Consider the following 56234-nt stretch of genomic DNA (forward strand, 5'->3'; position numbering starts at 1 on the left):
CAATACGGGATGGCGGGGGCCAAGAGAGGGCTGGAAATCTATCAGTCCGGCGGCATGCGTTCCATCTACTGGCCCTATGCCGCCAAGCTGATCGCCGAGGCGCCCTGGACCGGTTGGGGTTATGGCAGTTTCGAGCCCGTCTTCCTGCAGCACTACATGGCCGACAAGGCACAGAACCCCGCCATGGTGCAGATCGAATACAACCTGGATCACCCCCACAACGAGTTTCTCTACTGGGCGGTGGAAGGGGGGTTGGCCCCCATGATCGGCATGCTGCTGATGGGCGGCGCTCTGTTGTGGCGCTTGACCAAGGCCGGTTGGGTCAAGGGGTCGGCGCTGCTGGCGCTGGTGACCCCCATACTGCTGCACACCCAGACCGAGTATCCCCTCTACCACGCCATCGCCCTCTGGTGGGCCCTGTTGCTGCTCATCTATGTGCTGGATGCGGAAGTGGAGGAGGGGGCGCAGGCCTTTGGCCACGCCAACTGGCGGGAATATGTCTATCGCCCCTGGCTGTTGCTGCGCTTCCTGGCCATCGGTATTCCACTGGTCGTGGTGCCCTTCATGCTCACGGCCATTCATACCGCCTGGGTGGTGACCAAGTATGAGCGTGGTGGCTACAAGCAGCCGACCCTGTTGCTGGACATCGTCAACCCCATGGCCTGGCTGACCCGGGTGGAGTTCGACGTGAATGCGGTGCGCCTGATGGTCGGCCTGCAGGCTCACAATAAGACGGAGCTGGAGGCGTATCTCGACTGGGGGCAGGAGTTCGTGCGCCACACCCCCAGAGCCAACATCTACGCCAACATGGTGCTAGCCCTCGATGCGCTGGGGCGGCAGGAGGAGGCGAAGCGCCTGCGTACCCAGGCACTGATGCTCTATCCGGGTGAGCCCTTGCTCACCGGCTCGGCGGGCAAGTCGGTCGCGGCGACCCTGGAGCGCAAGCCGTCAAGTTGATGTTGTGCCACGGATTTATTCTGGTTCGATGACAAGGAAGAGGCTGCCGCCATTGTTGTTTCGGGCAAGCTCACAGTCAGGATTGGCGGTGTAGTCTCTTGAAAAAATGGCAGGAATTTATCTGCCATCCGCAAGCCAGGTGCCCAACGCCGGGGCGCCTTTGTCATCGGAGTCGACATCGTGAAGAAAATAGCATCTATCGCCGCCAGCCTGCTCATCCTGATCAGTTCACCCGGCATGGCCGGCACCAGTAGCCAGGTGGAATACGGGACAGTGCAGGAGAGCCGCATCATCACCCAGGCGAATACCGCCACTCATCAGGGCGCCCGGCCGCTGCGCACCATAGGCGCCGCCGCCCTGGGGGCCGCCGTTGGCAGTCAATTCGGCGGTGGCTCCGGCCAGACCGTCGCCACCACTGTGGGGGCGGTCGCGGGGGCCGAGGCCTCGCGCCGCCGTCAGAGTGAACAGGGCACCACCCAGGGCAAGCAGACGGTCGAGCTGCAGATCAAGACTCAGGCAGGGAAACTGCTCAACGTCGTGCAGGAGAACGATCCCAATCTCATCTTCAACAAGGGAGACAAGGTGCGCATCCTGACCACGGGGACGGACACCCAGGTCGACAAGTCGGTCTAAGGCTTTGCTCGGTCATGGCATCCAGGCCGTGTCCCATGGCGAGCATAAGCCGCGGAGAGAAGGGCACGGCTGCCGGGCTGTGGCACCACTCGGGTTCAGTGCGGTTGATGTGCGACTCTGATCAAACCGATACCAGGCCTCGAAAGAAGCTGGCTGTTCACCGGGTGCTGCCTTCTGGGTTGTGCGATGTTTCATCAAGGTTTTCACCGGCTCGCAAAAACAGGTTTCTCTGCTGGACGACGAGGGCGCCTTGGTTAAGATGAGGCCCTTAACGTTTGGTAAGGGAGGTTGAAATGGAGTTAGTACTAGGCCCACTCGAGGCGCGCGTGATCGGCTGCCTGATAGAGAAAGAGATCTGCACGCCGGATCAATACCCCCTCTCTCTCAACGCGCTGGTCAATGCCTGCAATCAGAAGAGCAACCGCGAACCCGTGCTGGAGCTCTCCGAGCTGGATATCCGCGCCGTGGTGGATGAACTGATCCGCCGTCGGCTGGTGGTCAACACCGCCGGCTTCAATGCAAGGGTGCCCCGTTATCAACACCGCTTCTGCAATACCGAATTCGGCGAGCTGAAATTCTCGGCGCAGGCGCTCGGCATCCTCTGTGAGCTGCTGTTGCGTGGCCCGCAGACCCCGGGCGAGCTGCGCTCGCGCACCAACCGCCTGTGCAGCTTCGATGATGTGACCCAGGTGGATGCCGTGCTGGCCGATCTCAGCGAGCAGGGGCCCTATGTGGTCAAACTGCCGCGCGAGCCGGGCAAGCGGGAATCCCGTTACGCCCACCTGTTCAGCGGCGAGATCGATCTGCAAGCGCTGGCCGAGGCCGCCCCCGCCAGTCACTCTGCCTCTCCCGCCGCCGATCGACTGAGTGTGCTGGAAGAGGAAGTAGAAAGCCTCAAGGCCCAGTTACAGGCCCTGGAGGCACGGCTGGCCCAGCTGGAAGGCTGATTCATCCCGTCATTGCAAAGAGGCGCTCAGGCGCCTTTTTTTATGGCGCTTTGGTGGGTATTCCCGCTCTTCTTCACCGCGTCATGGCGGTGAGCTCTGCCCGTTTCATCCCCTCGTTTTATGCGCCCTGCGCTTTTTTTTGTACTAATTCGCGGTTAAGGGTCGAGCCGCCGCCGCTTTCCCGTTAAAATTCCGCCTTTGCACCTGCCCGCGAGTTCTGATGTCAGCCTTCACCCTCTCTTCGGATTGCCATGCCCTGCTCAGCGAGCTGCAACTGCAGCGCGCCGCCAGTACCCGCTATTTGCAGGAGACGCTGCACGCGCAGCACTCCCCCGGGTTGGCGCTGGCTGATCGGCTGAACCAGCTGCAGCAGCAAGGGCTGGTGCGGCTGCGTGGGGAGCAGCAGTGGAGCCTGACGGCGGAAGGAACCCTGGCCCTGATCCTGGCGGTACGGGCGGGGGAATGCCCCATGCCGGACTGGACCCGGGTCCCCTCGGTCACCGGCCAGGAGCTGGCGCAGGCCCTGGTGCGTGAACTCTGCCTGGGGGAGGCGGGTCAGATCCCGGCCTATTACCAGAGCGCGGAGCTCTTGAGCCTGCTGGACTTGCCCGATGCTCACCGCCTGCTGCCGGGCTCAAGCCCCGAGTGGCAAGGGCTGCTGCTCGAGCATTTCGCCCTGCAGACCCTGCTCGACGCCGAGCCCGAGGACGGTTGGCCGCTGGCGCGCGTCACGGCGGCCTGTGCCCCTGCGCTGGCGGGCCGGGTCGAGACGCTGGCTGCGGAGTGGAGCTGGCTCTGTGGCGCGCCGGACGGCGAGGTAACCACTTACTGGCCGGCTCTGCAGCAGCTGGCCGAGCGGGGGGGAGATCAACCCCTGGCCGAGCGGCTGCTCAGCGCGCTGGGGCAGTGGCAGGCGCCGGCGGCGCAAGAGCCCTGGCCCCGGCTGTTCAGCGCCCTGCTCTGGCTGGGCTGGCTGCAACAGGCCGATCCCGTGCTCGCCAGCGAGCAGCGCAAGAAGTGGCAGCGCAGTCTGGGCAATCATTTCCCTCTGCTGAGCGATCTGCTGGGCCAGTGGGCCGGTGATCGCCACGGCCAGTCGGTCGGTCTGTTCGATACCCTGCAACTGCCGCTGGAGGAGCTCCATTGGGGCTATCTCTGGCTCGATCTCTGCGCCCTGGCGCGGCACGGCGAGCAGAGCCCCCAGGTCGCCATACTGCACAAGTGGGATCTCTCCCATGTGCTGGAGGCGAGCCCGCGTCACCGCCTGATGGCCTTCTGCCAGGATCTGCTGCGACTCTTGCTGGGCATGGGGGCGCAGCACGCCCCGTTGCAGCGGCTGCGCGCCGCCGCTGAGGCAGATGTGAGCAATGAGCAGGATGACGAAGACAAGACGCCCGCCTCGGCCAGCTGGCTGAACTGGCTGCAGGGGCTGGGGCGCTCCAGCGGTGTGCGCAAGGCACAAGAGCGGCTGGTGTGGCTGCTCCATGCGGATGGCCCCGAGCTGGAGTGCAAGATCCAGAAGCAGAGCACCAAGGGGGAGTGGACCGCTGGTCGCCGGGTCGATCCGGCCCTGCTCTCCACCCAGTACGCCGCCCTGCTCGACGAGGCGGACTGGGCGCTGGTGCGCACCCTGCCGCGGGTGATGAGCAAGCTGCCGCGGGAGGCTTGGGCGCCGCTCGCCGAGCACCCCCGCCTGTTCAACGCCAAGGGGCAGAAGCTGCAACTGGCCATCAGTGCCCCCCTGCTGCAGATAGTGGCCACCGAGCAGGGCATGAGCGCCGTGCTGAGCCCGCTTGCCGCGGCGCGCGGGGCGCACATAGTGCCCCTGGCGCAGGACCTGTGGCAGCTCATCCTGACCCCGCAGGCCCTGCTGGACAGACTGCCGGCGCTCGAATCCATCCCCCTGTTGCCCGAGGCCGGACTGGCGGAGCTGCAACGCACCCTGGACGCCATCCCCGAGCTGCCATGGCACAGCCAGGTGGCGGGGCTGCAGGGCAATGCCGAACTCGCCCCCTGGCCTGGGGTGCCCTCGGTCCAGCTGGATTGGCAGGATGGCCAGCTGGTGGTCCAGCTGGTGACCCGGCAGGGGGAGCTGCCACCGTTGCCGCTCGGCAAGGGGGAGGCCATAGTGCGCCAGGGAGTCAGGGATTATCACTACTGGCAGCGGGATCTCGCCGCCGAGAAGGGCGAGGCTCAGCTGCTGCGCAACCAGCTGCCCATCGGGCTGCCAGGCAACGAATGGAAGCTGGAGGGTGAGCAGGCGCTGACCCTGGTCAACTCGCTGCCCGAGCTGGTGGAGGCCGGAGTGGTCATTCACTGGCACCAGGACAGCGCTCGCCTCAAGAGCCTCGACGAGGCGGCCCTCAGCCTGCGCATCGAGCGGCGCCAGGACTGGTTCCAGATTGAGGGAGCCCTGGCGCTGGACGAGCACCAGATCCTCGACCTGCGCCTCATCCTGCGCCAGCTGACCCCGGGTCAGCGCACCGTCCAGCTCGACGAGAAGACCAGCCTGATGCTGAGCGACAAGCTGGTGGAGCGACTCACCATGCTGGGCGCCATGCTGGACGCCGATCAGCGCATTAACAACAAGCTGGCCTATCCGCTGGCCCGCCTGCTGTCGGCGGTGACCACCGCAGGGGATGATGCCTGGCAGTCGTTGCAGCAGGAGTGGCAGCAGGAGGTAGACTGTGCCCCCGAGCTGTTGACGGCACTGCGGGACTATCAGAAGGACGGGGTGCGCTGGATGGCGACCCTGGCCCATCACGGCTTCGGCGCCTGTCTGGCCGATGACATGGGGCTCGGCAAGACGCTGCAGGCGCTGGTCGTGCTGCGCATGCGGCAGCATCTGGGCCCGGCGCTGGTGGTGGTGCCCAAGTCAGTGGTCACCAACTGGCAGGAGGAGGTGGCCCGCTTCGCCCCCGAACTGGAGGTGGTGGTGTTCGAGCAGCCCTCCGAGCGGGAAGGGCTGATCCGCGATGCCAGGGCCGGCCAGATCATCCTGGTCAACTACGGCATGCTCGGCAGCCTGGCGCAGGCACTCAAGTCCCGCCGCTGGGCGAGCATGGTGCTGGACGAGGCCCAGCAGATCAAGAATGCCGGCACCCAGCGCGCCAAGCTGCTGTTCCAGCTCGAGGGAGATTTTCGTCTGGCCCTCTCCGGCACCCCCATCGAAAACCACCTGGGGGAGCTGTGGAGCCTGTTCACCTTCATCAACCCGGGTCTGCTCGGCAGCCTCGGCGAGTTCAAGCGTCGCTTCGGCAAGGCGGTGAAGGATCCCCAGCACATGGCGCTGCTGCGGGCGGTGATCAGCCCCTTCATCCTGCGCCGCCTCAAGCAGCAGGTGCTGACCGAGCTGCCGGACAAGACCGAGATCATCCATCACATCAGCCTCTCCCCCGAGGAGCGCCAGCTCTACGAGGCGACCCGGCGCGAGGTGGTGCAGCAGGTGCAGAGCGCCGATGGCCGTGCCCTGATGCACGTGCTGAGCGGCCTGACCCGGTTGCGCCGGCTCTGCTGCTCCCCCAAGCTGGTGATGCCGGAGTGGAGTCAGACCAGCAGCAAGCTGGACGAGGCCATGGGGCTGCTGGAGGAGGCCATCGACGGCGGTCATCGGGTGCTGGTGTTCAGCCAGTTCGTCGATCTGCTGAGCCTGCTGCGGGCCCGCATCGAGCAGAAGCAGTGGGACTACTGCTATCTGGACGGCGGCTGCTCCGCCAAGTCCCGCCAGGAGTCCATCCTGCGGTTCCGTCACGAACCTGTCCCGCTGTTCCTCATCAGCCTCAAGGCCGGTGGCACCGGTCTGAACCTGACCCAGGCCGATACCGTGTTGCACCTGGATCCCTGGTGGAACCCGGCGGTGGAGGATCAGGCGAGCGATCGGGCCCACCGGATGGGGCAGACCCAGCCGGTGACCGTGTATCGGCTGGTGTGCGAGCAGACGGTGGAGGAGAAAATCGTGGCGCTGCACGACGAGAAACGGGCGCTGGCCGATGGCCTGCTCAGCGGTCAGTCCGAGGTCCGTGGCCTGGATGTGGAGAGCCTGCGCGCCCTGCTGATGAGCTGATGACGGCGGTGGTTGCCTGTGTGCGAGAGGGGGATGGTCCGGTGACCATCCCCCTCGTCTTTTTTCAGTGCTTCAGGGCGCTCATTTCCAGCGTCAGGGCATCTCTGCAATATGTCTGGCTGAGGGAGCGGCTAGCCCTGATAGCGATAGAGGTGCAGCCGCTCTATGATGGCCTCGCCGCCTATCTTGCGATCCCGCCGCGCCTGGCGCAGCTTGGGCGGGTAGTGGCCGAGGTGGGTGACGCTGGGCGGGGTGTCCGAGCAGAGCAGCAGCGGCAGGCTCGCCTTGAGCTGCTGCTTGCGCGGCTCCCTGTCCTGCCAGAGAAGGTTGATCATGGGGTGGGTCTTGACCGGCCGCCGGATCCGCAGCTCGGCGTCGGCGGGCAGACGGCGAATGTCATACACCTCCTGATCCACCATCTTGCTCCACTCCTCGTTGTTGGAGAGCGCCGGGATATAGCGGCGGCTGCGCTCCAGCATCTCGAGCACCTGATCGCGGCTGAGGCGACTGATACTCTGCTTGTCGGCCCAGGTAAAGCCCAGCGAATGCAGCTCCCCCTCCAGCAGGGTCAGCTTGCGGTAGACCTGCAGGGTGATGACCCCGGGCAACGCCTGGTGCACCAACTCGAACTTCTCATCCCGCCCTCCCGCCTGCTGCACCAGGGCCTTGAAGGCGAGCTTGTGGGCGTTGATCTCATCGAGCAGCGGGCGCAGCAGGCTGGCGCTGGCGGCGGGGAAGCGTAGCCAGCCGGGCAGCCGGTGGGTCGCCTTGGTTGAGCAGCCGGGGCGGGCGCTGTGATCCTGATAGGCGGCGATCGCGGCGGCCAGCGCCGCGTCGCCCCCCAGATAACCGACCTCTATTTGGGCGATGGGATCGTGCTCCTCTCCCTGCGGCACGGCGGGGAGGGGATAGACATGGCCCTCTTGCAGCGGGAGTCGACTCAACTGCTGAGCCAGGCGGGCCAGCGCCGCTTCGAGGGCCTCCATCTGTTGACGCAAGGCGGCGGTCGGGGTAAAGGTGTCCATCGGCTTATCCTGTGATCGCATCCGATCCGGCGCTCGCAATGAGGCCGACGGGATACATGGCTAAACTACTGTATAAATAACCATACCAGCATGCCGAAAGCGCGCCAAGTGTCTCCTGTTATGAGGATTCGGTGCGGCCTGAAAATAGTAGCCATTTGAGAGTGTATATTTTGTATCTGTCTGTTAAATAAGGATCAATAAAAGATCTCTTGATTAACAACTGGATGTGAATGCCCCGTGACAGCGTCCTCCCCGAAATACCTGGTCTGCATAGCTACTGCTGGAAACTGCATAGTTAGAAGTAGCGCATGCAGGAGAATATGCTGCTAGGTCGTGCAGGGAAATGAGACCACAATTTAATCATTTAGAATCAATCGGTTATGTCTTGGTGGTTGGCCATATCAGCCATTAGTTTTACTCATGTGTTGTATCAAAATTCGTCAATTGAGCCACTCCCTCCGCCTGACTAAGCTTTGCGCATCAAATCCGAGCCTTGCGCAGAACTAGAGAGAGGAGCCATATCATGGCCAACATGACGTATACCGAAGCCGGTTATCAGCATTCCAGCCAATCGAATCTGGCTGCTCGCGTGAAAACGACCGTAGTGACCTGGCTGGAACGCAGCCGCAGCCGTCGCCAGCTCTCCGAGCTGCCCGCCTATCTGCTCAAGGACATCGGCCTGAACGAAGCCGACCGCTATCAAGAGACCACCAAGCCGTTCTGGCGTGGTTGATCAGCCGGGCATGGATGCCTCGTTTTTCCGCTGATCCCGTACTCCGTTTTCCCCGGCATCCCGCTTGCCGATGTGGCGCCTTGCCACCCAGCATCATGACCCATTTTGTCCCCTTGCAGCCTCAGTCCTGAAATCTCCCCCATCTGTTCCCCGTACCGTTCGACTTGTCACCAGCTGTCGCCATCTTTGTATCCTTACTGTTTGAATTTGTTTAAAAATCGATTTTAAGCCTGCCCGCCTTGGGTATAATCCGGCCATAGCATTCCAGACAAGAGGGTGAGACGGATGATTCCCCAGCATGACTTTTTGGCCCTGACCCGCCGCCACGAATGGCAGCTTGATCCCTTTGCATTCTATCTGCCGGATGGCACCCGGGTGAGCGTGTGGGACACCGGCGTGCTCTGCCTGGAACCCGTCAATGGGGCGGGGGGACGCAAGGACATAGTGCTCTCCTGCGGCATCCACGGTAACGAGACTGCCCCCATCGAGATCTGCAACCAGCTGCTGACCCGGCTGCTCAGCGGGGAGCTCAGGGCTCGCCACCGGGTGCTGTTCCTGTTTGGCAATCCGGCGGCCATGAACCTGGGGCTGCGGGAGGTGGAGGAGAACATGAACCGGCTCTTCTCCGGCGCCCACAGCAAGGGGGAGGGACTTTGCAACAGGGAGCGGATCCGCGCCATGGAGCTGGAGCAACATGTGAGCCGCTTCTTCGCCGATCCCACCAGGCCCCGCTATCACTACGATCTGCACACCGCCATCCGCGGCTCGCGTCACGAGAAGTTTGCGGTTTATCCCTTCCCCCACGAGCGGCCGCACTGCAAGGAGCAGGTGCAGTTCCTCGGTGCCTGCGGGGTGCGCACCATACTGCTTTCCAGCGGCCCGACCACCACCTTCAGCTATTACAGCTCGCACCAGCATGGTGCCCATGCCTTCACGGTGGAGCTCGGCAAGGTGCGCCCGTTCGGGGAGAACGACATGACCCGCTTCATCGAGGCCCGGCAGGCGTTGCAGGAGCTGGTGACCCAGGATGAGGTTGGCGTGGAGCCCTGGCGGGCGGATGACTTCACGATTTTTGCCATCGATCGGGTGATCAACAAGCGCTCGGCGCAGTTTCGTTTCCTGTTCGCCAGCGATGTGGACAATTTCACCGAGTTTCCCCAGGGATTTGTGCTGGCGGAAGACGGGGATCTGCAATACAGGGTAGAGAAACCGCGGGAGGCGGTGGTGTTCCCCAATGCCAGCGTGGCCATCGGTCAGCGTACCATGCTGCTGGTGGTGCCGACCCGCCTGTGGGAGTGATCTGAGCCTACCTCTGCACGCCGAACCTGCGCCTCTGGCGGCTGGTGGCGGCTATCGGATTATGGCAGTGATCCCAAACTCAGCATGACAGGGAGCCCGAAAGGGCTCCCTTCTTCGTTTCCGCTCGCCGAAAATCTTATCTTCTTTCTGAAATTAAAGAAGTTTCTACTGGTCTTACCTGGTTAAATTCCATTGCCCTTTACTTAACATGTTGTTTACATTTCAGGTGTCACCTCATGGTGGTGACGTTGACAACGGCAAGGAGCCAGTTATGACCCATGTCGACATCCCTTTCCTTCGCTACCTCGATGAGGAAGGGCGCCCGGTCGAGACACTACCGACCTGGCTGGACAAGGCGACCCTGCACACCTTCTACCGCAACATGGTGATGGTGCGCAGCTACGACAAGAAAGCGATTGCACTGCAGCGAACCGGCAAGCTCGGCACCTTTCCCTCCCACCTGGGGGCAGAGGCGGTCGGGATTGGGGTCGGTCTCGCCATGCAGCCTCAGGATGTCTATGTGCCCTACTACCGGGACATGCCCACCCTCTATGTGCGGGGCGTGCCCATGGAGCAGAACCTGCAGTATTGGGGCGGGGATGAACGGGGCAGCGTCTTCTACAAGGCCGATGGCGAGCTGTCGGAAGACTTGCCCATCTGCATCCCTATCGCCACCCAGATCACCCACGCCGCTGGCATCGCGGCTGCCTTCAAGCTGCGCAATCAGCCCCGCGTCGCCGTGGTCACCATAGGCGATGGCGGCACCTCCAAGGGAGACTTCCTGGAGGGGCTCAACTGCGCCGGCGTCTGGCATCTGCCCATGGTGATGGTCATCAACAACAACCAGTGGGCCATCTCGGTACCGCGCAAGTTGCAGTCGAGCGCCCCCACTCTGGCCCAGAAAGGGATAGGGGCCGGGGTGCGCAGCATTCAGGTCGACGGCAACGACGTGGTGGCCGTCTATGAGGCGACCCGCGCCGCCGTCGAGCGGGCGCGTGCCGGCAAGGGGCCGACTCTGATCGAGGCCATCAGCTACCGGCTCGGGGATCACACCACCGCCGATGATGCGACCCGCTACCGCGATGCCGCCGAGGTGGAAGCCGCCTGGGCCAAGGAGCCGGTCAAGCGGCTGCGCCAGTTCATGGCCGGGCAGGGCTGGTGGGACGAGCATCAGGAGCAGGCGCTGCTGACGGAGGCGAGCCGGGAGGTCGAGCGAGCCGTCGCCGCTTACGAGAGCACGATACGGCAGGCGCCGGAAACCGTGCTCGATTACCAGTTTGCCGAGCTGCCCAAGGATTATCGGGCGCAGCGCCAGCGCATCATCGCCAAGGGCATGCAGCTGCACGGCGGGGAGACACATCATGAGTGACATCACACTGCTCGAAGCCATCAATCTGGCGTTGCACCATGAGATGGCGCGCGACCCCGACGTGGTGGTGCTGGGTGAGGATGTGGGGGTCAACGGCGGGGTGTTTCGCGCCACCGTGGGCCTGCGCGACAAGTTCGGTTTCAAGCGGGTGATCGACACCCCGCTGGCGGAGGGGCTGATCGCCGGGGTAGCGGTCGGCATGGCGACCCAGGGGCTCAAGCCGGTGGCCGAGTTCCAGTTCCAGGGCTTCATCTTCCCCGGCATGGAGCAGATCATCTGCCAGGCGGCACGGATGCGCAACCGCACCCGTGGCCGACTCTCCTGTCCCATCGTCTACCGCTCGCCCTATGGCGCTGGCATTCACTCGCCTGAGCACCACAGCGAGAGCGTCGAGGCGCTGTTCGCCCATATTCCGGGCCTGCGGGTGGTCATCCCCTCCAGCCCGAGACGGGCATATGGCTTGCTGCTCTCGGCCATCCGCGACCCGGATCCGGTGATGTTCTTCGAGCCGGATCGCATCTATCGCTCCATGAAGTCGGACGTGGTGGATGACGGTGTCGGCCTGCCGCTGGATGTCTGCTTCACCCTGAGGCCCGGACGGGATCTCACCATAGTTGCCTGGGGCGCCTGCATCCAGGAGGTGATGCGGGCCGCCGCCCTGCTGGCGGAGCAGGACATCCAGTGCGAGGTGCTGGATCTCGCCACCATCAAGCCGCTGGACATGGAGAGCATTCTGGCCTCGGTGCGCAAGACCGGTCGCCTGCTGGTGGTGCACGAGGCGTGCGGCAGCTTCGGAGTCGGTGCCGAAATTGTGGCGCGGGTCACCGAGGAGGCGCTCACCAGCCTCAAGGCGCCACCCAAGCGGCTCACCGGGGTGGATGCCGCCGTGCCCTACTATCGCAACGAAGAGTATTACCTCATCACCGAGCAGGATATTGCGGATGCGGCTCACCAGCTGATGGAGAAATGGTCATGAAATTTTTCAAATTACCGGATCTGGGCGAAGGATTGGCCGAGGCCGAGATCGTCGAATGGAAGGTGAGTGCCGGCGATACCGTGAGTGTCGATCAGGTGCTGCTGTCGGTGGAGACCGCCAAGGCACTGGTGGATGTGCCCTCGCCGGTGGCGGGGGTGATCGCCCGACTCTGCGGCCAGGAGGGGGACATACTCCATATCGGCGCGCCGCTGGTGGAGTTTGAAGGGGGCGAAGACGATGGCACCGTGGTGGGCAAGGTCAGCGCCCATCAGCAGCACATCGAGGATCACTTCGTGGTGGGCACCATGGCGCCCGGAGGCTCCCTGGTGCAGGCCATGCCGGCGGTGCGCCTGCTGGCGCAGAAGCTGGGGCTGGACATCGACAGGCTCAAGGGCAGCGGCCATGCCGGCATGGTGACCGAGCAGGACGTGCAGAGCGCCTTCGAAGCGCTGCAGAGCAGCGGCAACGAGTTCCTCAAGGGTTCGCGCCGGGCCATGGCCAAGGCGATGGAACTCTCTCACCAGACGGTGGTGCCGGTCAGCATCACCGACGAGGTGGACTTGCGCCACTGGCGGGCCGATGAGGACGTCACCGTGCGCCTCATCAAGGCGATCGGCGTGGCCTGTCGCGCCGAGCCATCCATGAATGCCTGGTTTGACGGGGATACCCTGTCGAGACGGCTGTTCAGGGAGGTCAACGTGGCCATCGCGGTTGACTCCAAACACGGGCTCTATGTGCCGGTGATGGAGAACGTGGCCGAGCGGGAGAGGGCGGATATCCGCCAGGGGCTGGACCGGATGATCGCCGACGTGAAGGCGCGAGCCGTGCCGCGGGAGATGTTGCAAGGGGCGACCATTACCCTCACCAACTTCGGCGCCATCGCGGGTCGCTACGCCAGTCCCATAGTCACGCCGCCACAGGTGGCCATCATAGGGGCGGGCAAGTTGTTTGAAAAAGTGGTCTTCATCCATGGGGAGGCGCGGCCGGTCCGGGCACTGCCACTGTCGATGACTTTCGACCACCGCGCCTGCACCGGCGGCGAGGCGGCGCGCTTCCTCAAAGCCCTGGTTCAGGCACTGGAAGCGGCGGATGCGTAAGCGATTGCACCCTGCCCCCGGCAGGGTGCAAATTTGGTTGCGTAATCAACAAAGGCACGTATAATCTAAACCAGCTTGAAAGGGCATTAGTTATGTCAATGAGTATGATGTTTTGCATCTTTCCCTGTTGTTCATAAGTTAATCCCATTTTTGAGCTTTACCCGCTGAAAAGCATTAAGTAATTATTTTGAATACAGGTTAAAGATATGTCTAACATGATCACCGGTACCGTTAAGTTTTTCAACGAAACCAAAGGTTTTGGCTTCATCCAGCAAGAAAACGGCCCGGACGTTTTCGTTCACTTCAGCGCTATCAGCGGTAACGGCTTCCGTACCCTGGCTGAAGGTCAGCGCGTACAGTTCTCCGTGACCCAAGGTCAGAAAGGCCCGCAGGCTGAGAACGTAACTGCTCTGTAATTCTTACAGAATTTAAGAAAGCCGTGGTACCTCTGGTGCCACGGCTTTTTGTTTTATGGCATATTCATACACCACATCTGCCTCTGACGATCATCATGCTCTCATCACTCTTGTTCGCCGTGACGCTATCCACTCTTGCCAAGCCCCCCGTGCCGGATCCTGTGGCAAGCGAGGCGGTGACCGTGTGCCAGCAATTCGTGCAGGTACGCCTGGGCAAGGCAGAGCTGCCCGAGGAGATCAAGGCGCTGCCTGTGCCGAAACGGGCGGGGGAGTGGTTGATCGACGGCAAGATAAAAGGACCCGAAGGTCCTTTGCTGTTTGCTTGTCTGCTGCGGCAAGGGGAGCATTGGAAGTTGCTCAACTTCTCGCTCTGGGCGCCGCAGGAGGTCAACTCGGTTTGAGTGCCACCAGCAGGTGTTGGAGGTGCTCGAGCATGGTCATGCCGAAAGGAGTCAGATAGCCGCCATCGGTTGCGCTGATCAGGCCTTGCTGATGCAGACGCTCCGCCGCTAGGCACAGCTCGTCAGACATGTCGCTGCGTAACTTGATCCCCAAACTCATGTTGGCCGGATCAAAGCATGCCAGTATTTTCAGCTCATTCACAAAATCGTCAGAAACCTGGTCGATCCCACTCATGGATGCACTCCTTACGCTAAAGATGTATGCAAACTAGCATTCCCGGTTTTACTTTAGTGGGCGCTGGCTCAAACTATTGGGCTTTGTCCGGACCGGTGCGGTGCGAACGCTGCTTTTTTGGCCGCAGGCCCGCGTCTGGCAGGCGTGATGGCTCAGGCCTCGGGTCGCCAAACATGGTAGGATAGTCCCACTTTTGTCTTTCTGGCCAGGTTGAACACCGGTCTTCCAGCTCAAGGCGTCTCTCATGATCACAGTCACTCTGGTCTCTCTGCTGCACTCCCTAGGTCCCCGCTTTCCGGTCTATGCCTCCTCCTTGCTGCTGCCCCTGCTCGATGAGCATCAGGGCGATCTCTGGTTGCCGGCCATCAAGGGGGGAGACATGACGGCCCTGCGTCAGCATGCCAAAGCCAAGAGTGCCCAGCTGCTGGCGCCGCTGGCGGCGGGGTGGTGTGACTTCGCGGCCGGCGAGGCGGGCGATACCCCCGAGCTCGATGGGCTGGCGAGTTACGATGAAGAGATGCTGGACAACCTGCTTATGTATTGGCACAGCCCGGCCAAGATCAACAGCCCGATCACCGATAACTTGTTCGAGCTGCGCCGTGGGGTGGTGGATGAAGCCCATGGCACCAAGCTGGCGGCCGCCTGGGAGCAGCAGCAGCAGGCCAGATTCGAGCAGATCATGCAGGGCGTGCAGGCCGGCCGCTCCCAGCTCTGCTTCGTGGAGGTGGAGTCTGCCTACTGGCTGCGCCAGCGTTTCACCGAAACCCCGGATATCACCCTGATCACCCCGACCCTGGGTTGAACCATCCTGATGGCCGGCCGGTCGACCGCATGCTCATGCTGGACAAGCCGCCGGCAAGATGTGAACATGTCGCCCTTTATTGAATGAGAGACTTGACCGATGAGCTATGAACTTAGCGACACCGAGCGCAATGCAGCGCTGCAACTGAACGCCGACTACCGCTTCGATCACTTCATCAGCAAGCTGGTCGAGCACGAAGAGCTGTATGTCCTGACCGACGAACACGGCGTCATGATGCTGACCACCGAAGATGAAGACTGCATCCCGGTCTGGCCGCACCCGGAATACGCCAAGGCGTGGGCCGAAGGCGAGTGGGCTGACTGCAAGCCGCAATCCATCACCCTCAAGGTGTGGCTGGAGCGCTGGGTCGATGGCATGGAGCAGGACGAACTCTGCGTCGCCGTGTTCCCGACCCCGGATCAGGAAGGCATAGTGCTGGAGCCGGCCGACGTGGCCGACGCCATCGCCCAGAAACAGGCCAAGCGCGGCTAAGCCTCGCCGCTGGTGCTGTCACCATGAAAAGACCCCGCCTGTGCGGGGTCTTTTTGTTTGCGGCCAGGCTCAAGGCTGCCGATAGCGGGTATCGATCAGGGTGACGGGGGGGAAGCGCTGCCCGCTCTTGATGGCGGTCAGCGTCTCTGTCTTCAGCTTCTCGTCAAGCCAGAACAGGCCGCCGAAGCTGTAACCCGAGTTGGCACCATCGAGCGGCCAGTAGAGCACATCGCTCTGGGGCGTCGCCGGGATCTTGGGCAGACGCACCCAGCGCCAGGCACCGGCTCTGGTGTAGGGCACCTGATAGGCGGGCACGAAGCTTGCCAGTTCAAAGAGTCGCTGCTGGATCTGGCGCGACAGCTCGGCCTTTCTGGCGAAGTCGAATGCCTTGTCATACTGTTCCACCAGGGCCGAGATGGCATCGTCGTCGATGTTCATGATGTTGTTGGTCTGCGGCTTGTTGGCATTGATCTTGTGGAAGAACTCCCAATAAGCGGGGTAGCGGCTGCCGCTCCAGGCCATCCAGGCACTCTGGTGTTTCTTCTCCAGCATGGACTTGAAGCCGGCGGAGGCATCCATCAGGTTCAGCTCCAGATTGAGGCCCGCCTTCTTCGCCTCCTCCCGCAGCAGGGTCAGGCGCTGGGCATGCTCCGCCGTGGTGTAGGTGATGCTGAGGCTCAGCGGCTGCCCCTTGGCGTTTTGCAGGATGCCATCCGGCCCCGTGCTGGTGAAGCCCGCCTTGGCGAAGTAGTCCCGGGCGAGCTTGGGATCGAAGGGGCGTGCCTTGAGATCCGTGTTGGTGAAAGCGCCCTGGCCAGAGCCATAGCTGTTGAGGCGCTGATAGTCACCGCGCAGCAGGGTCGCGATCATCTTGTCGATGGCCAGCGCATGCTGGATGCCGAGCCGCACATCGAGATCCTTGAGCAGCGGATCGGCGGTGTTGAGGTAGAGCCCGGTGGGCGATTGCGGTGTCCGGGTATAGAACCAGCGTCTCTCGATGTAACCCTTCTCGAATTCGGCGGTCTTGCTCTTGTCGTGCCACCAGCTGGGAATGGTCAGCGGGAAGCTGTCCAGCTCGCCGCGCAGGAAGTGCTGCCAAGCGATGTTCTGATCCCGCAGCACCTTGATCTCTATCCTGTCCGGGTTGAAGCGGTGCTGGAAGTAACGCTCGTCGTTGCCCCACCAATCCTTGACCCGCACGAAGCTGACGGACTTGCCCTTCTTCACCTGGTCGATCCGATAGGCGCCGGTGACCGGCAGCACCTTCCAGTTGTACTCCTTGACCCAGTTGGCGGTGAGCGCGATGGCGTGGCTCGGCTCGGGGGCGAAGGGGAGCGAGTCGAGCAGATCCTCGCGGCTCTTCTCGCTGCCGCTGGTGATGGAGAAGGTCTTGTCGTCGAACTTGGTGACCTCCACTATCTGGGTCGAGTAGTAGTTGTTGTACCAGGGATCGTTGATCTCCTTGCTGCGCATCATCTTGAGGGTGAACAGCCAGTCGTCGGCGCTGACCGGCTGGCCGTCTGACCAGCGAGCCTTGGGGTTGATCCTGAAGTAGAGCGTCTTGTGATCGGCGCCGAACGCCCACTGGTTGGCCAGCATGGGCATGGGCTTGCCGGTGAGGGGATGGGTGGCGAGCAGGGGCAGGGTAGTCTCCCTGATGTAGCCGGCGAAGCCACCGTTGGAGTCCGGCCCAAATTTACGCAAGGTGAGCGGGAAGCTGATCATGAAGTCGTGGAAGGTGCCGCCACGCCGGGCGGCCGGATCGGCGTAGACAGGGTCGGTGTCGTTGCTCTCCCACGCGAGATCCGCCGGCAGGCTGGCACTCCAGCCGGTGGCGCTCCAGCAGAGGGTGAGGGCCATCGCCGTGGTGCGGAGCACGCGCGGTAACGGGTGGCTAGCCGATGATGAACTGTGCAGCATGTCCTTGCTCTCCTGAGGTTCGGCGTCCTGCCGGGATCAAACGATATCAGGCCCGCGAGGGCCTGTCTCAGAATGGGAACTTTCCCCGCATTGGTCAATGGGCGGCGTGACGACTCAGTGGTTGGGCTGTGCCTTGAACAGCCGCAGTCGTCCCCCCAGCAGGTGCACCACGAAGCCGAGCAGCACCAGCCCTGAGCCCAGCCATTGCAAGGGGGTGGGATGTTCATCGAGCAGGATGGCGGCGGTCACCATGCCGACGCAGGGCACCAGCAGGGAGAGCGGCGCGACCTGGGCCACCGGGTAGCGCATCAGCAGGCGGCCCCAGAGGCCGTAGCCGAGCCAGGTGGCGACCAGCGACAGATAAAGCACGCACAGCAACCCCTGCCAGCTGACGTGCTGCAGGCTGTCGACGATGCGCGCCTGCCCCTCGAACAGCCAGGAGAGGGCGAGGAACGGCAAGATGGGCACCAGGCCACCCCAGGCGATGAGGCTCGGCAGGGAGGTCTGGTAGCGCAGGCCGATCTGGCGGTTGATGACGTTGCCGAGCCCCCAGCAGGCGGAGGCGCACAGGGTCAAGACGAAGCCGAGCAGGGTCAGGTTGCCCTCGCCGTTGTCGGCGATCAGATAGAGGCCGGCCCCCGCCAGGGGCAGGGCGATCCAGTGATGGGTCTGCCAGCGTTCCCCCAGCCAGATCATGGCGAACAGCAGGGTGAACAGTACCTGGGATTGCAGCACCAGGGAGGCCATGCCCGCCGGCATGCCGAACTTCATGGCACTGAACAGGAAGGCGAACTGCCCCAGGCTGATGGCGCCGCCATAGGCCAGCAGCCAGCGCCAGGGCATGGCGGGCCTGGGCACCAGCAGGATGGCGGGGAACACCACCCCGATGAAGCGCAGCGCCCCCAGCAGCAGCGGCGGTATGCCGTCCAGCCCCCACTTGATCACCACGAAGTTGAGCCCCCAGCAGAGGATGACCAGGGCGGCCAGACACTTGTCCTTGGTTTGCATGACTCTTCCTTGTTGGATCAGGGAGGCGTTCACCGGACGGGCCGGTGAGTCGACAGAGACTCGAGCATAACCTCTAAGGGGTGACCGGCGTCAAGTTGGCACGGTGCAATCAGGGCATCAGGCGGCGACGAAGTGCAGCGTCACGCCACGAGCCTTGAGGGCGTCACGCATGGGGGCGGGCAGGGCATCGTCGGTGACCAGCACGCCGATCTGGCCGGGTCGGCCGAGCTGGCTGGGATGGATGGCGCCAAACTTGCTGCTGTCGGTGATGACCACGTTGGTCACTCCCTTGGCCAGCACGCTGTTGACCACGTCGGCCCGCATCATGTCGCGGCCGGTGAAGCCCACCTCGGGATGAAAACCATCGACCCCGATGAAGGCCTTGGAGAAGTGCACCTGTTCGATGCAGAGCCGGGTGAGCGGCCCCACCACGCTCTCGCTCTGCTGCTGGTAGAGGCCGCCAAGCAGCACCACCGGGGTCTGGGTGTCCTTGAGCAGGTGGGCGATGAAGCTGCTGATGGTGATGATGGTGACCCGCTTGTTCAGGGCCAGATGGCGGGCCAGCAGGGCGTTGGCGCTGCCTCCCTCGATAAACACCGTCTCGCCATCGTCCACCAGCTGGGCGGCCCGCTCGGCAAGGCGCTCCTTGAGCAGGTAGTTGATGTTCATGCGGGCATCGGGATCATCGCTGTCCAGCGCCATGGCCGAGCCGTGCACCCGCTTGAGCAGCCCCTGCTTCTCCAGCGCGGTGAGGTCGTTGCGCACCGTGACCTCGGACACGCCGGTCTGTTCAGCCAGCTCGCTCACGCTCATCTTGCGAGCCTGATGGACCAGGGTGAGGATCTGTTGGCGGCGTAGGTTCATGGTGATGGCTCGATTCGAACGATGGAGAAGCATGGCGGCCAGTGCCGCCATGAGGGTCGCCGATCAGCGATGCTGCTCAGCGCGGCGATGATATCACCTCGCGCATCCGGCGATAAGATGGCGCCGGCGCGCGAGTGGCAGGTCGCCGCTTGCACCTGCCATGCCCGCCAGAGGCTGTGTTCGGTGCGGGCTATGATGTCATCTTGCGCATCCGGGGAGAGCGCGGCGAAGAAGATCGGGTAGATCGTCGCCACCCTCAGTTGCCTTCGGTACATCCGTCAGAGGCTGTGTTCGGTACGGGCGATGATGTCATCCTGCGCATCCGGGGAGAGCGCCGTGAAGAAGATCGGGTAGATCGTCGCCACCCTCAGTTGCCTTCGGCACATCCGTCAGAGGCTGTGCTCGGTACGGGCGATGATGTCATCCTGCGCATCCGGGGAGAGCGCCGTGAAGAAGGCGGAGTAGCCCGCCACCCGCACCACCAGATCCCGGTATTGATCGGGCTGGGCCTTGGCCGCCAGCAGGGTTTCGCGCGAGACGATGTTGTACTGCACGTGCCAGCCCTTGTGCACCTCGAAGAAGGTGCGCAGCAGGCTCATCAGCTTGGCCTTGTCCCGCTCGTTCTCCAGGCTCGCCGGGCTCAGCTTCTGGTTGAGCAGCACCCCGCCGAGGATGGCGGCGGTAGGCAGCTTGCCCAGCGAATTGAACACGGCAGTGGGGCCCAGGCGATCCGAACCCGAGGCCGGGCTGGCCCCTTCCGCCAGTGGGGTACGGGCGTGGCGGCCGTCCGGGGTGGCCTGGGTGGCCGCACCGAAGGGCACGTTGGCGGAGATGGAGGAGGTACCGGCGTAGTAGGTGCCGCCGATGGGACCCCGGCCGAAGCGGGTGTTGTGCAGCCCCTTGAGCTCATCGATGTAGCTCTGGTAGGCGTGCACCAGCAGCAGATCCACCTCGTCCAGATCGTTGCCGTACTTGGGGGCCGCATGGGTGAGGCGCTGGCGCAACTGCTCCCCCGCCAGCCCGGCGAAGTCCTGCTCCAGTGCCTCGGCCAGCACCGCCTGATCGACGATGCCCTGCTCGAACACCAGCTTCTTCACCGCCGCCAGGCTGTTGCCGAGGTTCGCTATCCCCACCTGCAGGCCTGAGACCCAGTCATAGACGGCGCCCCCCTGCTTGATGGTCTTGCCGCGCTCGATGCAGTCATCCACTAGCGTGCTGCAGAGGATGTCGTGGGCCTGTTCCTCCAGTACGCTGTCCACCACGCAGTCGATCTCGATGGACTTGCGGGTGAAGTAGCGTACCTGCTCGTCCCAGCGGGCCATCACCTCCTCGAAGGAGCCGAAGTTGCCTTGGCGCAGCGCCTGGGCCTGGGGCAGGAACACCTTGCCTGTGGTGGCATCGCGGCCGCCATCCAGCGCCGCCAGCAGGATGCGGGCGAAGTTGATGAAGCTCATGCCGGTGCAGCGATAGCCCCACTTGCCGGGCACAGCAGTCTCGATGCAGCCGATGGCGGCGTAGTGGTGGGCATCCTCCACGCTCACCCCCAGCCTGATGAACTCGGGGATGACGACCTCGTCGTTGTTGAAGGCGGGCATGCCGAAGCCGCAGCGGATCACCTGGATGCAGGCGTCGAGGAACGCCTCGCTCATGCCGGCATGGTAGCGCACCGAGAGGTTGGGCTGGGTCGAGCGCAGCTGGCCGCAGGACTCGAGGATGGCATGGGACAGACCGTTGACCGCGTCATGGGCCTGGCCATCGCGCCAGGTCTGGCCGCCTATGGTGACGTTCTGGTAGAGCGGGCTGCCGGCGGAGGCCTTGGAGTGGGTGCCGGAGCGGATCTTGTTCACCTCCAGCAATTTCAGCCAGCACCCTTGCAGCAGCTCGATGGCACGCTCGCGGGGCAGGGTCTCTGACAGCTCAACCTCGCGGCGATACCAGGGATAGAGGTACTGATCCATCCGGCCGAAGGAGACGGAGTGGCCGTTGGACTCGATCTGCAAGATGAGCTGGATGAAGTAGCAGAGCTGCAGCGCCTGCCAGAAGGTTTCCGGCGGCTGGTGGGCGATGCGCTCGCAGTTGGCGGCCATGGCCAGCAACTCGTTGCGACGCTCTGTACGGGATTCACTCCCGGCCATCTCGCGGGCCAGGGTGGCGTAGCGCTCTATCTGATCGCTCACCGCATCGAGCGTGATGGCCACCGCCTGCAGGAACTGCTCGCGCCGCAGATCCGCCCAGTCGGCGAGATCGAGCCGGGTGCGCCGCTCGGCCACCCGCGCCTTGACCCCGGCCAGCCCCTTGGCGAGCAACTCCTCGAAGTTGACCGCGAGGTGGGCATCCCCCGAGGTCATGTTGCCCTCGGCCTTGATGATGCCACTCTCCAGCAGCGCCTTCTGCTCGTCGGTGAAGATGCCGAGGCAGCGATCCTGCACTGTCTGGCCGCGCCAGAAGGGGGTGAGGGCGTGAATGGTCGCCTTGTCGGCTTCGCTCACCGCAAAGCCGGCGCCGGGCCTGTCCGCCAGCTCGTCTATCTCCTTCTCAATCCAGCCCACCGTGTACTCGGGGAAGAGCGGGGCGCCGCGCACCTGGCTCGCCTGGTTACCGACGATCAGCTCGTCGTGCTTGATCCAGATGCTGCGCTCCTTGAGGTGGTGAGCCAGCGCCAGGGCGCGGCGCACCGGCAGCGGCCGGGCGAGATGAGCCTGATAGGCTTGCGTGTAGTGGCGGGCACGCTCGGTGCAGACCGGCGGCTGAACGATGTGGATCAGGCTCTCTTTGTGGGCGCGGATCCGCGGGCTGAGGCTATTGAGGTCGAGCTGGGTCATGATCTTATCCTCGGGTCACAGGGGTCAGTCCCTGACGTTGGGCGTATGCGTGGGCAAAGCTGAGTAAATCGGGGTCGTCGAGCTGTGTGTCCGGCGCCAGATAGGGCATATCCAGCAGGGCATATTTGCCCATCCCCAGAGTGTGGTAGGGGAGGAAGTGGATCTCCTGCACAGTGCCGAGGCTGGCGGCCGTGTCTGTGATGGCTTCGATCGATTCGCGGTCTGCATTGAAGCCGGGAATGAGCGGCACCCGGATCTGCATGGGCACGCCGTATTCGGCGAGGCGTTTGAGGTTAGCGATGGGCAGCTCCACCTTGCCGCGAGTCCAGTTGAAGAAACGCGCTTTATCCACGTGTTTGAGGTCCGCCAGCACCAAATCCAGATAAGGGAGGCTTGGCTCAATCTGGTGCCAGGGCACATGCAGGCAGCTCTCGACCGCAGTGTGCAGCCCTTCTGCCTTGCAACGGGCCAGCAGGGCGGCGGCAAAGTCGGGCTGCATAAAAGGCTCGCCCCCGGACAGCGTCACCCCACCGCCACTGCGCTCGAAGAAGGGGCGATCCCGCAGTATGGTGTCCATCAGGGTGTCCAGCGTTTCATCCCGGCCGCACACCTGCAGTGCTTCGCTGGGGCAGAGGCCGCGCAGCCGTTCCATGTCCTCGGCATTGAGGGCTGAACGGGTGAGCTGGATGCCCTCGCTGTCACGCAAGATTGCCGGACAGGTCTGGCTGCAGAGCCGGCATCCCTCGATGCATTGGCGCCGGTCGAGTAGTATGTCCGGCTTGGGAGAGCGGCTTTCCGGGTTTTGACACCACAGACAGGCCAGCGAGCACCCCTTGAGAAACACCAGGGTGCGAATGCCGGGGCCATCGTGAGTTGAATATCGTTGCAGGTCGAAAATCATACCGCCTCCTTTTGTTTTTTCATTCTATTTGCTTTCATTCGAAAGTTGATTTGATTTCGATCAAGCAATTTGCAGATGTTTTGTCGCTAGAATGGCGACATATTGAACATCCCGTTAAGGAGTTAGAGATGGAGCTGTATCTCGATACCGCCGATGTGGCGGCGGTGCGTCGCTGGTCCAGGATACTGCCGCTGGCCGGAGTCACCACCAACCCGTCCATCGCCGCCGCCGGGGGCTTGCCGCTAAGAGAATTGCTGCCGGCCTTGCGCGAGGTGCTGGGGCCCAAGGCGCGGCTGTTTGCCCAGGTGATGGCCAAGAGCGAGACCGAGATGGTGCGCGAGGCGTTCGCCCTGCGTGAGCTGGACCCGGATCTGGTGATCAAGATCCCGGTCTGCGCAGAGGGGTTGGCGGCCATCAAGAGCCTGACCGCCAACGGCGTGCCGACCCTGGGTACCGCCGTCTACACCCCGCTGCAGGGGTGGCTGGCGGCCCAGGCGGGCGCCGAATATGTGGCCCCCTATGTCAACCGGCTGGATGCCCAGGGCGGTGACGGCATCGCCACGGTGCGGGAGTTGCAGCAACTGCTGGCGCTGCACGCCCCCGGCAGCAAGGTGCTGGCGGCCTCCTTCCGCACCCCGCGCCAGGCGCTGGACTGCCTGCTGGCAGGTTGCCAGTCCATCACCCTGCCGCTCGACGTGGCCGAGCAGATGCTGAGTGTGCCGGCGGTAGATGCGGCGCTCGCGAAGTTCGATCAGGATTGGCAACGGGCGTTCGCCTGAGGTCCACGACAGGCGTGAGTGAGGATCGAGGCGGGGCAGGAGGGTGGACTAAGCTAGTAGGAGAGCGCCCGATTTGACGGGCGGGTACCGATGGCTGACTGGAGGTGTCCCATGAGCGACCATACCCTGCTGCCCCATGGTGAGGATCTGCGCCGCGCCGTACGCTGGCTCAGCGAACACCATGAACACGACATCCGGGCCATCGAAGAGGCCTGCGTCCGTTTCGATCTCTCCCCGCTGGATGAGGAGTTCCTCCTCCGCTATTGCCGCGAGCAGGCACCGGAGTCTCAGATCCGCTAGACGAAGTGGGCGAGGTCGATCCCGTATTCCTTGGGATCCACCGTGCTCTCTATGCTCTCCTGTCCCCCGTTTCTGGCGAGATCCAGCCACTGCACCTCGAGGTAGTGGCGCTGGGTGGCGTGGTAGATCACCTTCACCACCGGTTTGAGCGGCTCCTTCGCATTGCGCTGCATGACGATGGCCAGCCGTTGGTTGGAGAGCTGCACCAGGGTGCCGACCGGGTAGACTCCCATGCACTTGATGAAGCGGGTCACCAGCGCCCGATCGAAGTGGTGATCGGCCCCCTTGAGCAGGATCCGGAACGCCTGGGTCGGCTGCATCCCCTGCTTGTAGACCCGGTCCGCCGTCACCGCATCATAGACATCGACGATGCCGCTCATGCGGGTGTAGAGGGAGAGCTGCTCCCCCTTCAGGTGGCGGGGATAGCCGCTGCCATCGAGCCGCTCATGGTGATTGGCGGCCACCTCCAGCATGGTGGGGGTGATGCCGGCCGTCGCGAGCAGGATCTCGGCGCTGTGCACCACGTGCTGGCGCATCACGCCAAACTCCTCGTCCGTCAGCTTGCCCGGCTTGTTGAGCACCTCGTCCGGCGTCATGATCTTGCCCACGTCGTGCAGCAGGCCACCCAGGGTCAGCTCCTTGAGCACGTCGCGCTCCAGCCCCAGGTAGCGGCCGAAGTTGGCCAGCAGTATGGCCACGTTCATGGAGTGCTCCATCAGGTAGGCATCCTTGGCCCGGATCCGGGCCAGGCAGAGCATGGCGTCGCCGTGGCTGAACATGGTGTCCACCATCTCCTCGGCGACCGTCGCGAGCGGTGTGATGTCGATGGGTTCTCCCGCCTTGAGCTGGCGAATGAACTTGCCTTGCAGCTCGCGGGCCTCCTGGTAGAGGCGGCGGATCTTGAGTTCGCGGCCTTCGCCGCTGGCGCTGCCACTCGGGCGTGGGGAGGAGGGGGAAATCGGTTCGGGGGCGATGATCTGCTCGATGCCCGCCAGCTTGCTGCGGGAGAGATCCAGCCGCACCGTGATGACGCCACGCAGCACCAGGGATTCGATCTGCTTGCGGTTCGTGACCAGCCCCATCTGGGCTATTTCCATGGCGCCGGTCTGGCTGGTGATGGCGATCACATACATGCCGGGTTGCAGCTGGCTGACGGGGATGACGGGATGAGGCGTGCTCGACTTCATACGGCTTCCTGACATTATTATTATGGGTAACCTGGGTCCTCGGCCTGCAGTCTACCATCGGCCAACGGTCCCGTCATGGCCACATGCGACCACCCAGCCCGCTTAGTGCTGGCGTTGTCGGGCTCGGCCTATATAATGACGCCCCTTTCATGATGGACTCTGAGGTTGTGCATGCGGCTCGATAAGTTTCTTTGCGATTGTTCCGATTTGACCCGTTCCCAGGCGGGCAGGCTGATCCGTCAGGGTGAGGTGATGGTGGACGGGATCCTGGTCAAGCAGCCCGCGTTCCACATCAATGAGCAGAGCCAGGTGGAGTTCGATGGGGTCATGCTCACCCTGGATCAGCGCAATCGCTACTTCATGCTGCACAAACCGGAAGGCTACGTCTGCTCCAACGAGGATCCGGACCACGCCACCGTCTTCCAGCTGCTGGATGAGCCGGCCATGGGCAAGCTGCACGTGGTGGGCCGGCTCGATCTCGACACCACCGGCCTGGTGCTGATCACCGATGACGGTCAGTGGTCCCACCGCATCACCTCGCCCCGCCACGAGTGCGCCAAGACTTACCATGTCTGGCTGGCCGATCCCGTGAGCCCGGACGCCATCTCGCTGTTTGCCGACGGGGTATTCCTGCGCAACGAGGACGACAAGACCCGCCCCGCCCAGTTGGAGCTGCTGGGTGAGTGCGAGGCGCGGCTGACCATCCATGAGGGCAAGTATCACCAGGTGAAGCGGATGTTTGCCGCCATCGGCAACAAGGTGGTCCGGCTGCATCGGGAGCGGATCGGGGTGCTGAGCCTGGACGAAGAGTTGGCACCGGGTGAATACCGTGAGCTGACCGAGGACGAGATCGCCCAGTTCTGAAGGGCGTTAGTCGGCATCTGCTAGGCGTTGAACCTGGCCGGATGCCGATCTGCGCGCCGCTCACCGCCAGCCTCTTAGAGACTGGCGTGAGGATCGTTAGGGGCCGCTGATGCCCAGCACCAGGGCCGTGCCCAGGGTGGCCAGCAGGGCGCCGGCCCAGGCCGCGAGGGCGGGACGCTGGCCCGAATGCCACCACAGCAGGGGCAGCAGTATGACCGGGGTGGTGGAGGAGAGGATCGCCACCATGCCCACCTCACCCTGACGCAGGGCGACCAGGATCAGCGTCATCCCCAGGGCCATCGCCAGGAAGCCGTTGATGCCTATCATCCCCAGCACCCGCCGGTTGATGGGGTTGTGCGGCAGGGCGAGCGGCACCCGCAGCACCCGCAGCACGCAGTGCGCCAGCAGGGCACTGCCCATGCGGATGCCGGAGGCACTCACCGCATCCACCTCGCCGCTCATCATCACGGGTTTGGCGATGATGGCGCCGAGGCTCTGACACAGGGCCGCGGTCAGACCCAGGGCGATGCCGACGGCGAGGTGGCCGCGCACCTGTTCCCATTCGTTGTGTTGCTGGTTGCCGCGCCGTCCGAACAGGATGGCGAGCATGACGCCGGCCAGCACCAGCAGTGCCCCCAGCAGACGCCAGCCGCCGAGTCGTTCACCGAACAGCCAGAGCCCAAGCAGGGCGGAGAAGAGCGCGTGGCAGGAGAACAGCAGGCCACTGCGGCGCGGTCCCAACCGGTTCATGCAGGCGAACAGGGCGGTATCGCCGATGAAGATGCCGATGAGCCCCGACAGGGCCAGCAGGGGCAGGGCGCTCTCGGTGAGGGTCTGCCAGCCGCCTGTGGCCAGGCTGGCGCTCCCCAGCATCAGGCTGACCAGGAACATCCGCCAGCGACTGTAGGCAAAGGCCCCCAGATGGCGGGCCGGTTTGACCGAAATCAGGGCGGCGATCGCCCATAAACTGGCCGCTGCCAGCGCCAGCCACTCGTAGCCCATAAAGATCCCTGAAAATGTAGCTAGAAAGACGGGTCAGGCTGCTGTCAGCGCCTGCCATCCGTACTGCATCAAAACACCTGAAAAAAAACAGCCCGAAAGACTCCATCTCTTCGGCAAGCCCGATACAATACGGGCCGTCTTCGGGGATAACAAGCGCGGCATCATGCATTCCTGTCGAGGCGCGCCGCCGGCCTTCCCCTGTTTGCAGTCCATAGAATTGAATGAGGTTTGTCATGCTTTACCGTTTTGCCCCTCGGCCGGCCCGTCGCTGGTGCTCCCCCTTGCTGCTCGGCCTGCTGCTGACCCCGCCACTGCACGCGACCCAGGTCGTGCAACAGCCGCCGCTGGCGGATCGCCAGACCCTGGTCAAGGGCAACGGGGCCGAGCCGGAGTCCCTCGATCCGGCCCAGATCCGCACCGGCTTCCCGGGCGAGGTGGTGCTGGTTGACCTGTTCGAGGGGCTGGTGAGCGAGGATGGCCAGGGCAAGATAGTGCCGGCCCAGGCCCAGCGCTGGGAAACCAGCAAGGATGGGCTGGAGTGGCGCTTCTTCCTGCGCCCGCAACTCAAGTGGTCCAACGGCGAGCCGCTCAGGGCGCAGGACTTCGTCTATGCCTGGCGGCGGCTGCTGGATCCGGCGCAGGCCTCCCCCTCCGCCGGCTTGCTGCTGGCCACCGGCATCAACAATGCCCAATCCATCTATGCCGGGGCGCTCGATCTCAATGCGCTGGGGGTGGTGGCCGAGGGCGATCAGATCCTCAAGGTGACGCTGGAGCGGCCCGTGCCCTACTTCCTGCAGCTCATCAGCCAGCGCCCCTTCGTGCCGGTCAACGAGCAGGCGGTGGCCAAGTTCGGCAAGCAGTGGACCCAGCCCGGCAAGCTGGTCAGCAACGGTGCCTACAAGCTGGTGAACTGGGTGCCGAACGAGCGCATCGAGGCCGAGCGCAATGCCCAGTACTGGGACGATGCCCATACCCGGATCCAGCGGGTGACCTATCTGCCACTCGCCTCCCAGCACGCCGAGCGGCTGCGCTACGAGGCGGGGGAGATCCAGCTCACCAACAAGGTGGCGCTGGAGTATTACCAGAAGACCAGGCAGGAGACCCCGGAGCGGATCTGGGGCCTGCCGCTGCTGGGCACCTATCTCTACACCTTCAACCTGCGCCGCCCCGAGCTGCAGGACGTGCGGGTGCGCCAGGCGCTCGCCATGACCATAGATCGCCACCTGCTGACCGAGAAGGTCAGCGGCCAGGGCGAGCAGCCCGCCTGGTCCCTGCTGCCCGGCATGCCGGGCTATGAGGCATTAAGGTCCGAGCTGTCGCTGCAGGATCAGCCGACCCGGCTGGCCAGGGCGACCGCCCTGCTGACGGAGGCGGGCTACAACAGCGCCCATCCCCTCAAGCTGACGCTGACCTACAACACCTCGGAGAATCACAAGAAGCTGGCGCTGGCGGTGGCCTCCATGTGGAAGCCGCTGGGGGTGACCGTCGAACTCAACAACATGGAGTGGAACGCCTATCAGGTGGCCAAAGACAGCGGCGACTTCATGCTGGCCCGCTCCTTCCTGTTTGGCGACTACGTGGAGCCTTCCTCCATGCTCAACAGCTTCCGCTGCCAGGATCCCCAGAACGAGAGCGGCTACTGCAACCCGGCCTTCGACGGCTTGTTGCAGCAGGCAGCTGACACCCTGGATGGCACAGTCCGGACCGGACTCTACCGCCAGGCCGAGCAATTGCTGATGGACGAGATGCCCGTCATCCCTGTCTATCACTACAACCAGATGCGGCTGGTGGACCCCAGCCTGCGCGGCCTGCCGAGCCGCAACCTGAAGGGCGCCATCGCCACCAAGGATCTTTATTTCAGCCAGCCATGAGGAACGAGAGATGAAGATAGCCATTATCTCCGACATACACGGCAGCCTCAGCGCCCTGGAGCGGGTGCTGGCGCAGCTTGCCCCCTGGCAGCCGGATCACTACCTGCTGCTCGGGGATCTGCTCAACCACGGCCCGCGCAATCCGGTTCCCGAGGGCTATGATCCCGCCGCCGTGGCCGAGCGGCTCAATCCGTTGGCCCCCCAAGTCATGGCGGTGCGGGGCAACTGTGATTCGGAGGTGGATCAGATGCTGTTGCACTTCCCCCTCACCGCGCCTTACAACCAGCTGCTGGTGGATGAGCGGCGCTGGTTCGTCAGCCACGGTCACCTCTACCGCCCAGGCGAGGTGCCCCTGCCGGCGGGCAGCCTGTTCATCAGCGGCCACACCCATGTCCCCGTGCTGCAGCGGGAAGGGGCGCTGGTGCTGATGAATCCGGGATCCATCTGTTTTCCGAGAGGGGAGTGGGCGGCGAGCTACGGCTGCTATGAGCAGGGCGTCATGCGCATTCATGCCTGCGCCGACGGTGCCGAGCTGATGCGGCTGGTGCTGTGAAACGCTAAAACGGGTGAGAAGAGAGGGAGGGTATTACGCCTTGATGCCCTGGGAGCGGGTGCCGGAGCGGGTGTTGCCCTTGGCGTCATAGGTCAGGGAGTTTCTGTCCCGCAGCTTGCTGAGGAAGCTGGCCAATCGACGGTTGGAGACGATGCTGAGCTCCAGCAGCCGGCCGTTGAGGTCATTCTGCTCCTGGCAGGCGTCCAGCTTGGTCTGCAATGAGTGCAACTGGGCGGGGAAGGCACTGAGCTGTTGCCGCAGATCGGGCAGCTCGGCCAGGCTCTTGTCCAGCGCTTCTATGGTGGCAAGCAGTTGCTGCTTGCGCTCGGCCAGGGCCGGCAAGGCCAGGGCCTGATGTTGTTTGAGCAGGTCAAACTCCTCCGCCAGCAGCGCTTGCATCTGGGAGAGGTACTCGTCTTGGGCGTGCAGCAGTGAAGGCAGGTCCATCATCCCAGACGCTTGTCCAGGTCGGCTTCAAAACTGAACATCTTCTTGGCCACGGCTTCGCTGTCGACCTTGTACTCCCCGCTGGCCACTGCCTTCTTCAGGCTCTCGATGCGGCTTTCGTTGCCGGTCGAGACGGTGTTGAGGGTTTTCTGCATCTGTTGCAATTGCTGCGCCTCGCTGGTCAAGGAGACAGAGTCGGTCTTGACGGTTGCCGCACGGTTGCCTTCGGCCGAAGTCGTGGATTTGGTCGCACCCTGGCTGGTCGCCGTATTCTGCAACCGGTTGTTTGCCAAGTTGTTGATATTGTTGATAGCCATACGGTTTACCTTCGTCTGCTTTGCTGTTCGCTTACCTGTTTATCGGTGACGGCGGTCAGAACTTTAGAAAAAAATTGCTGCATTAATACAACAATCAGAATGGGACCACCACAGTCCCAACGGCCGTGACCTTGCCCTGTACCGGTCTGCCTGAGCGAATGTTAACAAGCCTGATCATGTCTCCGAAGCTGCCATCTTGCAAGGCTCGGGCCATGGTTTTGATCTGCATGCTGCTGTTTTCCGCGCTCAGGGTGACCTGATCCCCCTTGCAGACCACGCAGACCTGGGTTAGCCGAATGGGCTGGCCCGGTTTGAGTTCACGCTTGCTGCGCACCCCGATGAGGGGGGCGGGGTCGCTGAGATAGTCACCGCGGATCAGGGTCTGATCCTGATAGGCCAGGGTCAGCATGGCTTCGCTCAGTATGTCCCCCTTGGCCACTGGGGCTGCGACCGTGACATAGGGTTTCTGGATGCTGACCCGCACCGGCAGGTAGAGATCCCAGGGCGCGGCGCCCTCGCACTTGAGATAGACGGTGGTGTTGCGGCGGATCTCCATCCTGGCGGGGAGGGAGATGGTCAGGCCATCCTCGCAGCGGTTGAGGGGGAGCCGCTCATCGATAGAGGCGGCCTGTACCTCGGCCTGGGCATCGAGGGGGACCTCCAGCTGGTCGAGTACGAACGCCTGCGCCTGCTCTTGCAGATATTGAGTGACCTCGGACGCCATGGCGTGAGAGAGGCTGTAAAACGGCAGTAAGATGAGGAAAAGTCTACTAATCATTTTCGTGTGCCGGCCGATAGGTTGTTCACGTATACCACCGTATTTAACTATGCTTGCTGCGTTTGTCGCAGGATCCGGTTGTCGAGACGGCGATGGTCTGACGCAAGCCAACACGCATGCATGATTAGTGCCAAGCGTTTTTAGGGAGTGTTTATGGCGAGTATTCTTGACTCGGTCAACCAACGGACCCAGCTGGTGGGACAAAACAGACTGGAGCTGTTGCTGTTTCGTCTCAACGGACGTCAAAGATTTGGCATCAACGTTTTCAAGGTGCGCGAGGTGCTGCAATGCCCGCCCTTGACCATTATGCCCAAGCTGAACTCCAGTGTGCGGGGGGTGGCCCACATCCGTGGCCAGACCATCTCGGTGATCGATCTCAGCATGGCGATGGGCAAGCGCCCGATCCAGGATCTGAGCAAGTGCTTCATCATCATCTCCGAGTACAACCGCTCCATTCAGGGCTTCCTGGTGCACTCGGTCGAACGCATCATCAACATGAACTGGGAGTCCATCCTGCCGCCCCCCAAGGGCGCCGGTCGCATCAACTACATGACCGCGGTCACCGAGGTGGATGGCGAACTGGTGGAGATCCTGGACGTGGAGCGGATCCTCAACGAGATCTCGCCGGTCTCGACCGAGGTGAGTGCCGAGCTGGTGGAAGCCAGCGTGGAGCGCAATCCTCACGGGCGCCCGGTGCTGGTGGCCGATGACTCTTCGGTGGCGCGCAAGCAGGTACAGCGGGCACTCGAGGCGATCGGGGTGCAGTGCGTGCTGGCCAAGGATGGGCGCGAGGCCCTCAACATGCTGCTGGAGATGGCCAAGCTTGGGCCCATCAAGGATCAGATTGCGCTGGTGATCTCCGACATCGAGATGCCCGAGATGGACGGCTATACCTTCACCGCCGAGATCCGTAACAATCCCAATCTCAAGGACTTGCATGTTATCCTGCACACCTCTCTGAGCGGGGTGTTCAATCAGGCCATGGTGCAGAAGGTCGGAGCGAACGATTTCATTGCCAAATTCCAGCCGGATGAATTGGCCAAGGCCGTACAAGGCGCTCTCTAATAAAGAAGAACTAACTGCATGAAGACACTGTCGGACGACTTATACAAACAATTCAGCCATTTTCTGGCGCTGCAGAGCGGCATAGTGCTGGGTGACAACAAACAGTATCTGGTCAAGAGCCGTCTGTCGCCCTTGATGGCTCGGTTTGGTATCGAGAGTCTGTCTGAACTGGTGACGCGGGCGATGAATGTGCGTGAGCGGGACCTGAAGATGGCCGTGGTCGATGCCATGACCACCAATGAAACCCTGTGGTTTCGTGATTCCTATCCGTTCCAGCTGCTGAGTGACAAGATCTTCCCCGAGCTTGGCAAGAGCGGCCGCCCGATCAAGATCTGGTCCGCCGCCTCCTCCTCGGGGCAGGAGCCTTACTCCATCGCCATGATAGCGCTGGAGCAGCAGGTCAAACGGCCGGGCACCTTGCCGGGCGGGGTGCAGATAGTGGGGACCGACATCTCCAGCACCATGCTCAACCAGTGCAAGGAGGGGGTCTATGACAGCCTGGCTCTGGCGCGGGGGCTCTCGCCCGAGCGCAAGAAGCTGTTCTTCGAGCCGCACGGCGACAACAAGATGCGGATCTCGGAGCGTGTCAGAAAATTGACCAGTTTCCGGCCGTTGAACCTGCTGGAGAGCTACAGCCTGCTCGGCAAGTTCGACATCATCTTCTGCCGCAACGTGCTCATCTACTTTGCCCCCGAGGTGAAGTCCAAGATCCTCAACCAGTTCGCCGCCAGCCTCAATCCTGGCGGCTACCTGATGCTGGGGGCCTCGGAGTCCCTGGCCGGCCTCACCGACAAGTTCGAGATGGTCCGCTGCAACCCCGGCATCGTCTACAAAGTCAAATAATCCCCCTCTAGTCCCTCTTTGGCACACCTCTTGCTAAACATTCGTCAAGCAGGAGGTGTGCTATGGCAATTTCATTCGACAAGGCATTTGGTGTTCATCAATACACGCTGAGCGTTCGCGCCAAGCGTGCGGAGGTGCTATCCAGCAACATTGCCAACGCGGACACCCCAGGCTTCAAGGCCAGGGACATCAACTTCTCCCAGGCGTTGCAGGATGCCCAGAGCCAGCAAGGGTTCGGGCTGGCCACCACCAGCGAGAAGCATTTCGCCCTGCAGATGGATGCCCCGGGGGCGACCCAGTACCGCAACCCGCTGCAACCCGATACCGGTGACGGCAATACCGTGGACGTGCAGCAGGAGCGCAGCGAATTCCTGCGCAACAGCCTCGAGTACCAGGCCTCCCTCGAATTTATGAACAGCAAGATAAGCGGCCTGCTCAAGGCGTTGAAAGGAGATCAGTGATGAGTTTGTTCAAGGTCTTTGACATCGCAGGCTCAGCCATGAGCGCGCAATCCGTCCGCCTCAACACGGTCGCCAGCAACATGGCCAACGCCGACAGCGTCAGCTCCAGCGTGGAAAAAACTTACCACGCCCGGCGGCCAGTCTTTGCCGCCCAGCTGGATCAGGCCATGTCCGACAAGCAAGCCTCGGTCGGTGTGGATGTGAAAGGCATCGTAGAGAGTGATGCGCCGCTGCTCAAGGAGTACAACCCCAGTCACCCCATGGCGGACAAGGACGGCTTCATCTTCAAGCCCAACGTCAACATGGTGGAGGAGATGGCGGACATGATCGCCGCCTCCCGCAGTTACCAGACCAACGTTCAGGTCGCCGATGCGGCCAAGAAGATGCTGCAGCAGACGCTCGGCCTCGGCAAGTCCTGACACTGAGGGGTTGATTATCCATGACAGAGACCTATGACAGCTTGCCGGGCATCGATAATCAGCCCACCCGACACCGGGTTTGGCAATCCTTGAAAAGAAGGCGGTGATTCAATGGCAGATACCTATGACAGCCTGCTTGGCGTCAACCGGGCTTCGGCAAACCAGACCAGTACGGGCAATACAACTACCCCGAAGAAGGAGCTGGATCAGGCCTCCTTCCTGAAGCTGCTGACCATGCAGCTCTCCTATCAGGATCCCTTCAAGCCGGTGGACAACGCCCAGATGTTGTCCCAGATGACCTCGATGTCGACCTCGGAGGGGATCAGCAGCCTCTCCACCCAGATGGGGAACCTCAACGATCTGATGACCTCCAGCCAGGCGCTGCAGGCCTCGGCGCTGGTGGGGCAGAACGTGCTGATCCCGTCCAACACCGGTTATCTGGAAAAAGACGGTGTCATCTCCGGCATGGTCGCCACCGGCGACGGTGCCAGCAACCTCAAGGTGACGGTGAAGGACGCAAGCGGCCAGGTCATCAAGGAGTTCGCCATCGAGGGGGAACAGAAGGGCAACGTCGCCTTCGAGTGGGATGGCAAGGACAAGGACGGCAACCCGGCCAAGAGTGGCAAATACCAGATTGAGATCCACGGCACCGTCAATGGCAAGTCGGAGAGCATCCCGGCCCTGGCCTACGCCAAGGTCGAGAGCGTCACTCTGGGCACCAGCACCAACCCAAGCACCCTCAAACTCAAGGGACTGGGCGGCATCTATCTGACCGATGTATTGGAAATTGGCGGGACGGGCGGCAAGTCGACCACGACACCGGCTCCGACCTCAAAAGCGTAGTGATCTAAGGAGAAAGACATGTCATTCAACAATGCCCTCAGCGGCATCAATGCGGCTCAAAAAGACCTGAACGTCACCGCGAACAACATTGCCAACGTCAATACCACCGGTTTCAAGGAGTCCCGCGCCGAGTTTGCCGATGTCTATGCCAACTCCATCTTCGCCAATGCCAAGACCCAGGTCGGCAACGGGGTCGCGACGGGGGCGGTGGCGCAGCAGTTCCACCAGGGGGCGCTGCAATTTACCAACAACGCGCTGGATCTCGCCATCCAGGGCAACGGCTTCTTCGTGACCTCGGACGGGATGACCAGTCTGGACCGCACCTACACCCGCTCCGGTGCCTTCAAGCTCAACGAAAACAGCTACATGGTCAGCAACTCAGGGGGTTACCTGCAGGGCTACGAGACCAACGCCGACGGCACCCCCAAGGCGGTCAGCATCAATGCGACCAAGCCGATCCAGATCCCGGATCGGGCCGGTGAACCGGTCCAGACCTCCCAGATCGATGCCGGCTTCAACCTGCCCTCCACCGCCACCCCGCTGGCGGCGGGCAATGGTGCCGGCGATGCCTCCAAGTTCGATCCCAAGGACTCGGCCACTTACTCCTCCTCGACCTCGGTCGTGGTGTATGACTCCCTGGGGGAGCCGCACACCATCACCCAGTACTTCGTCAAAGAAGCCGACCCGGCCGACACGACCAAGGCGGCGGTGCCGACCGCCTGGCGCATGTACCTCTATCAGGGGGACAAGCCTGTCGACGTGGCGGGCGGTACGCCCACCACCATGGCGACCGGCGTCAGCCAGGCGCCCCTGAGCGCCCGCGTGACCTTCGATGCCTCCGGCAAGATGAACCCCACCACCGTCCCGGCGGTCATCAAGACGGTGGCACTGGGGACTCCGGGGGCGGGCATCATCACCAACGGCGCGGATGGCACCCAGGATATCGAGCTCAAGCTCGGCACCGTGACCCAGTACTCCTCGCCATTTGAAGTCAATAAGTTGACCCAGGATGGCTCCACCGTCGGCCGCTTGACCAAGGTCGAGATCACGCCGGATGGCATCGTCTCGGCGACCTACAGCAACGCCACCACGGTCAAGGTGGCCATGGTGGCGGTGGCCAAGTTTGCCAACTCCCAGGGGCTGACCCAGATAGGCGACACCTCCTGGCGCCAATCCCTGCTGTCCGGTGAGGCGCTGCCAGGCACCCCCAATTCGGGCACCTTCGGCTCCATCAAGTCGTCGGCGCTGGAGCAGTCCAACGTGGACCTGACCACAGAGCTGGTGGATCTCATCACCGCCCAGCGCAACTTCCAGGCGAACTCCCGTTCGCTGGAGGTCAACACCTCGCTGCAGCAGAGCATACTGCAGATCCGCTAACCCACTCTCCTCCTGCAAGGGGCGCCTCGGCGCCCCTTTCTGCATCTAGCCGTCGGCCTTTTCCTCCACCGTTTGGCCCGGGTCATCTGTCTTGGCATTCAATTTGCAGTTATCCGCTCAGAGTCATCTGTTTGACGGAGGATCCCATGGATCACCTGCTTTATATCGCCATGTCCGGGGCCAAGGAGAACATGAACAGCCTGGCTGTGCGTGGCAACAACCTGGCCAACGCCAACACCATCGGCTTCAAGTCTGACTTCGAGCAGGCGCGCAGCATGCAGGCGTTTGGCGAAGGCTTGCCCTCGCGGGTGTTCGCCATGACGGAGCGACCGGGTCAGAACCTGCAGCACGGTATGCTGATGACCACGGGGCGGGATCTTGACGTCGCCGTCGACGGACCCGGCTGGATTGCGGTGCAGGATCCCAAGGGGGGCGAGGCCTATACCCGCATGGGCAACCTGCAGCTGAATGCGGCCGGCAACCTGCAGACCTCGACCGGGCTCAACGTGGTGGATGACGGTGGCCAGCCCATAGTGATGCCGCTGCCGATGGAGAAGATCGAGATCAACCGTGACGGCACCATCAGCGGCCGCCCTGAAGGGGCCGCCCCCAACCTGGCGGAGGACTACCAGCGCATCAAGCTGGTCAAGCCGCCGGCGGATGCGGTGGAGAAGGGCCAGGATGGCCTGTTCCGCCGCAAGGATGGCCAGAGTGAGGCCGCCTCCGCCGAGGTCGGCCTGCTGGCGGGTTCGCTGGAGGGCAGCAACGTCAACGTGGTCGACGAGATGACCAACCTCATTCGCTTGCAACGTCAGTTTGAAACTCAGGTCAAGATCATGAAGACCGCCGAGGAAAACGACGAGGCCCAAACCCAGCTGCTGCGTATCAGCTAATCAAGGAGCATTAAATGAATCCTGCACTCTGGATCAGCAAGACCGGCCTCGATGCCCAGCAGACCAACATCTCGGTCACCTCGAACAACCTGGCGAACGCCAGCACCGTCGGCTACAAGAAGGCCCGCGCCATCTTCGAGGACCTGCTCTATCAGAACATCAACCAGCCGGGTGGCCGCTCCTCGGCCGACACCGAGCTGCCCTCCGGCCTGATGCTGGGGGCGGGGGCCAAGGTGGTCGCCACCCAGAAGAACCACAGCCAGGGCAACGTGCAGACCACGGACAACTCCCTGGATCTGATGATCAGCGGCCGCGGCTACTTCGAAATCCAGCTGCCCGATGGCAGCGCGGCCTACACCCGCAACGGCCAGTTCACCCTCAACGACGAGGGCACCATAGTCACCCCGGGCAACGGTTACCCGCTGCAGCCCGAGATCCAGATCCCCGAGAACGCCCAGAGCGTGACCGTGGGGGAGGATGGTCAGGTGTCGGTGCAGCTGAAAGGGGATGGTCAGTCCCAGGTGGTGGGCCAGATCAACACCACCGACTTCGTGAACCCGACCGGGTTGCAGCCCATGGGGGAGAACCTCTTCCTGGAAACCCAGTCGAGCGGCGCGCCCATCCAGGGCACGGCCGGCTCGGACGGGCTGGGGGTGGTCAAGCAGGGCATGCTGGAGACCTCCAACGTCAACGTGACCGAGGAGCTGGTGAACCTGATCCAGGCCCAGCGGGTGTATGAGATGAACTCCAAGGTCATCTCGGCGGTGGACTCCATGATGTCCTTCCTGACCCAGCGGACCTAATCGAAGGCGCGGAGGCGATATGACAAAGAGACAATTTTGGCAATGTTCGGCGGTGAACCTCATGATCACCTTCCTGACCCAGCGCACATAAGCGGAGGCCCATGATGAAAGCCCTATGGCTGCTGAGCCTGCTGACACTGGCAGGCTGTACCAGCACCCCCAACACCGCCAAGCCCGACGATCCCGAGTTCGCCCCCGTCTATGGCGAGTCGGAGCCTGTGTCGGTGCGGCCGACCGGTGCCATCTTCCAGCCCGAGCAGGTCAATGGTATCTACTCGGACATCAAGGCCCACAAGGTGGGCGACATCATCAACATCGAGCTGTCCGAATCGACCTCGGCGTCGAAGAAGGCCAACACCCAGAGCGGCAAGGACAACAACTTCGATCTGGAAGCGGTCACCCTGGGCGGCGTGCCGGTGACGGCGAGCCCCTACAACCTCTCTGCCTCCATCGATCAGAGCAGCGCGTTCAAGGGCCAGGCCAAGGCGGACCAGAGCAACAGCCTGCAGGGCAGTATCTCGGTCAGCGTGGTCAAGGTATTGCCGAACGGCAATCTGCTGGTGCGCGGCGAGAAGTGGATCATGCTCAACAACGGCAACGAATATATCCGCATTACCGGTCTGGTTCGTCCCGGGGACGTGAGCTCGGAGAACAGTGTGTCGTCCCAGAAGGTCGCCAATGCGCGCATCCATTACGGCGGTACCGGCGATCTGGCCAACACCCAGGAGCAGGGCTGGCTGACCAGCTTCTTCAACGGTCCCTGGTGGCCCATCTAGCGAGGGGGCCACGGCGGCCCGCTTGATACTCACGGGCCCCAGTGGCTTATTCAGGGCTCAGGCCCATTCAGGATTTACGGGGCCCTGGTGGTCTATTTAGGAGATCTCATGAATCGACTCCGTCTGCTTGGCCTGCTGTGCTGCTGCCTGCCGCTCGGGCTGGCACACGCCTCCCGCATCAAGGATCTCAGCTCGGTGGAAGGGGTGCGCAGCAACCAGCTGATCGGTTACGGCCTGGTGGTGGGCCTGCCCGGCACCGGCGAGAAGAACAACGCCTTCACCGAACAGACCTTCAGGACCATGCTCAACAACTTCGGCATCAAGGTGCCGGACAACATCAAGCCCAAGATCAAGGATGTGGCGCCGGTCGCCATCCACGCCGATCTGCCGCCCTTCTCCAAGCCGGGCCAGACCATAGATGTGACCGTCTCCGCCATCGGCGAGGCGAAGAGTCTGCGTGGCGGTACCCTGCTGCAGACCTTCCTCAAGGGGCTGGATGGCCGCGTCTATGCGGTGGCCCAGGGCAGCCTGGTGGTCGGGGGACTGGGAGCCGAAGGCGCAGATGGCTCCAAGGTGGTGGTGAATACCCCGACCGTAGGGCGCATCGCCAACGGGGCGACCGTGGAGCGCGAGGTGGCCAACTCCTTTTCCGAAGGGGATACCATCACCTTCAACCTGAACCGGCCCGATTTCACCACCGCCCGGCGGGTGGCCGATGCGGTCAACGATCTGGTGGGACCCAACATGGCCCAGGCGCTGGACGCCACCTCGATCAAGGTGTTTGCCCCGCGCGACCCGGGTCAGCGGGTCTCCTACCTGGCCACCATCGAGAACATTGAGGTGGATCCGGCCAGCGAGTCCGCCAAGATCATCGTCAACTCGCGCACCGGCACCATCGTCATCGGCAGCCAGGTCAAGTTGCGCCCGGCCGCCATCAGCCACGGCGGGCTGACGGTCACCATCGCCGAGAACCAGCAGGTCTCCCAACCCAATCCGCTGTCTGGCGGCCAGACGGTGGTCACCAACAACTCCACCATCAACGTGCAGCAGGAGCCGGGGCGGATGTTCAAGTTTGATACCGGCGCGACCCTGGACGATCTGGTGCGGGCGGTGAATCAGGTCGGGGTCGCCCCCGGCGATCTGATGGCGATCCTGGAGGCGCTGCAGCAGGCAGGCGCCATCCAGGGGCAACTGGTCATTCTGTAAGAGGCTGTCCAGGCGAACCTATGGCTTTTCTCTGGCGGCGCCGCAGCGGGCGGCACCTCAGGGGGCAGCTGGTCATTCTGTAAGCGGCTGTCCAGGCGAGCCTATGGCTATTCTCTGGCGGTGCCGCAGCGGGCGGCACCTCAGGGGACAGCGGGTCATTGTGTAATTAATAGCGGCAAGGGTTTGCCACGGGCGGCAAAGAGGAAGGTTATGGCAGAGTTCGACACCCAGAGCGGTATCAATATTGGCATGGTGCAGGACGTCCAGAATCTGGACAAGCTGCGCCGGATGAGCATGAGCAAGGAGGGCAAGGCCGAGGCACTGATGGCGGCGTCCCGCCAGTTCGAGTCCATCTTCACCCAGACCCTGTTCAAGGGCATGCGCCAGGCCAATGCGGTGTTGACCGAGGATAACCCGTTCAGCAGCAGCTACACCCAGTTCTACGAGGGCATGCTGGACGAGCAGCGGGTGGCCGACATGTCGAGCAAGGGCGGGATCGGCCTGGCCGAGATGGTGGTCAAGCAGTTCTCCCCCGAGAAGCAGTTCACCCACAACGACGGCCGGGTGCTCAAGCTGCCGCAACGCACCGAGCGGGTCTACAAACCCTACCAGCCGCCCACCTCTGCCCCCAACGATCTGATCGCAGCCTCAAAAGTTGGCAAAGATTTTGCTGAGAAGGGGATGGAGGGGGCCGAACCGGCCTTGACCATGCCCAGACGTCCGCACCGCACCGTGCCCCCCATGGGGAGCGCCCAGCCCGCGGCGGCACTGGATGCGACCGGCAAGGTATTCGATACCCCGGAGGAGTTCGTCAACCGCCTGATGCCGCTCGCCAAGAAGGCGGCGGACAAGTTGGGGCTGAGCCCGGCGGTGCTGGTGGCCCAGGCCGCCCTCGAGAGCGGCTGGGGCAAGCGGGTGATCAAGGACGGGGAGGGGCAGATGACCCACAACCTGTTCGGCATCAAGGCCGACCCCCGCTGGGAAGGACCCAAGGCGGTGGTCAGCACCCTGGAATATGAGCAAGGGGTGGCGTCGCGCCAGAAGGCGGCGTTTCGCTCCTATGAGTCGTTCGAAGAGAGCTTCAACGACTATGTCGATTTCCTGACCTCAGGTTCCCGTTACCGGGGGGCACTGGCCAAGGCGGACAGCCCTGACCGTTATTTCGAGGCGCTGCAGCAGGCCGGTTATGCCACCGATCCCCAGTACGCCAGCAAACTGAAACAGGTGTTGCGCAGTGATGCCATTGCCGGCTACGCCGCAACCAGCCACACAGAGATGGAGCTGTAAGTTATGGCAAGCGATCTGCTTGGAATAGGGACCTCGGGTGTGATGGCCCAGCAGCGGCTGCTGCAGACCACCAGTAACAACATCGTCAACGTCAATAGCCAGGGCTATGTACGTGAACGCACCCTGGTGTATACCAATTCCATCGGATTGGGGACCGGCGACATGGTGACCCAGCGGGTCATCAACAACTATGCCCAGGGGGAGATGCGCCGCGACACCTCCGCCTATCACGCCTCTGGCACGCGCTACGATCAGCTGTTCCAGCTGGATAGCCTGCTCGGCGATACCAGCAACAGCGTGGGCACCACCATCACCTCTTACTTCAAGGCGTTTCATACCGCCAACGAGTCGCCGGCCGAGATCGGCGGGCGCAAGACCACCCTGAGCGAGCTCAACGGCATGGTGAACCGCTACCAGACCCTCTCTGCCCAGCTCGACAAGCAGACTGACACCATCAATGCCACCATCGGCGACGAGACCGACAGGGTCAACAGCCTGCTCACCAGCATCAACGATTTGAACCAGGCCATCATCCGCACCCAGGGCTCGCCGGAAGAGAACCTGATGCTGTTCGATCAGCGCGACGAAGCCGTGCGCCAGCTCTCCGAGAAGATGGACATCCGCACCGTGACCCAGCCCAACGGCAGCATGCTGGTCAACATGAGCACAGGCCACTCCCTGGTGCTGGACGGCGGTGTCGCCCAGTTCAAGGTGGCGGCGGGGGATCCCGACTCCCGCGACTCGATCCTGCAGCTCACCCTGGGCTCCAACAAGGTCAATATCAACGACAAGGACATCGGCGGAGCCATCGGCGGCTTGTTCACGGCGCGTAACGATCTGGATCCCTCCAAGCGGGAGCTGGGGCAGCTCGCCGCCGCCATGGCCGATGCCATGAACCAGCAGAACCGGTTGGGGATGGATCTGGATAACGAGCTGGGGGGAGATCTCTTCTCCCTCTCGGCCAGCAAGGGGCTGCCCTACGGCAGCAACCAGGGCAACGGCGCCGCCAGCGTGAGCTTCGTGCCCGGCAAGGGGACCGAGGTCACCACCTTCGATTACGAGGTGCAGTTCAGCAGCGCCACCGGCTATGAGGTGTTCTCCATCGACGGCACCGGCAAGCGTACCTCGCTGGCGACCGGTACCACGCCCCCCGCCAAGTTCGAGCTGGCGGGGCACGGCCTCGAGATCGACTTGTCCGGTACCCCGGCCGCCGGCGACAAGATACTGCTGCAACCGACCAAGCACGCCGCCGCCGGCCTGAAGGCCGCGATCACCCGCCCGGAAGACATCGCCCTGGCGGCCCCCATCAAGGCCGACAAGAGTGCCCAGAATCTGGGCTCGGGCGAGATCAAGCTGAATGGCATCCATAACACGGGAGCGGGGTCGGGCTTCGGTGCCAATGCCCTGGATCCCACTGCGCCTCAGGTCGTCAAGATAGACAACGGTGGCAATTACGAGGTCTATGCGGCGGATGGCACCACCCTCATCGGGGTGGCCCCGGCGGCCAGCAAGGGCCAGAACCTGATGGCGGCCCTCGAGAGTCCGCTGGGCGGCCCCAAGGTCTATGCCGATCCCAACCAGAGCCCGGGCTATGACTTCAGCATCACCGGCAAGGTGGAGGCCAAAGACAGCTTCAACCTGAGCTACAACAAGAACGGTTTCGCCGACAACGCCAACGGCCTGGCCCTGGCGGAGCTGCAGAACAAGGAGTTGGTGCGCAAGAACAACAACGCCGCCACCAGCAACGACAAGATGACCTTCAACGACGCCTATGGCGCGCTGGTGACCGGGGTGGGCAACAAGACCAGCCAGGCCAAGACCCTGTTGCAGGCCAACGAGGCCAAGCTGACCCAGAGCACCGGCATCTACGAGAGCGTCTCCGGGGTCAACCTGGAGGAGGAGGCGGCCAACCTCATCCGTTTCCAGCAGTCTTATGCGGCCTCCGCCCAGATCGTCAGCACCGCCAAGACCATTTTCGACACCCTGTTGTCTTCCGTGAGGTAAGTCATGCGCATTACCACCAACATGATCTATGACCGCAACCTCGCCACCATGAGCAAGGTCAGCGAGCGTCAGAACACCGCCTATGAGCAGTTGATGACGGGGGACAAGTTCAACCGGGCGGGGGAAGACCCCTCCGGCATGAGCCAGAAGATGGCGCTGACCAAGGAGATCGATCTGTTCAAGCAATACGGGGTCAACGGCAGCCTGCTGGAGAACAGCCTGGGGCACGAGGACACGGTGCTGACTTCCATCAACAACGCCATGCTGAGCGCCCAGACCCTGATCCAGAAGGCGAACAGCTCGGCCATGGGCTCGGAGGAGCGCAACGCCATCGCGAGCGAACTGGAGGGGCTGCAGAAACAGATGTTCGATCTGATGAACAGCAAGAACTCCCAGGGGGAGTTCATCTTCGGCGGCAACCAGAGCAAGACCCAGCCCTTCGTCAAGGATGCCAGCGGCAACTATGTGTTCCAGGGGGATACGGGTCAGCGCAGCATCCAGGTCTCTCCCACGGTGCAGATCCCGGCCAACGACTCCGGCTTCAACCTGTTCGAGACGGTCGCCACCCGGCGCACCGCCAGTGCCACCACGGCCAACATCAAGGTCGGCGTGGGGGATCAGGGCAACTTCGAGAGCTTCTATCGCAACAGCTACGACTCCTCCCTGGCCAGCAACCAGTTCACCGTGAGCACTCTGGCGGGTCCGCCGGACAGCTACGAGATCAAGGACAGTGGCGGCACTGTGGTGCAAAGCGGTGACTACAGCGCGGGCAACAAGATAGCCTTCAACGGGCTGGAGCTGACCCTGGACCTGCCCGCGGGCGGGGTGGATCAGAACTTCGCGCTCGATACGCCGAAGAACGACAGCGTGCTCAATGGCATGTCCGATTTCATCTCGGCCCTGCGGGACCCGACCATACCGGCGGCGGATTTCCAGCTGGCGGTGGCCGATGCCACCACCCACATGAACAACGCCAGGACCCAGGTCGACCGGGGGCAAGGGGATGTGGGCAGCCGGTTGAACAGCCTGGAGCAGGTGATGGGCTCCAACGACGGGCTCAGCACCCTGAACCAGCAGGCGCGGGCCAAGGTCTCGGAGGCGGACATGTACGAGGTGATAGCCGCGCTCTCCAAGGAGGAGGCCGCCATGAGCGCCTCCCAGCTCTCCTTCAGCAAGATAAGCAAGCTGACCCTGTTCGACTATATCCGCTGAGTGACTGCTCCCTCTGGCCTGGGCCGGGGGAGCCACCTCTCCCTATCCGCCGTCCCTCCCTTCAATTTGTAACAAGCTATTGCCAGCGGCCCGGTCGGCTTGACTCGGGTCCGCCCCTGGTCGATGATGCCGCCCGCACAACCCCAGGGTTGTGGCTATTTTTCGCAGCATCTCGTTAGGCGAGGCTCCTGCATAAACACAGGCCACTGATCTCACGACGTCCAGAGACGCCCAAGATCAGGACAGTTTTCATCGGATTAAGGTGTCAACCCAAGTGGCTTCCGGCGTGCCGGATACGTTATGCAGTGCTAAAGCTGGTACGTGGGGATGATGACACGCCGAACGGCGTCATTTCCTGCCTATTACTCGTCAATCAAATTGCTGTTTTCTTATCGACAGTGACCGGTGCGAGCCGGTTGCCCTCAGGCCCTGCCTGAGATCACATGAGGTTATCTGTGATGAAGAAAACACACACCCTACTCAATCGTCATCAACTGCTCGATCTGGCCGCCCTGCAGGGCTGGCTGGCCCACAACCTGGATCCGGTGGCGCGCGCCGATCAGCTGCTGACCCTGCGTCCGGAAGAGCTCAACTGCATCTTCGATACCCTGCCCATGGCGGAGGGGGCCGCCCTGCTCGGTTCGCTCCCGCCCGACTGCGCGGCCCGGCTGCTGCTGCGCCTGCATGCCAGCCTCGTCGGCCTGCTGCAGGGGGCCATGCCGAGGCGCGAGCTGCTGGCCATCTTGCGCAGGCTCAATGAGCGGGATCGCGACACCCTGCTCTCCCGCTTCCCCGAGTCGGTGCGAGCCAGCTTCCAGTCGCTGCTGGACTGGCCGAGCGAGTCGGTCGGGGCCAACATGCGCCACGAATACCTGGCCATCGGCGAGCGGGAGACGGTGGGGCGCGCCAAGCAGCTGATCCACGACGCCTGGGACAACGCCCAGCTGTTCCAGCACCTGTACGTGGTCAATGAGGGGCAGCAGCTGCTCGGCAGCGTCTCCCTCAAGTCGCTGCTGATCGCGGATCCCCTGCGACCGGTGAGCGAGCTGATGGACCGTGAGGCGGTGCGGATCAACGCCCGGGCGGATCAGGAGCTGGCGGCCCGCCTGCTGATCGACCGCGACATCTCGAGCCTGCCGGTGGAGGAGCAGGGTCGTCTGGTGGGGATCTTCCATGTGGACGACGCCGCCGACATCCTGGAGCTGGAGTCCACCGAGGATGCCGAGCTGCAGGGCGGCTCCTCGCCGCTGGACACCCCCTACCTGCAGGCGAGCCCCTGGCAGCTGTGGCGCAAGCGGGTGGGCTGGCTGCTGATCCTGTTCGTGGCCGAGGCCTATACCGGCACAGTGCTGCGGGCGTTCGAGGAGCAGCTGGAGGCCGCCATCGCGCTGGCCTTCTTCATCCCGCTGCTCATCGGCACCGGCGGCAACAGCGGCACCCAGATCACCACCACCATAGTGCGCGCCATGGCCGTGGGGGAGGTGAGTCTGCGCAACCTCGGCACAGTGCTGAAGAAGGAGCTCTCCACCGGCCTGCTCATCTCGGTGGCCATCGCCATCGCGGCCTGGGTGCGGGCCTGGAGCCTGGGAGTCGGCCCCGAGATCGGCATGGTGGTCACCCTGACCATCATCGCCATAGTGCTCTGGAGCGCCACCGTCGCCTCGGTGATCCCCATGGTGCTGCGCCGCCTGCGGATCGATCCGGCGGTGGTCTCGGCCCCCTTCATCTCCACCCTGGTGGACGGCACCGGCCTCATCATCTATTTCGAGATCGCCAAGTGGCTGCTGCCCGAGCTGCAGTGACCCGCGAGAAAGCAAAAAGGCAGCCATTGGCTGCCTTTTTTCGTTGGCGGAACTCAGCTCAGCTGGAACAACAGCGGCCAGCCCTGCTCCTGGCAGTAACGGTGCTCTTTCTCCAGGTTCTGCATCAGCAGGCGGTTCTCGTCGCACCAGTCGGTCGGCAGGGTGACCACCAGCTGATCTTCGGCGGCCTGCACCTTCCATTCCGGCAACAGGTTGTCCTGGCGCCTGTGGTGCGCCGCCACGGCGAGGCGCAGGATGCGGATGCAACGCAGCACCGTCTGCTCGTCATGGTTGGGCAGGGCGGGCAGCTCGGAGAGCTTGAGCCCCTTGCGCTGGAACCGCACCAGGGCCGCCAGCAGGGCCTGATCGTCCTGGTTGAAGCCGGGCAGATCGGTGTTCTGCAAGATATAGGCGGAGTGGCGATGGATGCCGCTGTAGTTGATGGCGAGGCCAATCTCGTGCAGCCGCGCCGCCCAGCCGAGGATGGCGCGATAGGGTTCCTCCGGCATCTGCCAGGGGCCGCTCAGGGCATCGAACAGGGCCAACACGCTCTGCTCGACCCGGTTGGCCTGGCGCTTGTCGATGCGATAGTGGGTGCTGAGGGCCAGGGCGGTGCGCTCGCGGATGTCGTGATGCTGCAACCGCTCCTCGAATTCATACAGCAGTCCCTCGCGCAGGGCGCCGTCAGAGTACTCCATCCGCTCTATGGGCAGGGAGGTGAAGAGCCCGAGCAGTATGGCCACCGCCGCGGCAAAGACCTCACGCCGCTCGTCGGTCAGGCCAGCGAGTTTGAGCTGGTCCACCCGCTTGTGCTCGAGCATCTCTTTCTTCAGCCGTTCAAGTCCGGTGAGCGTGATGCTGCCATCGGTCCAGCCCTCGCCCTGCAGCACGTCGCGCACGGTGCGAATGGAGCCCGAGCTGCCGAGGCAGCTCTGCCAGCCCAGCTTGCGGTACTGGTTGATGATGGGGGCGAGCTGATGCTGCGCCTCCAGCACGGCGCCGTTGAAGGATCGCTCGCTCAGCTTGCCATTGGCAAAGAAGCTCTGGGTGAAGCTGACGCAGCCCATCTTGCGGCTGGTGAGGGCCTTGTGATCGAAGCCCTCGCCGATGATGAGCTCGGTGCTGCCGCCGCCGATGTCGACCACCAGTACCTGGCCTTCAATATGCTGGGTGTGGGCGACCCCCTGATAGATGAGGCGCGCCTCTTCCTGGCCGCTGATGATCTCGATGGGATGGTTCAAAACCTTGACCGCCTCACTCACGAACGCGCGGGCGTTGCTGGCGCGGCGCAGGGTATAGGTGCCGGCGATGCGGATCTGATCCGGCTTGATGTTGGTCAGCCGCTCGGCGAACAGGCTGAGGCACTCGAGCCCCCGGTCCATGGCCTCGTCCGACATGCGGCGCTGCTCGTCCATGCCCTCCGCCAGCCGGACCCGCTCCTTGATGCGATCGACGATCTGCATCCGTCCCTCGTTGAGGCGGGCGATGACCATGTGAAAGCTGTTCGAGCCCAGATCGACAGCGGCGTACAGACTATTGTCCATGGTTTGACTCTATCCGTTTGAGGTAGTCGTAAATCGCGACCTGAGAACGAACCTTGCGGCGGTTGCCCCGCTTCACGTATTCGTTGCTCTGGTTCGCATCGATGACCCTTGCCTTGCAGGTGTCGCTCAGCTGCAACTGCAAAATATCCAGGATGCGCTGCTTGAGCCGCTCGTCATAGATGGGGGTGCCCACCTCGATCCGGCCGTCGATGTTGCGGCTCATCCAGTCGGCGCTGGAGATGAACAGCTGGGGGTTGCCCTTGTTGTGGAACACCATGACCCGCGGGTGCTCGAGGAAGCGGTCGATGATGCTGATGACCTGGATATTCTCGCTCAGTCCCGGCACGCCGGGGCGCAGGGCGCACATGCCGCGGATGATCATCTGGATGGGCACCCCGGCCTGGCCGGCGGCATAGAGGCGGTTGATGAGGTCCCGGTCCACCAGGTTGTTGATCTTGAGCGTGATGCCGCTGGGCTGGCCCGCCTTGGCGTTGGCCAGCTCGTTGTCGATGTGGCGATAGAGCTGGCGCCGGCTGTTGATGGGGGAGACCATCAAGTGGTTGAACTTGTAGCGCCGATAGGGGTACTCGATGTACTCGAACACCCCCTCCACCTCGGCGGTGATGTCCGGGTGGCGGGTCAGCAGGGAGAAGTCGGTGTAGATCTTGGCGGTCTTCTCGTTGAAGTTGCCGGTGCCGATATGGGCGTAGCGCACCGCCTCGCCATGCTCGTGGCGGGTGATGAGGCAGAGCTTGGAGTGGATCTTGAGGCTCGGCACCCCGAACACCACCTTGACCCCGGCATCGGTCAGGATGTTGGCCCAGTCGATGTTGGCCGCCTCGTCAAAGCGGGCGCGCAGCTCTACCACCACGGTCACCTTCTTGCCGTTGTTGGCGGCGTCGATGAGGGAGTGAATGATGCGCGACTTCTTGGCGACCCGGTAGATATTGATGCGAATGGCACTCACCGCCGGATCGAACGCCGCCTGGCGCACCAGCTCGGTGAAGTGGTGGAACTTGTGATAGGGGTAGTAGAGCAGAATGTCCTGCTTGGTGATGGCGTCGAAGGCGTTGACGAAGCCATCAAAGTCGTGGCAATCGAGTGCCGGCAGCTTGGGGTTTTCCAGATAGTCCCGGCCCACGTTGGGGAAGCCGATGAAATCCTTGAAGTTGTGATAACGGCCACCGGGCATGATGGCGTCGTAGCTGCTGATCTGCAGCTTGAGCTTGAGGAAGCTTATCATGGCGGCGGGCATCTCCCGCTCGTAGACGAAGCGCACCGGCATGGCGGTGAGGCGCTGCTTGAGGCCATCACTCATCTTGTCCACCAGGCTCAAGTCCAGCTGATCGGAGAGATCGTATTCCGCATCCCGGGTCAGCTTGACCGCGTAGGCGGCGATCTCGTCGTAGTCGAAGAAGCCCTTGAAGATCTCGTCGAGGCAGAAGCGGATGACGTTATCCAGGATGATGATCTGCTTCTTGCGACGGGTTCCCTCCGGCGGCAGCTGGAAGAAGCGGGGCAGATCGTCGGTCGGCACCTCCACCAGGGCGTATTGGATCACCTGGCCGCCCTTCTTCATCTCGATGGCGAGGTAGGTGTGCTCATCCTTGAGGAACTTGACCGGGTTGACCTCCTTGTTGAGCAGGATGGGGATGATGTGGCGCAGCACCTTCTCCCTGAAAAAGACCCGCAGCCACTGCTGGATCGCCTCGGAGAGCTGGTTCTCGTTGACCAGGAAGATGTTGTGGCGGGCGAGGGCGATCAGCAGCTCTTTATAGGTGTTGTCGAAGGCCTCGCCGAGCGCCATCACCTTCTGCTGGATGGCGCGCAGCAACACCTTGGCGTCGTCATCGCCGCCGTGCACCTCGTTGATGAGGATGCGGCGCTTGACGTCCGATACCCGTACCTTGAAGAACTCGTCCTGATTGGAGGAGAAGATCCCCAGGAAACGGACCCGCTCGATGAGGGGGACCGTCTTGTCCATTGCCTCTTGTAACACCCGTTCATTGAATGAGAGCCAACTCAGCTCTTTCTCTTCATACTGCTTGTCGGTGCTCATGTGGTGCCTCTGTGATCAGGTTGCGTCTGCGCGGCAGTTATGGCGTGGATAGGTGACAGATTTATGACAATGAGTCCTATTCTGCCACGGCCTGATCGATGTCGACCACCAGGTCATCGGAGAGGGATTCCAGCGCCGCGATCAGATCGCCGAGCTCGAGCCCGGGCGGCAGGGCGACCAGGGCATGGGCGTAGAACAGCGGGGCACCGGAGTGGGGGGCCGGTTCGCAACCTGTGGTGAGATCGGCGACGTTGATGTTGAGCTGGCGCAGTATGCTGGCCACTTCGTGCACTATGCCGGGCCTGTCGTTGCCGGTGACGCTCAGCATCACCTGACGCTCCGGCTCCTGGCTGACCTGCCCCTCGGCGAAGCTGACGGTGAGACCCGGCAGCATCACCAGCGCCTCGCACAGGCCACGGTAATGCTCATCGGGGACGCTGACATGCAGGATGCCGGCAAATTGTCCCGCCAGCTCGCTCATGGAGCTGGCCAGCCAGTTGCCCTGCTGCTGGGTGATGATGTCGGCCAGACTCTCGACGATACCGGGCTTGTCCGCGCCGATCACGGTGACGACCAATTGCTTTTGCATCCTGCTCTCCTTCGAATTGGGTTTCTGTAGCATTGTGCCTGCAGTGTCAGGCCATATGAAGCCCGCCTTGCGCAAATGTAGTGAAAAAACGCCGATGCCGGAGGCGGCCGCCATTTCTGCGCTGCCTGACCCTTCTCCCCCGTGGTAGAGTGATGGCCCTTCTTCTGTTTTGTGAACTGGATAGTGCACTCATGAATACCCTAGTCGTATCGGGATTGGTGTTATTGGTACTGCTCCTGCTGGCGATCTTCTGGACCAGAGGCAAGAAAGGCAAAACGCTGCCCTATGATCTGCAGGAGGCCCTGTTCAGCCCGGCCGAGCGCTCCTTCCTCGGGGTGCTGGATCTGGCTGTCGGTGATCAGGCGCGGGTCTTTGCCAAGGTGCGGGTCGCGGACGTGCTGGCGCCGGAGGCCCGGATGGGCAAGAGCAAATGGCAGCAGGCGTTCAACAGGATCAGTGCCAAGCATTTCGATTATCTGCTGTGCCACCCGCAAGATCTCTCCTTTCTCTGCGCCGTCGAGCTCGACGACAGCTCCCACCGCCACCAGAAACGCAAGGTGCGAGATGCCTTCCTGAAGTCGGCCTGTGACAGCGCTGGCCTGCCCCTGCTGCAGATCCCGGCGAGTAGCCATTATCGGGTCGAGGAGCTGCGCGAACAGCTGCTGCCCCTGCTGAGCAAGGCGAGCCCCCAGATCGAGGTGACGTTGCCGGGTGAGCGGCGCGAGCCCACCTTCAGCCCGTTGCTGCTCGATGGCGTGGATGTGGAGGATAGCCGCCACGGGCATGCCGCCGTGCGGGCCAAGGTGCTGGATCAGACCCCGTTCATCGAGCCGGACGCCGGGCTGGTGGACAACCTGTTTGCCGATCCGGACGAAGAGGATCAGCCCCATGAGGCACCTCATTGCCCTCGCTGTGATGCCCCCCTGGTGGAGCGGGAAGCCAAGAAGGGCCCCCATGTCGGCCGCCTGTTCCTGGCCTGCAGCCGTTTCCCCGAGTGCCGCTACGCCGCCCCCCACGGCCAGCTCAAACACTGATCCTCTGGTTGGCTCCGGCTGCGGTCGGAGTCCTTCCTCGTCTGTTTTCCCGGTTCCCACCTATTTTTGCCTCTTCGATGACAAAAATTGTCTGATTGTGATCGCTGTCCCGCCGACAGGAATCGATCGCGACAGCTTTTGACAACGCGCCATAATTTTGGCACTTTGTGCGCCTCACATGACGTGCGTGTCTGTCTCTATCGGCACGGAAATAACAACAAACACTAAAAATTATAATAATAAGCACGGAAAAACAACAACTTGGCTTCAGGTGGTAAGACGGATGGATATGATGGCGATGGGGGTATTGCTTGTCGATGCCGATGAACGGCGACGTCAGCAACTGGGTACTGTGCTCTCGTTCATGGGGATCCCCTGGCAGGAGGTGGTAGAAACCGAACTCGATGTGGCCATCGAATCGTCCGGTCCGCTGCAGGGGATCCTGACCGGTGAGCTGATGGAACGTTCGCTCGGAGAACTGCTGACCGCCTTCCCCTGCATCCCGTTTCTCTCCCTGATACAGGCCGATCACCCCAACTGCAACTTCATCGGCGGCTCGGACGAGCCCTTCACTTACGAGTCCCTGACTCGCCAGCTGCATTTCTGCCAGGCCTTCATCTCCCTGCACCCGCGCCAACAGCAACACGACAAGGGGCAGACCCTGTTGCGACTGCTGGTGGGCAAGGGCAAGGGGATCCAGGCGGTGCGTCGCCTCATCAGTCAGGTCGCGGAGACCGATGCCAACGTGCTGATCCTGGGGGAGTCCGGTACCGGCAAGGAGGTGGTGGCCCGCGCCATCCATGAACTCTCTTCCCGCAGCAGTGGCCCCTTCGTCCCCATCAACTGCGGCGCCATCCCGGCCGAGTTGCTGGAGAGCGAGCTGTTCGGCCACGAGAAGGGGGCCTTCACCGGCGCCATCGCCGCCCGTCGCGGCCGCTTCGAGCTGGCCCAGGGCGGTACCCTGTTCCTCGATGAGATCGGCGACATGCCACTGCCGATGCAGGTCAAGCTGCTGCGGGTGCTGCAGGAACGCCTGTTCGATCGGGTGGGCGGCAGCAAGCCGGTACAGGCGGACGTGCGGGTGATAGCGGCGACCCACCGGGATCTGGAGGCGCTGATCCGCACCCAGGGTTTTCGCGAGGATCTCTATTACCGCCTCAATGTCTTCCCCATCGAAACGCCGCCGCTGCGCGAGCGAGCCGACGACATTCCCTTGCTGCTGCAGGAGCTGCTCAATCGCCATGCGGAGCAGCACAGGGGACTCATCCGTCTGACCCAGCGCGCCATGGAATCCCTGATGCAATATGCCTGGCCCGGCAACGTGCGCGAGCTGTCGAACCTCATCGAGCGGCTGCTGATCCTCTACCCCAACCAGATCGTCGACGTGGCGGACTTGCCGGGTCGCTACCGCCTGCTGCCCTGCGAACCCAGGGACGAGCGGCTCACCGAGATGGATGAGCGCGATGCCCTGGCGGCCGTGTTCCAGAGCCTCCCCGAGCCGGAGCCCGGCAGCGCTATCGTGCTCCCCATGCAGTTGCCACTGGAGGGGGTCAATCTCAAGGAGATGCTGGCCGACCTCGAGGTGGAGCTGATCCGCCAGGCCCTGGAAACCCAGGAGGGGGTGGTGGCCCGCGCCGCCGACCTGCTCAGCATGCGCCGCACCACCCTGGTGGAGAAGATGAAGAAATACGGCATGAGCAAGGAAGCCTGAGGTCAATGCTTTGACACCTATATGCAATCTATTGATATATAGCTGTTATTTTACTGGCATGGAAATTGAATAGCCTGATCCCAAACCCAGTTTGAGGTCAGGTTTATGACAATCTTGCAGCAGGACAACCCGCTTCAGTCACACGAGGTGAGCCAGCTTTATGCCATCTTCACGGCGCTGCCGACCGGCGTGCTGCTGCTCGATGGGGAGGGTCGGATCACCCGCGCCAACCCGGCGGCGTTGGCCCTGCTGGGGGAGCCGCTGGAGGGCCAGTCCTGGCGCCAGATCATCGCCCGCTGTTTCCAGCCCCGCGAGGATGACGGTCACGAGATCTCCCTGAGCGATGGGCGCCGGGTGCAGCTCTCGACCCAGCCCTTGCCGGATCAGCCCGGCCAGCTGGTGTTCATCACCGATCTCACCGAGACCCGCCAGTTGCAAGACAGGGTCAACCACATGAAGCGGCTGTCGGCCCTCGGCAACATGGCCGCCTCCCTGGCTCACCAGATCCGCACCCCGCTCTCTGCCGCCATGCTCTATGCGGCCAACCTCGCCAACCGCACCCTCAAGCCGGAGTCGCGCACCCTGTTCCAGCAGAAGCTGATGGCCAGGCTGCAAGACCTGGAGAAGCAGATCAGCGACATCCTGCTGTTTGCCCGCAACGGCGACAACCAGGTGGTCGCCTCCGTCTCGGTACAGGGGCTGCTGGCGGAGGTGCAGGCTGGCGCCGAGGCGTTCTGCCAGCAGCAGGGCTGCACGCTGCATATAGAGGCGCCGGAGCCGGATCTCTGCCTGCTCGCCAACAGCAGCGCCCTGGCCGGTGCCATCAACAACCTGATCGCCAACGCCCAGCAGGCCGGGGCCGACTCCCTGCTGGTGAGTGCGGTGCGCAGCGGCGCCCGGGTGGAGATGCGCATCCTCGACAACGGCAAGGGGATACCCGCCCAACTGCTCAATCAGATTTTCGAACCCTTCTTCACCACCCGCTCCCAGGGCACCGGTCTGGGGCTGGCGGTGGTGCAATCCGTGGTGCGTGCTCATCAGGGGGAGGTCGGCGTGGCCTCGGTCCCCGGTGAGGGCACCTGTTTTACCCTGTCGTTCCCCCTGCATCAGCAAGCGATGCGGCTTGGCGGTGTGGCATGAGCCATGTCGGATCCCTGTTGAGAGCCGGTGGCGATGCCGTTTGGCCAATGTCAGTGAATATTGATGAGGCCATATTGGCTGTGGTAGGAGGTGTGGCATGAGCCATGTCGGATCCCTGTTGAGAGCCAGTGGCGATGCCGTTTGGCCAATGTCAGTGAATATTGATGAGGCCATATTGGCTGTGGTAGGAGGTGTGGCATGAGACATGTCGGATCCCTGTTGAGAGCCGGTGGCGATGCCGTTTGGGCAATGTCAGTGAATATTGATGAGGCCATATTGGCCGTGGTGGGAGGTGTAGCATGACTCAGGCCCGGATCCTGGTGGTGGAAGATGACAGCGGCCTGCGCGAGGCGCTGGTGGATACCCTGCTGCTCGGTGGCTACGAGTGCCGCGAGGCGGACAGTGGCGAGCGGGCCCTGCTGACCTTGTCGCGCCAGAGCATCGACATGGTCATCTCCGATATTCAGATGGGGGGCATGGATGGCCTGACCCTGCTGGCCAACATCCGCCAGCAGTATCCCCAGGTGCCGGTGCTGCTGATGACGGCCCATGCCAACATCGACGGGGCGGTGCGCGCCATGCGCGAGGGGGCCATCGACTACCTCGCCAAGCCATTCTCCCCCGAGGTGCTGCTCAATCAGGTCAGCCGCTATGTGCCGCCTCAGAAGATCGAGAAGCGGGCCGTGGTGTACGGGGATCCCAAGACCGCCGAGCTGTTCCAGCTGGCGACCAGGGTGGCGAGGAGCGAGGCCACCGTCATGGTGACCGGACCGAGCGGCACCGGCAAAGAGGTGCTGGCCCGCTACATCCACGACAACTCCAGCCGGGCCGAGCAGAGCTTCGTCGCCATCAACTGCGCTGCCATCCCGGAGAACATGCTGGAGGCGACCCTGTTCGGCTACGAGAAGGGCGCCTTCACCGGGGCGGTGCAGGGCTGCCCCGGCAAGTTCGAGCAGGCCCAGGGCGGCACCCTGCTGCTCGACGAGATCACCGAGATGGATCTGGGGCTGCAGGCCAAGCTGCTGCGGGTGTTGCAGGAGAAAGAGGTGGAGCGGCTCGGCAGCCGCAAGCTCATTCCCCTCGACGTGCGGGTCATCGCCACCAGCAACCGCGACCTCAAGAAGGCGGTGCAGGACGGGCTGTTTCGCGAGGATCTCTACTACCGGCTCAACGTCTTCCCGCTGCGCTGGAGCTCGCTCTGGGAGCGACCGGGCGACATACTGCCGCTGGCCGAGCACCTGCTGGCGCTCCATGCCGGTCAGCAGGGGCTACCTGCGCCGCAGCTGGAGGCAGATGCACGGGAGCGCCTGCTGGCCCACTCCTGGCCCGGCAACGTACGCGAGCTCGACAACGTGATGCAGCGAGCCCTGATCCTGAGCCCGGATGGGGTGATTGGCACCGGGCAGCTGATCCTGGAGGAGACGGACGAGGCGCTGGTGCGCCCGGCCGAGCGCCTGACGGGGGAGGGGCTGGGCGGCGAGCTCAAGCTGCAGGAGCATCAGATCATCCTCGACACCCTGCAGGAGTGCAGCGGCAGCCGCAAGGATGCCGCCGACCGGCTCGGCATCAGCCCGCGCACCCTGCGCTACAAGCTGGCCCAGATGCGGGACGCCGGCATCGAGCTGCCCGCCTGAGCGCATGGCCTTGACGGCCCGGCTCGATTATCATGGGGGCCTGACGATTTGAACCCAGGACCCTTGCCGCTGCCTGCAGGCGCGGGGTCTGACTGTGTTAGGGGACCCTTATGATCTCTCATCGAAAACTGGAAACCGTGCTCAATCACCTGCTCGAGCCCCATGCCATCAAGGACTACTGTCCCAATGGCCTGCAGGTGGAAGGGCGCGAGCGCATCCGCAAAGTGGTCACCGGCGTCACCGCCAGCCAGGCCCTGATCGATGCGGCGGTGGCCGCCGGGGCCGACGCCATCCTGGTCCATCACGGCTACTTCTGGAGCGGGGAGCCGGCCCAGATCACCGGCATGAAGCAGCGCCGCCTCAAGGCCCTGCTGACCCACGACATCAACCTGTTTGCCTATCACCTGCCGCTGGATGTGCATCCCGAGGTGGGCAACAACGCCCAGCTCGCCAAGCTGCTTGGCATCAAGGTGC

Annotated in this window: 53 protein-coding genes and 1 riboswitch (2 of these 54 running past the window's edge); of the genes, 37 read left to right on the plus strand and 16 right to left on the minus strand. The window is 63.0% G+C overall.

Features of this window, described 5'->3' with window-relative positions:
• From AACW18_RS16485 to AACW18_RS16500, 4 genes are all read left to right on the plus strand, one after another.
• Positions 1 to 957 carry the 3' portion of a PglL family O-oligosaccharyltransferase gene (locus tag AACW18_RS16485; protein WP_256351921.1) on the plus strand. Its footprint begins 762 nt before the window's first position, so only the last 957 of its 1719 coding nucleotides appear in the window; its start codon lies beyond the left edge, outside the window; it ends in the stop codon at positions 955 to 957.
• A 180-nt stretch (positions 958 to 1137) separates the two neighbouring features.
• Complete coding sequence (locus AACW18_RS16490) at positions 1138 to 1590, plus strand: glycine zipper 2TM domain-containing protein (RefSeq protein WP_042654945.1); 453 nt, start codon at positions 1138 to 1140, stop codon at positions 1588 to 1590.
• Between the two features lie 293 nt (positions 1591 to 1883).
• Complete coding sequence (locus AACW18_RS16495) at positions 1884 to 2537, plus strand: YceH family protein (RefSeq protein WP_218389262.1); 654 nt, start codon at positions 1884 to 1886, stop codon at positions 2535 to 2537.
• 220 nt (positions 2538 to 2757) lie between these two features.
• The gene (locus AACW18_RS16500) at positions 2758 to 6600 is read left to right on the plus strand and encodes a DEAD/DEAH box helicase (protein ID WP_218389263.1); all 3843 of its coding nucleotides are present in this window, start codon (positions 2758 to 2760) and stop codon (positions 6598 to 6600) included.
• Between the two features lie 131 nt (positions 6601 to 6731).
• Here AACW18_RS16500 and AACW18_RS16505 read toward each other — a convergent pair whose 3' ends face one another.
• Positions 6732 to 7625 (minus strand): DNA replication terminus site-binding protein, encoded by an 894-nt coding sequence (locus AACW18_RS16505; RefSeq protein ID WP_042654919.1) that lies wholly within the window; start codon positions 7623 to 7625, stop codon positions 6732 to 6734.
• A 523-nt stretch (positions 7626 to 8148) separates the two neighbouring features.
• Between AACW18_RS16505 and AACW18_RS16510 the strand changes: the two genes are divergently transcribed.
• The 7 genes from AACW18_RS16510 (at position 8149) to AACW18_RS16540 (ending at position 13916) form a co-directional block, all read left to right on the plus strand.
• Entirely contained in the window at positions 8149 to 8358 is a 210-nt protein-coding gene (locus AACW18_RS16510; RefSeq protein WP_042654918.1) for a DUF1127 domain-containing protein, read from the plus strand.
• Positions 8359 to 8643: 285 nt separating this feature from the next.
• Complete coding sequence (gene astE / locus AACW18_RS16515) at positions 8644 to 9657, plus strand: succinylglutamate desuccinylase (protein WP_218389264.1); 1014 nt, start codon at positions 8644 to 8646, stop codon at positions 9655 to 9657.
• 271 nt (positions 9658 to 9928) lie between these two features.
• Positions 9929 to 11026, plus strand: coding sequence for a pyruvate dehydrogenase (acetyl-transferring) E1 component subunit alpha (gene pdhA, locus AACW18_RS16520; RefSeq protein ID WP_218389265.1), 1098 nt, complete (start codon positions 9929 to 9931; stop codon positions 11024 to 11026).
• Complete coding sequence (locus AACW18_RS16525; RefSeq protein ID WP_042654915.1) at positions 11019 to 12002, plus strand: alpha-ketoacid dehydrogenase subunit beta; 984 nt, start codon at positions 11019 to 11021, stop codon at positions 12000 to 12002. The genes pdhA and AACW18_RS16525 overlap by 8 nt, the downstream gene beginning before the upstream one ends.
• Positions 11999 to 13099 (plus strand): dihydrolipoamide acetyltransferase family protein, encoded by a 1101-nt coding sequence (locus AACW18_RS16530; RefSeq protein WP_218389266.1) that lies wholly within the window; start codon positions 11999 to 12001, stop codon positions 13097 to 13099. The genes AACW18_RS16525 and AACW18_RS16530 overlap by 4 nt, the downstream gene beginning before the upstream one ends.
• A gap of 206 nt (positions 13100 to 13305) precedes the next feature.
• Complete coding sequence (locus tag AACW18_RS16535; protein ID WP_005331438.1) at positions 13306 to 13515, plus strand: cold-shock protein; 210 nt, start codon at positions 13306 to 13308, stop codon at positions 13513 to 13515.
• A gap of 95 nt (positions 13516 to 13610) precedes the next feature.
• Positions 13611 to 13916: a hypothetical protein gene (locus tag AACW18_RS16540; protein WP_218389267.1), complete on the plus strand. Its 306-nt coding sequence runs from the start codon at positions 13611 to 13613 to the stop codon at positions 13914 to 13916.
• Here the strand turns inward: AACW18_RS16540 and AACW18_RS16545 are convergent.
• Positions 13903 to 14151: a TIGR02647 family protein gene (locus AACW18_RS16545; RefSeq protein ID WP_042654913.1), complete on the minus strand. Its 249-nt coding sequence runs from the start codon at positions 14149 to 14151 to the stop codon at positions 13903 to 13905. The two genes, AACW18_RS16540 and AACW18_RS16545, sit on opposite strands and share 14 nt — an antisense overlap.
• Before the next feature lie 244 nt (positions 14152 to 14395).
• Here AACW18_RS16545 and AACW18_RS16550 point away from each other — a divergent pair, with 244 nt between their 5' ends.
• Positions 14396 to 14953 carry a hypothetical protein gene (locus tag AACW18_RS16550; protein WP_218389268.1) on the plus strand — a complete coding sequence of 186 codons (558 nt, stop codon included), beginning with the start codon at positions 14396 to 14398 and terminating at the stop codon, positions 14951 to 14953.
• 99 nt (positions 14954 to 15052) lie between these two features.
• A complete protein-coding gene (locus AACW18_RS16555) occupies positions 15053 to 15445 on the plus strand; it encodes a DUF2750 domain-containing protein (RefSeq protein ID WP_042654911.1) in 393 nt (130 codons plus the stop codon).
• Positions 15446 to 15514: 69 nt separating this feature from the next.
• Here AACW18_RS16555 and AACW18_RS16560 read toward each other — a convergent pair whose 3' ends face one another.
• The 6 genes from AACW18_RS16560 to AACW18_RS16585 all read right to left on the minus strand — a co-directional run bounded on the left by AACW18_RS16560 (position 15515) and on the right by AACW18_RS16585 (position 22960).
• The gene (locus AACW18_RS16560; protein ID WP_218389269.1) at positions 15515 to 17365 is read right to left on the minus strand and encodes an extracellular solute-binding protein; all 1851 of its coding nucleotides are present in this window, start codon (positions 17363 to 17365) and stop codon (positions 15515 to 15517) included.
• A 114-nt stretch (positions 17366 to 17479) separates the two neighbouring features.
• Positions 17480 to 18373, minus strand: coding sequence for an EamA family transporter (locus tag AACW18_RS16565; protein ID WP_218389270.1), 894 nt, complete (start codon positions 18371 to 18373; stop codon positions 17480 to 17482).
• Positions 18374 to 18490: 117 nt separating this feature from the next.
• A complete protein-coding gene (locus AACW18_RS16570) occupies positions 18491 to 19237 on the minus strand; it encodes a DeoR/GlpR family DNA-binding transcription regulator (RefSeq protein WP_218389271.1) in 747 nt (248 codons plus the stop codon).
• Complete coding sequence (locus AACW18_RS16575; RefSeq protein WP_218389272.1) at positions 19234 to 19491, minus strand: hypothetical protein; 258 nt, start codon at positions 19489 to 19491, stop codon at positions 19234 to 19236. The genes AACW18_RS16570 and AACW18_RS16575 overlap by 4 nt, the downstream gene beginning before the upstream one ends.
• Before the next feature lie 135 nt (positions 19492 to 19626).
• Positions 19627 to 22059, minus strand: a complete 2433-nt coding sequence (locus tag AACW18_RS16580) for a formate C-acetyltransferase/glycerol dehydratase family glycyl radical enzyme (RefSeq protein WP_218389273.1) — start codon at positions 22057 to 22059, stop codon at positions 19627 to 19629.
• A gap of 4 nt (positions 22060 to 22063) precedes the next feature.
• On the minus strand, positions 22064 to 22960 hold the full coding sequence (locus tag AACW18_RS16585; RefSeq protein ID WP_218389274.1) for a glycyl-radical enzyme activating protein: 897 nt from the start codon (positions 22958 to 22960) through the stop codon (positions 22064 to 22066).
• A 128-nt stretch (positions 22961 to 23088) separates the two neighbouring features.
• Here AACW18_RS16585 and fsa point away from each other — a divergent pair, with 128 nt between their 5' ends.
• On the plus strand, positions 23089 to 23739 hold the full coding sequence (gene fsa, locus AACW18_RS16590) for a fructose-6-phosphate aldolase (RefSeq protein ID WP_042654906.1): 651 nt from the start codon (positions 23089 to 23091) through the stop codon (positions 23737 to 23739).
• Positions 23740 to 23850: 111 nt separating this feature from the next.
• Positions 23851 to 24039, plus strand: coding sequence for a hypothetical protein (locus tag AACW18_RS16595; protein WP_042654905.1), 189 nt, complete (start codon positions 23851 to 23853; stop codon positions 24037 to 24039).
• On the opposite strand, the gene AACW18_RS16600 is transcribed toward AACW18_RS16595, so the two are convergent.
• Positions 24036 to 25226, minus strand: a complete 1191-nt coding sequence (locus tag AACW18_RS16600; protein WP_218389275.1) for an HD-GYP domain-containing protein — start codon at positions 25224 to 25226, stop codon at positions 24036 to 24038. The genes AACW18_RS16595 and AACW18_RS16600 overlap by 4 nt on opposite strands.
• A gap of 171 nt (positions 25227 to 25397) precedes the next feature.
• Here AACW18_RS16600 and rsuA point away from each other — a divergent pair, with 171 nt between their 5' ends.
• Entirely contained in the window at positions 25398 to 26090 is a 693-nt protein-coding gene (rsuA, locus tag AACW18_RS16605) for a 16S rRNA pseudouridine(516) synthase RsuA (RefSeq protein WP_218291953.1), read from the plus strand.
• A 96-nt stretch (positions 26091 to 26186) separates the two neighbouring features.
• Here rsuA and AACW18_RS16610 read toward each other — a convergent pair whose 3' ends face one another.
• On the minus strand, positions 26187 to 27092 hold the full coding sequence (locus tag AACW18_RS16610; protein ID WP_218328302.1) for a DMT family transporter: 906 nt from the start codon (positions 27090 to 27092) through the stop codon (positions 26187 to 26189).
• Positions 27093 to 27325: 233 nt separating this feature from the next.
• On the opposite strand from AACW18_RS16610, the gene AACW18_RS16615 reads away from it, so the two are divergent.
• Together AACW18_RS16615 and yfcE are read left to right on the plus strand one after the other, a co-directional pair.
• On the plus strand, positions 27326 to 28963 hold the full coding sequence (locus tag AACW18_RS16615) for a peptide ABC transporter substrate-binding protein (protein WP_218291951.1): 1638 nt from the start codon (positions 27326 to 27328) through the stop codon (positions 28961 to 28963).
• 10 nt (positions 28964 to 28973) lie between these two features.
• Positions 28974 to 29516 (plus strand): phosphodiesterase, encoded by a 543-nt coding sequence (gene yfcE / locus AACW18_RS16620; RefSeq protein WP_218328300.1) that lies wholly within the window; start codon positions 28974 to 28976, stop codon positions 29514 to 29516.
• A gap of 33 nt (positions 29517 to 29549) precedes the next feature.
• On the opposite strand, the gene AACW18_RS16625 is transcribed toward yfcE, so the two are convergent.
• The 3 genes from AACW18_RS16625 to flgA all read right to left on the minus strand — a co-directional run bounded on the left by AACW18_RS16625 (position 29550) and on the right by flgA (position 30980).
• Positions 29550 to 29966, minus strand: a complete 417-nt coding sequence (locus AACW18_RS16625; RefSeq protein ID WP_218291949.1) for a flagella synthesis protein FlgN — start codon at positions 29964 to 29966, stop codon at positions 29550 to 29552.
• Positions 29963 to 30280, minus strand: a complete 318-nt coding sequence (gene flgM, locus AACW18_RS16630; protein WP_042654898.1) for a flagellar biosynthesis anti-sigma factor FlgM — start codon at positions 30278 to 30280, stop codon at positions 29963 to 29965. Before flgM ends, AACW18_RS16625 begins: the two co-directional genes overlap by 4 nt.
• 94 nt (positions 30281 to 30374) lie before the next feature.
• A complete protein-coding gene (gene flgA, locus AACW18_RS16635) occupies positions 30375 to 30980 on the minus strand; it encodes a flagellar basal body P-ring formation chaperone FlgA (RefSeq protein ID WP_042654942.1) in 606 nt (201 codons plus the stop codon).
• Positions 30981 to 31211: 231 nt separating this feature from the next.
• Here flgA and AACW18_RS16640 point away from each other — a divergent pair, with 231 nt between their 5' ends.
• From AACW18_RS16640 to mgtE, 14 genes are all read left to right on the plus strand, one after another.
• Positions 31212 to 32123: a chemotaxis protein CheV gene (locus tag AACW18_RS16640; protein ID WP_218291947.1), complete on the plus strand. Its 912-nt coding sequence runs from the start codon at positions 31212 to 31214 to the stop codon at positions 32121 to 32123.
• A gap of 18 nt (positions 32124 to 32141) precedes the next feature.
• The gene (locus AACW18_RS16645; RefSeq protein ID WP_042654896.1) at positions 32142 to 32966 is read left to right on the plus strand and encodes a CheR family methyltransferase; all 825 of its coding nucleotides are present in this window, start codon (positions 32142 to 32144) and stop codon (positions 32964 to 32966) included.
• 62 nt (positions 32967 to 33028) lie between these two features.
• Positions 33029 to 33427 carry a flagellar basal body rod protein FlgB gene (flgB, locus tag AACW18_RS16650; RefSeq protein WP_042654895.1) on the plus strand — a complete coding sequence of 133 codons (399 nt, stop codon included), beginning with the start codon at positions 33029 to 33031 and terminating at the stop codon, positions 33425 to 33427.
• Complete coding sequence (flgC, locus tag AACW18_RS16655; protein ID WP_042654894.1) at positions 33427 to 33846, plus strand: flagellar basal body rod protein FlgC; 420 nt, start codon at positions 33427 to 33429, stop codon at positions 33844 to 33846. Before flgB ends, flgC begins: the two co-directional genes overlap by 1 nt.
• A gap of 111 nt (positions 33847 to 33957) precedes the next feature.
• A complete protein-coding gene (locus AACW18_RS16660; RefSeq protein ID WP_218291946.1) occupies positions 33958 to 34689 on the plus strand; it encodes a flagellar hook assembly protein FlgD in 732 nt (243 codons plus the stop codon).
• An 18-nt stretch (positions 34690 to 34707) separates the two neighbouring features.
• The gene (flgE, locus tag AACW18_RS16665; RefSeq protein WP_218291945.1) at positions 34708 to 36066 is read left to right on the plus strand and encodes a flagellar hook protein FlgE; all 1359 of its coding nucleotides are present in this window, start codon (positions 34708 to 34710) and stop codon (positions 36064 to 36066) included.
• Between the two features lie 146 nt (positions 36067 to 36212).
• Positions 36213 to 36959 (plus strand): flagellar basal-body rod protein FlgF, encoded by a 747-nt coding sequence (gene flgF / locus AACW18_RS16670; RefSeq protein ID WP_042654891.1) that lies wholly within the window; start codon positions 36213 to 36215, stop codon positions 36957 to 36959.
• A gap of 14 nt (positions 36960 to 36973) precedes the next feature.
• Positions 36974 to 37762: a flagellar basal-body rod protein FlgG gene (flgG, locus tag AACW18_RS16675; RefSeq protein ID WP_042654890.1), complete on the plus strand. Its 789-nt coding sequence runs from the start codon at positions 36974 to 36976 to the stop codon at positions 37760 to 37762.
• Positions 37763 to 37866: 104 nt separating this feature from the next.
• Positions 37867 to 38538, plus strand: a complete 672-nt coding sequence (gene flgH / locus AACW18_RS16680) for a flagellar basal body L-ring protein FlgH (RefSeq protein WP_042654889.1) — start codon at positions 37867 to 37869, stop codon at positions 38536 to 38538.
• Between the two features lie 108 nt (positions 38539 to 38646).
• Complete coding sequence (locus tag AACW18_RS16685; RefSeq protein ID WP_042654888.1) at positions 38647 to 39744, plus strand: flagellar basal body P-ring protein FlgI; 1098 nt, start codon at positions 38647 to 38649, stop codon at positions 39742 to 39744.
• Positions 39745 to 39954: 210 nt separating this feature from the next.
• Complete coding sequence (gene flgJ / locus AACW18_RS16690) at positions 39955 to 41031, plus strand: flagellar assembly peptidoglycan hydrolase FlgJ (protein ID WP_218389277.1); 1077 nt, start codon at positions 39955 to 39957, stop codon at positions 41029 to 41031.
• A gap of 3 nt (positions 41032 to 41034) precedes the next feature.
• Entirely contained in the window at positions 41035 to 43035 is a 2001-nt protein-coding gene (locus tag AACW18_RS16695; RefSeq protein ID WP_218389278.1) for a FlgK family flagellar hook-associated protein, read from the plus strand.
• A gap of 3 nt (positions 43036 to 43038) precedes the next feature.
• Entirely contained in the window at positions 43039 to 44247 is a 1209-nt protein-coding gene (gene flgL / locus AACW18_RS16700; protein ID WP_218389279.1) for a flagellar hook-associated protein FlgL, read from the plus strand.
• Between the two features lie 164 nt (positions 44248 to 44411).
• Positions 44412 to 44581, plus strand: a riboswitch (M-box (ykoK) riboswitch).
• Positions 44582 to 44705: 124 nt separating this feature from the next.
• Positions 44706 to 46049 carry a magnesium transporter gene (gene mgtE, locus AACW18_RS16705; protein WP_218389280.1) on the plus strand — a complete coding sequence of 448 codons (1344 nt, stop codon included), beginning with the start codon at positions 44706 to 44708 and terminating at the stop codon, positions 46047 to 46049.
• Positions 46050 to 46102: 53 nt separating this feature from the next.
• Here mgtE and ppx read toward each other — a convergent pair whose 3' ends face one another.
• From ppx to AACW18_RS16720, 3 genes are all read right to left on the minus strand, one after another.
• Complete coding sequence (gene ppx / locus AACW18_RS16710; protein WP_042654883.1) at positions 46103 to 47593, minus strand: exopolyphosphatase; 1491 nt, start codon at positions 47591 to 47593, stop codon at positions 46103 to 46105.
• On the minus strand, positions 47583 to 49652 hold the full coding sequence (gene ppk1 / locus AACW18_RS16715) for a polyphosphate kinase 1 (RefSeq protein WP_042654882.1): 2070 nt from the start codon (positions 49650 to 49652) through the stop codon (positions 47583 to 47585). Before ppk1 ends, ppx begins: the two co-directional genes overlap by 11 nt.
• Positions 49653 to 49728: 76 nt before the next feature.
• Complete coding sequence (locus tag AACW18_RS16720; protein WP_042654881.1) at positions 49729 to 50241, minus strand: glycine cleavage system protein R; 513 nt, start codon at positions 50239 to 50241, stop codon at positions 49729 to 49731.
• A 191-nt stretch (positions 50242 to 50432) separates the two neighbouring features.
• Here AACW18_RS16720 and AACW18_RS16725 point away from each other — a divergent pair, with 191 nt between their 5' ends.
• The 5 genes from AACW18_RS16725 to AACW18_RS16745 all read left to right on the plus strand — a co-directional run.
• Positions 50433 to 51275, plus strand: a complete 843-nt coding sequence (locus tag AACW18_RS16725; protein WP_218389281.1) for a DUF2726 domain-containing protein — start codon at positions 50433 to 50435, stop codon at positions 51273 to 51275.
• Between the two features lie 289 nt (positions 51276 to 51564).
• Positions 51565 to 52986: a sigma-54 dependent transcriptional regulator gene (locus AACW18_RS16730; RefSeq protein ID WP_218389393.1), complete on the plus strand. Its 1422-nt coding sequence runs from the start codon at positions 51565 to 51567 to the stop codon at positions 52984 to 52986.
• 105 nt (positions 52987 to 53091) lie between these two features.
• Positions 53092 to 54126 (plus strand): sensor histidine kinase, encoded by a 1035-nt coding sequence (locus AACW18_RS16735; protein WP_218291938.1) that lies wholly within the window; start codon positions 53092 to 53094, stop codon positions 54124 to 54126.
• Between the two features lie 299 nt (positions 54127 to 54425).
• On the plus strand, positions 54426 to 55760 hold the full coding sequence (locus AACW18_RS16740; protein WP_218389282.1) for a sigma-54-dependent transcriptional regulator: 1335 nt from the start codon (positions 54426 to 54428) through the stop codon (positions 55758 to 55760).
• Positions 55761 to 55870: 110 nt separating this feature from the next.
• Positions 55871 to 56234, plus strand: partial view of a Nif3-like dinuclear metal center hexameric protein gene (locus AACW18_RS16745; protein ID WP_218389283.1) — the beginning only. It continues 398 nt past the right edge of the window; only the first 364 of its 762 coding nucleotides appear in the window; the start codon lies at positions 55871 to 55873; its stop codon lies off the right edge, out of view.

The organism is Aeromonas sp. sia0103 (assembly GCF_963895295.1).
In the GTDB taxonomy this organism is placed as follows: Bacteria; Pseudomonadota; Gammaproteobacteria; order Enterobacterales; family Aeromonadaceae; genus Aeromonas; species Aeromonas encheleia.

Coding starts and splice junctions, on each gene's coding strand:
- AACW18_RS16585 (WP_218389274.1), bottom strand. CDS start 22,960: ATGATTTTCGACCTGCAACGATATTCAACTCACGATGGCCCCGGCATT.
- AACW18_RS16495 (WP_218389262.1), top strand. CDS start 1,884: ATGGAGTTAGTACTAGGCCCACTCGAGGCGCGCGTGATCGGCTGCCTG.
- rsuA (WP_218291953.1), top strand. CDS start 25,398: ATGCGGCTCGATAAGTTTCTTTGCGATTGTTCCGATTTGACCCGTTCC.
- AACW18_RS16535 (WP_005331438.1), top strand. CDS start 13,306: ATGTCTAACATGATCACCGGTACCGTTAAGTTTTTCAACGAAACCAAA.
- AACW18_RS16530 (WP_218389266.1), top strand. CDS start 11,999: ATGAAATTTTTCAAATTACCGGATCTGGGCGAAGGATTGGCCGAGGCC.
- flgB (WP_042654895.1), top strand. CDS start 33,029: ATGGCAATTTCATTCGACAAGGCATTTGGTGTTCATCAATACACGCTG.
- flgL (WP_218389279.1), top strand. CDS start 43,039: ATGCGCATTACCACCAACATGATCTATGACCGCAACCTCGCCACCATG.
- yfcE (WP_218328300.1), top strand. CDS start 28,974: ATGAAGATAGCCATTATCTCCGACATACACGGCAGCCTCAGCGCCCTG.
- AACW18_RS16720 (WP_042654881.1), bottom strand. CDS start 50,241: ATGCAAAAGCAATTGGTCGTCACCGTGATCGGCGCGGACAAGCCCGGT.
- AACW18_RS16725 (WP_218389281.1), top strand. CDS start 50,433: ATGAATACCCTAGTCGTATCGGGATTGGTGTTATTGGTACTGCTCCTG.
- ppx (WP_042654883.1), bottom strand. CDS start 47,593: ATGGACAATAGTCTGTACGCCGCTGTCGATCTGGGCTCGAACAGCTTT.
- AACW18_RS16640 (WP_218291947.1), top strand. CDS start 31,212: ATGGCGAGTATTCTTGACTCGGTCAACCAACGGACCCAGCTGGTGGGA.
- flgF (WP_042654891.1), top strand. CDS start 36,213: ATGGATCACCTGCTTTATATCGCCATGTCCGGGGCCAAGGAGAACATG.
- ppk1 (WP_042654882.1), bottom strand. CDS start 49,652: ATGAGCACCGACAAGCAGTATGAAGAGAAAGAGCTGAGTTGGCTCTCA.
- AACW18_RS16570 (WP_218389271.1), bottom strand. CDS start 19,237: ATGAACCTACGCCGCCAACAGATCCTCACCCTGGTCCATCAGGCTCGC.
- flgM (WP_042654898.1), bottom strand. CDS start 30,280: ATGGCTATCAACAATATCAACAACTTGGCAAACAACCGGTTGCAGAAT.
- AACW18_RS16645 (WP_042654896.1), top strand. CDS start 32,142: ATGAAGACACTGTCGGACGACTTATACAAACAATTCAGCCATTTTCTG.
- AACW18_RS16600 (WP_218389275.1), bottom strand. CDS start 25,226: ATGAAGTCGAGCACGCCTCATCCCGTCATCCCCGTCAGCCAGCTGCAA.
- flgH (WP_042654889.1), top strand. CDS start 37,867: ATGAAAGCCCTATGGCTGCTGAGCCTGCTGACACTGGCAGGCTGTACC.
- AACW18_RS16510 (WP_042654918.1), top strand. CDS start 8,149: ATGGCCAACATGACGTATACCGAAGCCGGTTATCAGCATTCCAGCCAA.
- AACW18_RS16625 (WP_218291949.1), bottom strand. CDS start 29,966: ATGATGGACCTGCCTTCACTGCTGCACGCCCAAGACGAGTACCTCTCC.
- AACW18_RS16695 (WP_218389278.1), top strand. CDS start 41,035: ATGGCAAGCGATCTGCTTGGAATAGGGACCTCGGGTGTGATGGCCCAG.
- astE (WP_218389264.1), top strand. CDS start 8,644: ATGATTCCCCAGCATGACTTTTTGGCCCTGACCCGCCGCCACGAATGG.
- flgC (WP_042654894.1), top strand. CDS start 33,427: ATGAGTTTGTTCAAGGTCTTTGACATCGCAGGCTCAGCCATGAGCGCG.
- AACW18_RS16555 (WP_042654911.1), top strand. CDS start 15,053: ATGAGCTATGAACTTAGCGACACCGAGCGCAATGCAGCGCTGCAACTG.
- pdhA (WP_218389265.1), top strand. CDS start 9,929: ATGACCCATGTCGACATCCCTTTCCTTCGCTACCTCGATGAGGAAGGG.
- flgG (WP_042654890.1), top strand. CDS start 36,974: ATGAATCCTGCACTCTGGATCAGCAAGACCGGCCTCGATGCCCAGCAG.
- AACW18_RS16540 (WP_218389267.1), top strand. CDS start 13,611: ATGCTCTCATCACTCTTGTTCGCCGTGACGCTATCCACTCTTGCCAAG.
- AACW18_RS16610 (WP_218328302.1), bottom strand. CDS start 27,092: ATGGGCTACGAGTGGCTGGCGCTGGCAGCGGCCAGTTTATGGGCGATC.
- AACW18_RS16685 (WP_042654888.1), top strand. CDS start 38,647: ATGAATCGACTCCGTCTGCTTGGCCTGCTGTGCTGCTGCCTGCCGCTC.
- AACW18_RS16525 (WP_042654915.1), top strand. CDS start 11,019: ATGAGTGACATCACACTGCTCGAAGCCATCAATCTGGCGTTGCACCAT.
- flgJ (WP_218389277.1), top strand. CDS start 39,955: ATGGCAGAGTTCGACACCCAGAGCGGTATCAATATTGGCATGGTGCAG.
- flgE (WP_218291945.1), top strand. CDS start 34,708: ATGTCATTCAACAATGCCCTCAGCGGCATCAATGCGGCTCAAAAAGAC.
- AACW18_RS16580 (WP_218389273.1), bottom strand. CDS start 22,059: ATGACCCAGCTCGACCTCAATAGCCTCAGCCCGCGGATCCGCGCCCAC.
- AACW18_RS16595 (WP_042654905.1), top strand. CDS start 23,851: ATGAGCGACCATACCCTGCTGCCCCATGGTGAGGATCTGCGCCGCGCC.
- AACW18_RS16505 (WP_042654919.1), bottom strand. CDS start 7,625: ATGGACACCTTTACCCCGACCGCCGCCTTGCGTCAACAGATGGAGGCC.
- AACW18_RS16735 (WP_218291938.1), top strand. CDS start 53,092: ATGACAATCTTGCAGCAGGACAACCCGCTTCAGTCACACGAGGTGAGC.
- AACW18_RS16545 (WP_042654913.1), bottom strand. CDS start 14,151: ATGAGTGGGATCGACCAGGTTTCTGACGATTTTGTGAATGAGCTGAAA.
- AACW18_RS16740 (WP_218389282.1), top strand. CDS start 54,426: ATGACTCAGGCCCGGATCCTGGTGGTGGAAGATGACAGCGGCCTGCGC.
- AACW18_RS16660 (WP_218291946.1), top strand. CDS start 33,958: ATGGCAGATACCTATGACAGCCTGCTTGGCGTCAACCGGGCTTCGGCA.
- AACW18_RS16615 (WP_218291951.1), top strand. CDS start 27,326: ATGCTTTACCGTTTTGCCCCTCGGCCGGCCCGTCGCTGGTGCTCCCCC.
- fsa (WP_042654906.1), top strand. CDS start 23,089: ATGGAGCTGTATCTCGATACCGCCGATGTGGCGGCGGTGCGTCGCTGG.
- AACW18_RS16560 (WP_218389269.1), bottom strand. CDS start 17,365: ATGCTGCACAGTTCATCATCGGCTAGCCACCCGTTACCGCGCGTGCTC.
- AACW18_RS16550 (WP_218389268.1), top strand. CDS start 14,396: ATGATCACAGTCACTCTGGTCTCTCTGCTGCACTCCCTAGGTCCCCGC.
- AACW18_RS16730 (WP_218389393.1), top strand. CDS start 51,565: ATGATGGCGATGGGGGTATTGCTTGTCGATGCCGATGAACGGCGACGT.
- mgtE (WP_218389280.1), top strand. CDS start 44,706: ATGAAGAAAACACACACCCTACTCAATCGTCATCAACTGCTCGATCTG.
- AACW18_RS16565 (WP_218389270.1), bottom strand. CDS start 18,373: ATGCAAACCAAGGACAAGTGTCTGGCCGCCCTGGTCATCCTCTGCTGG.
- AACW18_RS16500 (WP_218389263.1), top strand. CDS start 2,758: ATGTCAGCCTTCACCCTCTCTTCGGATTGCCATGCCCTGCTCAGCGAG.